The 57671-nt window shown below is 44.1% G+C and carries 60 protein-coding genes, 1 other RNA gene and 1 other annotated feature (1 of these 62 cut by a window edge); of the genes, 44 read left to right on the top strand and 17 right to left on the bottom strand.

Features of this window, described 5'->3' with window-relative positions; translation table 11 throughout:
• Window positions 1-251 carry the 5' portion of a GNAT family N-acetyltransferase gene (locus E5260_RS12795; RefSeq protein ID WP_003640927.1) on the bottom strand. 46 nt of this gene lie to the left of the window's left edge, so 251 of the gene's 297 nt are visible here — the first part of the coding sequence; its start codon is at window positions 249-251; its stop codon lies beyond the left edge, outside the window.
• Window positions 252-389: 138 nt separating this feature from the next.
• Between E5260_RS12795 and E5260_RS12790 the strand changes: the two genes are divergently transcribed.
• The 17 genes from E5260_RS12790 (at window position 390) to rplL (ending at window position 15131) form a co-directional block, all read left to right on the top strand.
• On the top strand, window positions 390-926 hold the full coding sequence (locus E5260_RS12790) for a dCTP deaminase/dUTPase family protein (RefSeq protein WP_003640928.1): 537 nt from the start codon (window positions 390-392) through the stop codon (window positions 924-926).
• 878 nt (window positions 927-1804) lie between these two features.
• Entirely contained in the window at window positions 1805-3184 is a 1380-nt protein-coding gene (radA, locus tag E5260_RS12785; protein WP_003643928.1) for a DNA repair protein RadA, read from the top strand.
• A 15-nt stretch (window positions 3185-3199) separates the two neighbouring features.
• Window positions 3200-4375: a PIN/TRAM domain-containing protein gene (locus E5260_RS12780; protein ID WP_003640931.1), complete on the top strand. Its 1176-nt coding sequence runs from the start codon at window positions 3200-3202 to the stop codon at window positions 4373-4375.
• Between the two features lie 325 nt (window positions 4376-4700).
• Entirely contained in the window at window positions 4701-6191 is a 1491-nt protein-coding gene (gene gltX, locus E5260_RS12775) for a glutamate--tRNA ligase (RefSeq protein WP_003640932.1), read from the top strand.
• A gap of 277 nt (window positions 6192-6468) precedes the next feature.
• A complete protein-coding gene (gene cysS / locus E5260_RS12770) occupies window positions 6469-7881 on the top strand; it encodes a cysteine--tRNA ligase (RefSeq protein ID WP_024971787.1) in 1413 nt (470 codons plus the stop codon).
• Between the two features lies 1 nt (window position 7882).
• On the top strand, window positions 7883-8293 hold the full coding sequence (locus E5260_RS12765; protein ID WP_003640934.1) for a Mini-ribonuclease 3: 411 nt from the start codon (window positions 7883-7885) through the stop codon (window positions 8291-8293).
• A complete protein-coding gene (rlmB, locus tag E5260_RS12760; protein WP_003640935.1) occupies window positions 8265-9050 on the top strand; it encodes a 23S rRNA (guanosine(2251)-2'-O)-methyltransferase RlmB in 786 nt (261 codons plus the stop codon). Before E5260_RS12765 ends, rlmB begins: the two co-directional genes overlap by 29 nt.
• A 1-nt stretch (window position 9051) precedes the next feature.
• On the top strand, window positions 9052-9597 hold the full coding sequence (locus E5260_RS12755) for a YacP-like NYN domain-containing protein (RefSeq protein ID WP_003640936.1): 546 nt from the start codon (window positions 9052-9054) through the stop codon (window positions 9595-9597).
• Between the two features lie 545 nt (window positions 9598-10142).
• Entirely contained in the window at window positions 10143-10706 is a 564-nt protein-coding gene (locus tag E5260_RS12750; protein ID WP_003644973.1) for a sigma-70 family RNA polymerase sigma factor, read from the top strand.
• Between the two features lie 61 nt (window positions 10707-10767).
• Window positions 10768-10917, top strand: coding sequence for a 50S ribosomal protein L33 (gene rpmG / locus E5260_RS12745; protein WP_003637768.1), 150 nt, complete (start codon window positions 10768-10770; stop codon window positions 10915-10917).
• Window positions 10918-10928: 11 nt separating this feature from the next.
• Window positions 10929-11114 carry a preprotein translocase subunit SecE gene (secE, locus tag E5260_RS12740; RefSeq protein WP_003640939.1) on the top strand — a complete coding sequence of 62 codons (186 nt, stop codon included), beginning with the start codon at window positions 10929-10931 and terminating at the stop codon, window positions 11112-11114.
• Window positions 11115-11218: 104 nt separating this feature from the next.
• Window positions 11219-11767 (top strand): transcription termination/antitermination protein NusG, encoded by a 549-nt coding sequence (nusG, locus tag E5260_RS12735; RefSeq protein WP_003640940.1) that lies wholly within the window; start codon window positions 11219-11221, stop codon window positions 11765-11767.
• 27 nt (window positions 11768-11794) lie between these two features.
• Window positions 11795-12682 (top strand): alpha/beta hydrolase, encoded by an 888-nt coding sequence (locus E5260_RS12730; protein WP_003640941.1) that lies wholly within the window; start codon window positions 11795-11797, stop codon window positions 12680-12682.
• Between the two features lie 101 nt (window positions 12683-12783).
• Window positions 12784-13209 carry a 50S ribosomal protein L11 gene (gene rplK / locus E5260_RS12725; protein ID WP_003640942.1) on the top strand — a complete coding sequence of 142 codons (426 nt, stop codon included), beginning with the start codon at window positions 12784-12786 and terminating at the stop codon, window positions 13207-13209.
• Between the two features lie 100 nt (window positions 13210-13309).
• On the top strand, window positions 13310-13999 hold the full coding sequence (gene rplA, locus E5260_RS12720; protein ID WP_003640943.1) for a 50S ribosomal protein L1: 690 nt from the start codon (window positions 13310-13312) through the stop codon (window positions 13997-13999).
• 55 nt (window positions 14000-14054) lie between these two features.
• Window positions 14055-14168, top strand: a sequence feature (ribosomal protein L10 leader region).
• Window positions 14169-14197: 29 nt separating this feature from the next.
• Window positions 14198-14701: a 50S ribosomal protein L10 gene (gene rplJ, locus E5260_RS12715; protein WP_003643933.1), complete on the top strand. Its 504-nt coding sequence runs from the start codon at window positions 14198-14200 to the stop codon at window positions 14699-14701.
• 61 nt (window positions 14702-14762) lie between these two features.
• The gene (rplL, locus tag E5260_RS12710) at window positions 14763-15131 is read left to right on the top strand and encodes a 50S ribosomal protein L7/L12 (protein WP_003637775.1); all 369 of its coding nucleotides are present in this window, start codon (window positions 14763-14765) and stop codon (window positions 15129-15131) included.
• Between the two features lie 361 nt (window positions 15132-15492).
• Here the strand turns inward: rplL and E5260_RS12705 are convergent, their stop codons facing one another.
• Together E5260_RS12705 and E5260_RS12700 are read right to left on the bottom strand one after the other, a co-directional pair.
• Window positions 15493-16470 (bottom strand): DNA/RNA non-specific endonuclease, encoded by a 978-nt coding sequence (locus E5260_RS12705; RefSeq protein WP_003640946.1) that lies wholly within the window; start codon window positions 16468-16470, stop codon window positions 15493-15495.
• A gap of 12 nt (window positions 16471-16482) precedes the next feature.
• Complete coding sequence (locus E5260_RS12700) at window positions 16483-17151, bottom strand: sunset domain-containing protein (protein ID WP_003640947.1); 669 nt, start codon at window positions 17149-17151, stop codon at window positions 16483-16485.
• A gap of 295 nt (window positions 17152-17446) precedes the next feature.
• On the opposite strand from E5260_RS12700, the gene mprF reads away from it, so the two are divergent.
• Window positions 17447-20050, top strand: a complete 2604-nt coding sequence (mprF, locus tag E5260_RS12695; protein WP_003640948.1) for a bifunctional lysylphosphatidylglycerol flippase/synthetase MprF — start codon at window positions 17447-17449, stop codon at window positions 20048-20050.
• 174 nt (window positions 20051-20224) lie between these two features.
• On the opposite strand, the gene E5260_RS12690 is transcribed toward mprF, so the two are convergent.
• From E5260_RS12690 to E5260_RS12675, 4 genes are all read right to left on the bottom strand, one after another.
• Window positions 20225-20800: an LOG family protein gene (locus tag E5260_RS12690; protein WP_003640949.1), complete on the bottom strand. Its 576-nt coding sequence runs from the start codon at window positions 20798-20800 to the stop codon at window positions 20225-20227.
• Window positions 20801-20881: 81 nt separating this feature from the next.
• Window positions 20882-21892 carry a class 1b ribonucleoside-diphosphate reductase subunit beta gene (nrdF, locus tag E5260_RS12685; RefSeq protein ID WP_003640950.1) on the bottom strand — a complete coding sequence of 337 codons (1011 nt, stop codon included), beginning with the start codon at window positions 21890-21892 and terminating at the stop codon, window positions 20882-20884.
• Window positions 21893-21919: 27 nt separating this feature from the next.
• A complete protein-coding gene (gene nrdE / locus E5260_RS12680) occupies window positions 21920-24085 on the bottom strand; it encodes a class 1b ribonucleoside-diphosphate reductase subunit alpha (protein WP_003640951.1) in 2166 nt (721 codons plus the stop codon).
• A gap of 138 nt (window positions 24086-24223) precedes the next feature.
• Window positions 24224-24454, bottom strand: a complete 231-nt coding sequence (locus tag E5260_RS12675) for a redoxin NrdH (protein ID WP_003640952.1) — start codon at window positions 24452-24454, stop codon at window positions 24224-24226.
• A 222-nt stretch (window positions 24455-24676) separates the two neighbouring features.
• On the opposite strand from E5260_RS12675, the gene E5260_RS12670 reads away from it, so the two are divergent.
• From E5260_RS12670 to E5260_RS12640, 7 genes are all read left to right on the top strand, one after another.
• Window positions 24677-25285: a class I SAM-dependent methyltransferase gene (locus tag E5260_RS12670; RefSeq protein ID WP_003640953.1), complete on the top strand. Its 609-nt coding sequence runs from the start codon at window positions 24677-24679 to the stop codon at window positions 25283-25285.
• A 2-nt stretch (window positions 25286-25287) separates the two neighbouring features.
• Window positions 25288-25794, top strand: coding sequence for a tRNA adenosine(34) deaminase TadA (gene tadA / locus E5260_RS12665; RefSeq protein WP_003640954.1), 507 nt, complete (start codon window positions 25288-25290; stop codon window positions 25792-25794).
• A 53-nt stretch (window positions 25795-25847) separates the two neighbouring features.
• Window positions 25848-25934, top strand: an RNA gene (gene ffs / locus E5260_RS12660) — signal recognition particle sRNA small type.
• 386 nt (window positions 25935-26320) lie between these two features.
• Window positions 26321-28030, top strand: a complete 1710-nt coding sequence (gene dnaX / locus E5260_RS12655; protein ID WP_003640955.1) for a DNA polymerase III subunit gamma/tau — start codon at window positions 26321-26323, stop codon at window positions 28028-28030.
• 21 nt (window positions 28031-28051) lie between these two features.
• Window positions 28052-28360, top strand: a complete 309-nt coding sequence (locus E5260_RS12650; RefSeq protein ID WP_003640956.1) for a YbaB/EbfC family nucleoid-associated protein — start codon at window positions 28052-28054, stop codon at window positions 28358-28360.
• Between the two features lie 15 nt (window positions 28361-28375).
• Window positions 28376-28975, top strand: coding sequence for a recombination mediator RecR (recR, locus tag E5260_RS12645; protein ID WP_003637790.1), 600 nt, complete (start codon window positions 28376-28378; stop codon window positions 28973-28975).
• Window positions 28976-28989: 14 nt separating this feature from the next.
• Entirely contained in the window at window positions 28990-29241 is a 252-nt protein-coding gene (locus tag E5260_RS12640) for a YaaL family protein (protein ID WP_003640957.1), read from the top strand.
• A 352-nt stretch (window positions 29242-29593) separates the two neighbouring features.
• Here the strand turns inward: E5260_RS12640 and E5260_RS12635 are convergent, their stop codons facing one another.
• Both E5260_RS12635 and E5260_RS12630 read right to left on the bottom strand, forming a co-directional pair.
• Window positions 29594-30373, bottom strand: a complete 780-nt coding sequence (locus tag E5260_RS12635; RefSeq protein WP_003640958.1) for a PTS sugar transporter subunit IIA — start codon at window positions 30371-30373, stop codon at window positions 29594-29596.
• A 200-nt stretch (window positions 30374-30573) separates the two neighbouring features.
• Complete coding sequence (locus tag E5260_RS12630) at window positions 30574-31641, bottom strand: BglG family transcription antiterminator (protein WP_003640959.1); 1068 nt, start codon at window positions 31639-31641, stop codon at window positions 30574-30576.
• A 131-nt stretch (window positions 31642-31772) separates the two neighbouring features.
• On the opposite strand from E5260_RS12630, the gene E5260_RS12625 reads away from it, so the two are divergent.
• The 11 genes from E5260_RS12625 (at window position 31773) to galE (ending at window position 40177) form a co-directional block, all read left to right on the top strand.
• Window positions 31773-32210 carry a PTS sugar transporter subunit IIA gene (locus E5260_RS12625; RefSeq protein ID WP_003640960.1) on the top strand — a complete coding sequence of 146 codons (438 nt, stop codon included), beginning with the start codon at window positions 31773-31775 and terminating at the stop codon, window positions 32208-32210.
• A 51-nt stretch (window positions 32211-32261) separates the two neighbouring features.
• On the top strand, window positions 32262-32492 hold the full coding sequence (locus E5260_RS12620) for a PTS sugar transporter subunit IIB (RefSeq protein ID WP_015825194.1): 231 nt from the start codon (window positions 32262-32264) through the stop codon (window positions 32490-32492).
• A 10-nt stretch (window positions 32493-32502) separates the two neighbouring features.
• Window positions 32503-33765 (top strand): PTS ascorbate transporter subunit IIC, encoded by a 1263-nt coding sequence (locus E5260_RS12615; RefSeq protein ID WP_003640962.1) that lies wholly within the window; start codon window positions 32503-32505, stop codon window positions 33763-33765.
• 14 nt (window positions 33766-33779) lie between these two features.
• Window positions 33780-34418, top strand: a complete 639-nt coding sequence (locus tag E5260_RS12610; protein WP_003640963.1) for a beta/alpha barrel domain-containing protein — start codon at window positions 33780-33782, stop codon at window positions 34416-34418.
• A 441-nt stretch (window positions 34419-34859) separates the two neighbouring features.
• Window positions 34860-35525: a dTMP kinase gene (gene tmk, locus E5260_RS12605; RefSeq protein WP_016510978.1), complete on the top strand. Its 666-nt coding sequence runs from the start codon at window positions 34860-34862 to the stop codon at window positions 35523-35525.
• Complete coding sequence (locus E5260_RS12600) at window positions 35522-35851, top strand: cyclic-di-AMP receptor (protein WP_003640965.1); 330 nt, start codon at window positions 35522-35524, stop codon at window positions 35849-35851. The genes tmk and E5260_RS12600 overlap by 4 nt, the downstream gene beginning before the upstream one ends.
• Before the next feature lie 16 nt (window positions 35852-35867).
• Window positions 35868-36887 (top strand): DNA polymerase III subunit delta', encoded by a 1020-nt coding sequence (holB, locus tag E5260_RS12595; protein ID WP_003640966.1) that lies wholly within the window; start codon window positions 35868-35870, stop codon window positions 36885-36887.
• 24 nt (window positions 36888-36911) lie between these two features.
• Window positions 36912-37259, top strand: coding sequence for a DNA replication initiation control protein YabA (locus E5260_RS12590; protein WP_003640967.1), 348 nt, complete (start codon window positions 36912-36914; stop codon window positions 37257-37259).
• 98 nt (window positions 37260-37357) lie between these two features.
• Complete coding sequence (gene rsmI / locus E5260_RS12585) at window positions 37358-38254, top strand: 16S rRNA (cytidine(1402)-2'-O)-methyltransferase (RefSeq protein WP_003640968.1); 897 nt, start codon at window positions 37358-37360, stop codon at window positions 38252-38254.
• A gap of 3 nt (window positions 38255-38257) precedes the next feature.
• Window positions 38258-39043: an acyl-[acyl-carrier-protein] thioesterase gene (locus E5260_RS12580; protein ID WP_003640969.1), complete on the top strand. Its 786-nt coding sequence runs from the start codon at window positions 38258-38260 to the stop codon at window positions 39041-39043.
• 138 nt (window positions 39044-39181) lie between these two features.
• Entirely contained in the window at window positions 39182-40177 is a 996-nt protein-coding gene (gene galE / locus E5260_RS12575) for a UDP-glucose 4-epimerase GalE (RefSeq protein WP_003643943.1), read from the top strand.
• A gap of 133 nt (window positions 40178-40310) precedes the next feature.
• Here the strand turns inward: galE and phnW are convergent, their stop codons facing one another.
• The 6 genes from phnW to E5260_RS12545 are packed head-to-tail and all read right to left on the bottom strand — an operon-like array spanning window position 40311 to window position 45759.
• Complete coding sequence (gene phnW, locus E5260_RS12570; protein ID WP_003640971.1) at window positions 40311-41411, bottom strand: 2-aminoethylphosphonate--pyruvate transaminase; 1101 nt, start codon at window positions 41409-41411, stop codon at window positions 40311-40313.
• Window positions 41412-41432: 21 nt separating this feature from the next.
• Window positions 41433-42230, bottom strand: coding sequence for a phosphonoacetaldehyde hydrolase (gene phnX / locus E5260_RS12565; protein ID WP_003640972.1), 798 nt, complete (start codon window positions 42228-42230; stop codon window positions 41433-41435).
• Between the two features lie 24 nt (window positions 42231-42254).
• Window positions 42255-43109 (bottom strand): PhnE/PtxC family ABC transporter permease, encoded by an 855-nt coding sequence (locus E5260_RS12560; protein ID WP_003640973.1) that lies wholly within the window; start codon window positions 43107-43109, stop codon window positions 42255-42257.
• Window positions 43106-43909, bottom strand: a complete 804-nt coding sequence (gene phnE, locus E5260_RS12555; protein ID WP_003640974.1) for a phosphonate ABC transporter, permease protein PhnE — start codon at window positions 43907-43909, stop codon at window positions 43106-43108. Before phnE ends, E5260_RS12560 begins: the two co-directional genes overlap by 4 nt.
• Window positions 43899-44669, bottom strand: coding sequence for a phosphonate ABC transporter ATP-binding protein (gene phnC / locus E5260_RS12550; protein WP_003640975.1), 771 nt, complete (start codon window positions 44667-44669; stop codon window positions 43899-43901). The genes phnE and phnC overlap by 11 nt, the downstream gene beginning before the upstream one ends.
• A 37-nt stretch (window positions 44670-44706) precedes the next feature.
• The gene (locus E5260_RS12545; RefSeq protein ID WP_003640976.1) at window positions 44707-45759 is read right to left on the bottom strand and encodes a phosphate/phosphite/phosphonate ABC transporter substrate-binding protein; all 1053 of its coding nucleotides are present in this window, start codon (window positions 45757-45759) and stop codon (window positions 44707-44709) included.
• Window positions 45760-46038: 279 nt separating this feature from the next.
• On the opposite strand from E5260_RS12545, the gene tsaB reads away from it, so the two are divergent.
• Genes tsaB through tsaD form a run of 4 tightly spaced genes read left to right on the top strand, consistent with a single transcriptional unit; the run spans window position 46039 to window position 48825 of the window.
• Complete coding sequence (tsaB, locus tag E5260_RS12540; RefSeq protein ID WP_003640977.1) at window positions 46039-46764, top strand: tRNA (adenosine(37)-N6)-threonylcarbamoyltransferase complex dimerization subunit type 1 TsaB; 726 nt, start codon at window positions 46039-46041, stop codon at window positions 46762-46764.
• On the top strand, window positions 46748-47326 hold the full coding sequence (rimI, locus tag E5260_RS12535) for a ribosomal protein S18-alanine N-acetyltransferase (protein ID WP_011101142.1): 579 nt from the start codon (window positions 46748-46750) through the stop codon (window positions 47324-47326). Before tsaB ends, rimI (E5260_RS12535) begins: the two co-directional genes overlap by 17 nt.
• Window positions 47319-47774, top strand: coding sequence for a ribosomal protein S18-alanine N-acetyltransferase (gene rimI, locus E5260_RS12530; protein WP_003640979.1), 456 nt, complete (start codon window positions 47319-47321; stop codon window positions 47772-47774). The genes rimI (E5260_RS12535) and rimI (E5260_RS12530) overlap by 8 nt, the downstream gene beginning before the upstream one ends.
• A gap of 4 nt (window positions 47775-47778) precedes the next feature.
• A complete protein-coding gene (gene tsaD, locus E5260_RS12525; RefSeq protein WP_003640980.1) occupies window positions 47779-48825 on the top strand; it encodes a tRNA (adenosine(37)-N6)-threonylcarbamoyltransferase complex transferase subunit TsaD in 1047 nt (348 codons plus the stop codon).
• 886 nt (window positions 48826-49711) lie between these two features.
• Here tsaD and E5260_RS12520 read toward each other — a convergent pair.
• Window positions 49712-51694, bottom strand: coding sequence for an ABC-F family ATP-binding cassette domain-containing protein (locus E5260_RS12520; protein ID WP_003640982.1), 1983 nt, complete (start codon window positions 51692-51694; stop codon window positions 49712-49714).
• Window positions 51695-51862: 168 nt separating this feature from the next.
• Between E5260_RS12520 and E5260_RS12515 the strand changes: the two genes are divergently transcribed.
• Complete coding sequence (locus E5260_RS12515; RefSeq protein ID WP_003640983.1) at window positions 51863-52540, top strand: redox-sensing transcriptional repressor Rex; 678 nt, start codon at window positions 51863-51865, stop codon at window positions 52538-52540.
• A gap of 164 nt (window positions 52541-52704) precedes the next feature.
• Here E5260_RS12515 and E5260_RS12510 read toward each other — a convergent pair whose 3' ends face one another.
• Window positions 52705-53349, bottom strand: a complete 645-nt coding sequence (locus tag E5260_RS12510) for a CPBP family intramembrane glutamic endopeptidase (RefSeq protein ID WP_003640984.1) — start codon at window positions 53347-53349, stop codon at window positions 52705-52707.
• Between the two features lie 192 nt (window positions 53350-53541).
• Between E5260_RS12510 and groES the strand changes: the two genes are divergently transcribed.
• The 3 genes from groES to E5260_RS12495 all read left to right on the top strand — a co-directional run bounded on the left by groES (window position 53542) and on the right by E5260_RS12495 (window position 57592).
• Window positions 53542-53826, top strand: coding sequence for a co-chaperone GroES (gene groES / locus E5260_RS12505; protein WP_003640985.1), 285 nt, complete (start codon window positions 53542-53544; stop codon window positions 53824-53826).
• Between the two features lie 55 nt (window positions 53827-53881).
• The gene (gene groL, locus E5260_RS12500) at window positions 53882-55507 is read left to right on the top strand and encodes a chaperonin GroEL (RefSeq protein WP_003640986.1); all 1626 of its coding nucleotides are present in this window, start codon (window positions 53882-53884) and stop codon (window positions 55505-55507) included.
• A 249-nt stretch (window positions 55508-55756) separates the two neighbouring features.
• On the top strand, window positions 55757-57592 hold the full coding sequence (locus E5260_RS12495) for an APC family permease (protein ID WP_003640987.1): 1836 nt from the start codon (window positions 55757-55759) through the stop codon (window positions 57590-57592).
• Window positions 57593-57671 lie beyond the last annotated feature (79 nt).

The following is a 57671-nucleotide window of genomic DNA, read 5'->3' as shown; positions in this document are numbered from 1 at the left end:
GGGTGCCGATCAAAGTAAGCCTTAGCGTAGGTACACAGTGGCTGAATACGTTTGTGTTCAACTCGAGCGGCGTCAATAACGGCTTTGGTTAATTGGCCGGCAATGCCCTGATGACCAAAATCGTCACGAACAAAGGTATGTTCAATGACCCAGGTCTGATCATTATTGATGGCGGGGAAGGTAATTTCACCAGCCAACTTGCCGTGATCGTCATTAAAATAAAAGCGGTGTGCTTCACGCGTGAATTCCATTGATTTCACCACCTTGTAAAGGGTTTTATATCTACCGTAATTAAACCGGTAATTGCCCGTTTTGTCAACGAAACTTCTATAATAAAAGTATGGTAAAATGTGAACACTAAATTAATGTTGAGAAAGTAGGAATTTGAAATGGCACGGGGATTTGAAATTGTAAGTCAATACGCGCAGGCGGGGTTACACGTACCTTACCGCACCACCAAGCAAGCAGCTGGCTATGACTTCGAAGCGGCGGAAGATTTTACGTTACCGTCAATTTGGAAAATGAACTTTATCAAAGTACTTTGGCAAATACATCATGGTGAAACGAGTTCTGCAGCCGATTTGGATGCGGCGGCTAAAGTCCTTAAACCATGGCTTGTTCCAACGGGTATTAAGGCATTTATGAATGATGGTGAATACTTACTATTAGCCAATCGTTCCAGCAACCCCTTGAAGCGTAACTTGATTCTACCGAATGGGATTGGCGTCATTGACGCCGACTACTATAACAATCCCAAGAACGAAGGTGCGATTTTCGTCCAATTAATCAACATGGGGATTCGCGACGTTCACATTAAAAAGGGTGAACGCATTGCCCAAGGGATTTTTACCCCTTATCTGACTGTTACGGATGAAACGAATGTGACAACGACACGTTCTGGGGGCTTCGGTTCGACCAATAAATAGGAAATAATAAAAAATCGGTAAAGCCAAGGTGATTTAAAGGCTTTAATGATTAATAATGGTAAAATAAACTTATACCCATAGCATGAAAATGACGATCCAGTTAATTGAGTTTGATTGATTATTTAAGTCTGCATCGTACTGGCTGGTTGTTTAGTAAGAATCATGGTTAAAAGGTGCCAATTAGATAGATTTCTGTTCGTCTGCAATGACTATCCTATTCCGACCTCCGGGAAGCCGCTCGAATGGCAAATAAACGGCCGCTTAACTTGGTACAATTGGTTGCTGACTACTTTGATACGAAAACTTTGAGCGAAACATCAGAATGTATTCTCTACTTTGTCGAAACGTTCAATGTATTATGACTGGTAACTCAGAAATAGTAAGTCATCACAATATCATTTTCGGCCTGACAGTTGATTGAGAAAATTACCGTTTATGAAAAACAACGACCAATTCATCAAAAGTTGAGTACATCTTCATCAGCTATTCGAATACCATCCCGACTGGAAGGTGTTTCTGACAATGCCCAGTACTGCAAGAGTGTGAAGTCTCAGTCTGACCCGAACACGTTTCACCAATATGGCATAAAAGCGTGAAAGGCCAGTATTTAAGACGTGGGCTTCGGCTCAAATCTGTGCCCACCGCGTTCCGGCAATTGGCAGAAATGCCTGGAGGTCGGTGTAGGACGAATTAACTAAGCAAGTTTACGCTAACCCGGACTGTTTCCAGCGGGCCTAAGCTGGCTGCTTTTAAATTTAAAAAACGGCACGTTTTAATCATGACTCATGACAGTGTGGCGCGGATGAAGTAAATATTTTAGAAATCCCAATACCCAACATTAAATTGATATGTTGGCGGAGAAATGGAGACGTGTGTACGTGGCAAAAGCAAAAACTCAGTTTGTTTGTTCTAACTGTGGTTATTCAACACCGCGATATTTAGGACGGTGTCCGAACTGTGGTGAATGGAATACACTAACTGAAGAACATTTTGATACAAAACCGGACCGCAAGTCGCGGGTGAGCTTTGCGGGTAAGTCGGCTAAGCCACAACGACTCAAAGAAGTGTCGCTGACTAAGACACCGCGTGTCAAGACTAAGCTGAAAGAGTTCAACCGGGTCTTAGGTGGCGGTGTTGTGCCAGGTTCACTAGTTTTGATCGGTGGTGATCCAGGTATTGGTAAGTCAACGTTACTACTGCAAGTTTCGGGGCAATTGGCCGAGACGGGTGGTTCTGTACTATACGTGACTGGTGAAGAAAGTGCCTCCCAAGTGAAGATGCGGGCGGACCGGCTGGCTGTTAGCAGTGAAGACTTTTATCTTTATCCTGAGACTGATATGTCGAATATTCGTTCAACGATTGAATCGACGCATCCAGAATTTGTGGTCATTGATTCGGTACAAACGATGCAAGAACCTGATATGGACTCTGCGATTGGTTCAGTATCACAAATCCGTGAAATTACGGCTGAACTACTGCAAATTGCGAAGACTAACGGCATTACCATTTTTATTGTGGGCCATGTGACTAAGGGTGGTGCCATTGCGGGGCCTAAGATCTTAGAACATATGGTTGATACCGTTTTGTACTTTGAAGGTGATTTACATCATACGTACCGCATTTTACGGGCAGTCAAGAATCGATTCGGGTCAACGAATGAACTGGGAATATTTGAGATGCGGACGGGCGGTTTGTATGAAGTGGCCAATCCGTCAGAGATCTTCTTGGAAGAACGTCTGAAGGATGCTACGGGTTCCGCCATCGTTGTTTCAATGGAAGGCACACGACCAATCTTAGTAGAAGTTCAAGCGCTGGTAACGCCAACGGTCTTTGGTAATGCGAAGCGGACCGCAAGTGGCTTGGATCATAATCGAGTCTCCTTGATTATGGCAGTGTTGGAAAAACGGGCGAGTCTAATGCTTCAGAACCAGGACGCGTATTTGAAAGCGGCCGGTGGCGTTAAGTTAGATGAACCGGCGATTGACTTAGCTATTGCGGTCAGTGTGGCTTCTAGTTATCGTGACCAGCAGACTCGTCCGAGTGACTGTTTTGTTGGTGAAGTCGGTTTGACTGGTGAGATTCGGCGGGTCAACCGGATTGAATCACGAGTTGGTGAGGCGGCTAAGCTAGGTTTTAAACGTATCTTTATTCCTAAGAATAATCTGCAAGGTTGGGATATCCCAACTGGAATCGAAGTAATTGGAGTTGCCACGCTAAAAGAAGCGCTCCAATTAGCATTACAACAACCAAATTATTAAAAAGGGGCTGATGCCATGAAGAAGTTAACGGTGCGACTAGTATTTATTGTCGTCGGGGGTACGTTAGGACTAACTTACCTGCCGTTCTTGTGGACGACAATTTTGTCGCAACCAAATGTGTTATTGAATAACGTTTTTACCAACTTTTTGTTGGGGGCGCTGATTCTATGGGTTTTGTCATTGTTCTTAGCCAATGCCGCTGTACGACTGGTGGATCGAGTCGAAAAGAACTTATCCAAGCAAAATCCAATGACACTTTTATTTGGCAGTATCGGATTTATTATTGGGTTATTGATCGCGGTTCTGATTTCGCAATTATTTAATCGTAGTCCATTATTCCTATTGAACACGGTCGTCCCAATTATTTTGATGTTGTTTTTTGGTTACATTGGTGCGCGAGTCGGGACTACCCGGATCGACGAGTGGCGGAAAGTTTTCAACTTCCGCCGTCGTGAAAAGGAAACAAGTCCGGAGATTACTGATGCTCAGCCAGATCAGAACTATCATCATTATAAGATTCTAGATACCAACATCTTGATTGACGGCCGGATTTACGACATTGTCAAGACTGGTTTCTTAGAAGGGACACTGTTAGTACCGAACTTCGTCTTGTATGAATTACAGTACATTGCGGATTCAGCTGATAGTATTAAACGTGTGCGGGGTCGTCGCGGGCTAGATATTTTAAATAAGCTACAAAATGAAAATATTATCCCGGTTGAAATGTACGAGGGCGATTTTGAGGATATTCCAGAAGTTGATAGTAAACTCATTCAATTGGCTAAAAAAGTCAACGGTGTGATCGTGACGAATGACTACAACTTGAATAAGGTGATTGAGTTCCAAAACGTACAAGTTCTCAATATTAATCAGTTGGCTAAGTCGTTGAAACCACGGGTTATTCCTGGTGAAGAGATGAATGTCATGGTCGTCAAAAATGGTAGCGAACGCCAACAAGGGGTCGGTTACTTGGACGATGGGACGATGGTTGTCGTCGAAGATGGGAAGTTTTACATCAATGAAAAGGTGGATGTCGTTGTAACGAGCGCCTTACAAACGGATGCTGGTCGAATGATTTTTGCCCGTTTAGCGCACGCTAATCGCGGAATCCCGGATCATGCGGATGGAAATAATAAGCACAACAATAATCATAGTAATAATCGAAATAATAATCGCGATAATCGGCACTAGGTTAAGCGATTCAACGGTAGCAACTCATTTGATGGGGGCTACCGTTTTTTTGTTCAATGATGACTAATCCAGGACGTCGTAAGGGAGGCGGCCGAATCGCAACAAAATAGGAGGGTTAATGCTCATTATCAATAAATTGGGATGTTGTTAGTGTACGATTAGGGTCTGTTTCGATATTTTTACAATGGGTTCAGTCTGAAACCTTAATTTTTAGCGGTAAACATGGTAAACTGGAAAAGCAAGTGAAAGTCGGAATATTCTGGTCGATAGAAAGGTTCCGGCGTAACATTTAAGATGAAAAAATACGAAAGAGGCGTTAATCACATTGGCAAAGAGCAAGATTCGTGTGCGTTACGCACCAAGTCCAACTGGCCATTTACACATTGGTAATGCTCGGACTGCATTGTTTAACTATTTATTTGCCCGGCATAATAAGGGAAAGTTCATTCTTCGGATTGAAGACACCGATTTAAAGCGGAATGTTAAAGACGGTGAAAAGAGTCAGATGGACAATTTGACGTGGTTAGGGATTGATTGGGACGAAGGTCCGGATAAGGGTGGCGACTTTGGCCCTTACCGTCAATCAGAACGGAAATCAATCTATGACCCGTTGATTCAACAATTAATTGATGAAGGTAAAGCTTACGAATCTTACATGACGGAAGACGAATTGTCGGCACAACGTGAAGCTCAAAAAGCGCGTAAGGAAATGCCACACTACGTCTACGAATTTGCTGGCATGACGGAAGACGAAAAACAGGCGAAGATCGCGGCTGCTAAGGCGGCTGGTATCCAACCCGTTATTCGCTTCCACGTCCCAGAAAATACGACCTATGCTTGGGATGACATGGTTAAAGGTAAAGTTTCGTTTGAATCCAAGACGGTTGGTGGCGACTTTGTCATCAAGAAGCGTGACGGGATGCCAACGTACAACTTTGCGGTGGTTGTTGATGACCATATGATGGAAATTAGCCACGTCTTCCGTGGTGATGACCACGTTGCCAACACGCCTAAGCAATTGATGATTTATGAAGCCTTTGGTTGGCAACCACCGAAGTTTGGCCACATGAGCTTAATTATCAATACCGAAACCGGTAAGAAGTTAAGCAAGCGTGACGAAACCGTATTGCAATTTATCGAACAATACCGTGAATTGGGTTACTTACCAGAAGCAATGCTTAACTTCATCATCCTACTAGGATGGTCACCAGTTGGCGAAAGTGAATTGTTCAGTAAGCGCGAATTCATCAAAATGTATGATGAAAAGCGGTTGAGCAAGTCACCAGCAGCTTTTGATGGCAAGAAGTTGGAATGGGTGAACAACCAGTACATTAAGAAGGCTGACGAAAACGAAGTCTTTGCAATGTCAATTCGCCAATTGATCAAGGCTGGCCGGTTACCACAACGCCCAGATATGAGCCAGATTGAATGGACACGGACGTTGGTTTCATTATTTAAGAACCAGATGAGCTATACTGGTCAAATCGTTGATTTAGCAGATCTCTTCTTCAATGGTCCGGCTGATATCAATGATGAAGCTAAGGCCGAACTTGATAATGACACGGCACTCCCTGTCTTGAAGGAATTCCGGCAACGAATCGAAGATATTGACGTCTTCGAAGCAACCGCAATTCAAAAGACGATCAAGAGCATTCAAAAGGATACGAAGATCAAGGGCCGGGCATTATACATGCCGATCCGGATCGCCGTTTCTCACGAAATGCACGGGCCAGAATTACCAGAAACGATTGAATTATTAGGGCGTGAAACGACCAAGAAGCATCTCGATGCTATGATTGCGGAACTCGCCAAGTAATGAATGGATTATTAAAATATTAGTTGGTTGTCGTAAGTGGCGGTCGTCGTCAGCAAGACAACGCAATTAATACATCGTGCGGTCAGCAAGCTAGTCCCCGGGTGAGCGTTATCTCAGTATCGCGAAAGTTACCCAGTGGCGCGTGACTGCATATGAAAGTATCTTTTGTATGGTGGAGTTTCGGTTCCGCCGTGCGAGGGATGCTTTTTATTTGTGTTTCAAACATGGTAAACTATCATCAAAAGTAATGATTCAATTGAAAGGAGTTGTCGCCAATATGTTAAGTGTTTTTAATACGTTAACGCGTCAAAAAGAACCGTTTAAGCCTATCACCCCCGGAGTCGTGAAAATGTATGTCTGTGGGCCGACCGTTTATAACTATATTCATATCGGTAATGCGCGTTCTGCAATTGCCTTTGATACTATCCGACGGTATTTTGAATATTGCGGTTACCACGTTGACTATGTCTCCAACTTCACGGATGTGGATGATAAGCTGATCAAACGTGCCGCTGAAGATCACACCACGGTACCAGCAGTTGCTGACCGGTTTATTAAAGCTTTTATGGAAGATACGACTGCGGTCAATATTGAACCAGCGACGGTTCACCCGCGGGCCTCTGAGAATATCCCAGAAATCATTGCATTTGTACAAGCATTGATTGAAAAGGGCTATGCTTACGAATCAGCTGGCGACGTATATTACCGCGCACGGAAGTTTAAAAAGTATGGTCAGTTATCTGACCAGCGAATCGATGATTTAGAAGTGGGTGCCAGTCAGCATACTGCCGATGAAGAAACCGATCGTAAAGAAGATCCAATTGACTTTGCACTCTGGAAAGCAGCCAAGCCCGGTGAAATTTCATGGGAATCGCCATGGGGTGCGGGTCGGCCCGGCTGGCATATTGAATGCTCGGTCATGTCTACTAAGTACTTGGGCGATACGTTTGATATTCATGGTGGTGGTCAGGACCTTGAATTCCCACATCATGAAAATGAAATTGCCCAGAGTGAAGCGAAGACCGGCAAGACGTTTGCCAATTATTGGTTACACAACGGTTTTGTGACGGTTGGCGATGACAACGAAAAGATGAGTAAGTCATTAGGTAATTTTGTGACGGTTCACGATATTATTAAAACGGTTGATCCGCAAGTGCTACGGTTCTTCATGGCGACGACCCAGTACCGGCGACCGATTCAATATACGCAGGCCAACTTAGACGAAGCAGCTAATAACTTGGATAAGTTACGTAATGCTTATCGTAATCTCACGTTCCGGTTGCAAGATGCGACGAACGGGACGGATACTGCGGTGGCAGAACAGTTACAGACACTCATCACTAACTTTGGAACCGCAATGGATGACGATTTCAATGTTCAAAACGGGGTGGCTGCTGTGTATGAATTAGCTAAGTTAGCCAATGTCTATGCAGCCAAGGCAACGGTTCAAAAAGAGACGTTGATTGCCTTACAGGAGGCATTAGTGCAGTTGACTGGCGTCTTCGGCGTCACTTTTGAAACGGCTAATGCGACGCTGGCTGATGACGCGATTCAAGCACTGATCGATGAACGAGAAGCTGCTCGTAAAGCTAAGGATTTTGCTAAGGCCGACCAGATTCGTGATGATTTGAAAGCTCAGGGGATTATTTTAGAAGATACGCCTCAGGGTGTGCGGTTTAGAAAGGAATAATATGCAAGTTGATTATCAACAATTAAACGGGATTGCACTCGCGTACCTCGGTGACGCGGTGTATGAACCGTTTATTCGCCAACATTTGATTGAAAGTGGTTTTACTAAAGCCACTAAGTTGCACCACCACGCGACCCACTATGTTTCAGCCAAAGCGCAAGCGGCACTGATCGAACGGATGCAGGCCGAAGAAGTTTTAACGCCAACTGAAGTGGACGTTTTTAAGCGTGGACGGAATGCCAAGAGTCATACGTCGGCCAAACATACCGATGTCGTCACTTACCGGATCTCAACCGGTTTTGAAGCCGTTTTTGGGTATTTACAATTGACTCAGCAGGCGGACCGAATTGCAGAACTGGCACAGTGGTGTATTAAACAAGTTGATGAAGGGAGGGTTTCCAGTGTCAAATAACGAACAAGACCAAACAGCAGCTGACTTTGTAATCGGGCGGCACCCCGCCATGGCAGCAATCAAGAGTGATCAACAGATCAACAAAGTCTTTATTCAAAGCGGTCTACAGGCCGATGTACTGAATGACATTGCCAAGATTGCGAAGAAACGTAATTTGATCGTACAGTACGTGCCGAAACAAAAGTTAGACCGTTTAACCGACAACGCCAACCATCAGGGGGTAGCTGTGGGGGTGGCTGCTTTTGAATATGCCACCATTGATGATTTATTTGCTGTTGCTAAGGCTAAGAATGAAGCGCCATTTTTCTTGATCTTGGATAATATCGAAGATCCCCATAACTTAGGTTCGATTATGCGGACGGCCGATGCAGCTGGCGCCCATGGCATCATTATTCCGAAACGGCGCGCCGTGGGGTTAACCAGTACGGTTGCCAAGACGTCAACGGGGGCTATCGAACACGTGAAAGTTGCGCGGGTGACGAACTTGGTTCAAACGGTTAAACAATTGCAAGAAGCCGGTCTGTGGATCTTTGGGACTGATATGAACGGGACGGACTACCGACAGTGGGATGCTTCCGGTGCCGTTGGTTTGATTATTGGTAATGAAGGTAAGGGAATTTCACCATTACTTAAGAAGAGTGTGGACGAAATGTTGACCATTCCAATGATTGGTCATGTTCAAAGTTTGAATGCCAGTGTGGCGGCCAGCCTTCTGATTTATCAAGGCTACACGTCCCGGCATCCACTGGGAAAATAAGATGAAACAACAATTATTGATTGTCGATGCTTACAATATGATTGGCAACTGGCCAGAACTCAATCATTTAAAACAAACGGACCGGTTGCCGCAAGCTCGTGACGAGTTAATTAGCATGTTGACTGAGTATAAAAAAATTACGGGCCTTAATATTAGCCTGGTTTTTGATGCGATGTACGTTCCGGGTAATTCTAAGAGTTATCGCCAAGCTGATCTTGAGATTATTTGGACGAGTAAAGACCAGACCGCTGACAGTTATATCGAAAAGTACGCGGGTGAAAAGCAATCGCGAGTACTTCAAGTGACGGTTGCGACTAGTGATCAGGCAGAACAATGGGTAATCTTTTCGGAAGGTGCATTACGAGTACCAGCCTTGGAATTACGACACCGCGTCAAGACTGCGCTGAAAGATGTGCGTCATACTGCCGTGCGCACCCAGGATTTAGGTGCCGTTCGTAAATCACCCTGGAATGATGATCAATTATCGGCCTTGGATCAGTACCGCCAACAACTAGAACGCAATCACGTTAAACATCATCACAAGTAATTAGGTGGTTGCCGCGAGCGTGGGTTGTTTCTAAATCGTCATAATTAATATTTAAATTTTGCAAAAGATAACCAGTGGCAATTTAAGGCTCGAAAGCAGTTCTAGTATTAAAATATCTAGTAATCAAATGCCCCAGTTCAGCTGCTGTTCACTAGATGTTAGGATGGCTTGTCATAACAGTTTTGGTGTTATCGGAGTTTGCGCTGGCGATTGCATTAATCGGTTGGTTAGACAGCGCAGTGGCTTCTTGCAACTCCAGCGGACGCGCGTACTCGTCGCCAACGGGCTTAAGTAGGTCGCACTTGTCTTTGGCGTTAGCAATATTTTGATATTACTAATAATTAGTGCGATATGGCACTATTAGGTTGATGAATAGGACGATCATAGTAGTTTTGATAGCCGCGTATAAGAGGATTTCTGTGAGTGCTGAGGTGGCTGAATTGAAACGTTCGTTCGCTTGTGACGGCACAATTAACCCGGTATATTAGCATTACAGATGCTCAGGGGTGCAGTTTCTGAAACTAGTCAGAAGCGAGGAATGTCACGTGAATGAACAGCAATTGATCCACTTAGCAGCAGATGGTGATGATGCAAGCATTAATGCATTAGCCCAGCAGTATGTGCCAGTTGTTTGGCGGTTGCGGCGGCAATACTATGTCCGGAACTTTGACGAGGATGATTGGCTTCAAGAAGGTCGAATTGCAGTTTATCGAGCGGCTAAAAAGTATCAACGGCTACGGCAATGTAGCTTTGGCACTTATTACCGGGTGCTATTGAGTAATCAGATTATTGATCATATTCGGCGGACACAGGCTCGCAAGCGTCGTCCGGAAGGGGATATCTTATCACTGGATGTTAATGATGAGGATATCTTATGCAATATTCAGACGCTAAGGGCCTCGACCCTTGATGTGGTTCATGTTCGTGAGCAGGTGCGGATTTTTCCAGCAATCTGTTCGGCATTTGAAGGATTGGTTTTTATGGATCTATTGGCAGGGCAATCGCCAGAACGGATTGCATTGAGTCGGCAAGTGGAAGTTGATCAAGTGGTCAACGCCACGGATCGATGCCGCAAGAAGATGCGTGACTTTTTACAAGACGCTGCCTGAAATTGACATTCGAAAAGTTCCATGCTAATGTTATACCTGATTTATTATGGAGGTTTTGTCGATGGCACAGAAAAAAGTTGCACTGGCATGTACCGTTTGTGGTTCGCGGAACTACACGATTGATGCTAACCCGAATCGAACTGACCGCTTAGAAGTTAAGAAATTTTGTAAATATTGTGGTAAACACACACTTCATCGTGAAACGCGGTAGGGGGATTAGACATGCGCTTATTTAAATTTTTTGGTCAAGTTGGACATGAAATGAAAAAAGTGACCTGGCCAACTTGGCGGGAAAATCGTCGTGATTCGTGGACAGTTGTCTCAACATCACTGTTCTTCGTGGCGTTTTTCGCTTTATTTGATTGGATTATCCAATTATTATTACAAATGTTAACAAGCTGGCATTAATGGCTTTTTGAACAAATTTTTGTTATAATAATGGCATTGAAAGAAAACTTCGTGCAAACGAGGTTTTTTTATTTTGCCAAAAGACATTTTAAAGGAGAATAATAATGGTCGAGTCTGTTGAGAAAAGATGGTATGTCTTACATACCTACGCTGGTTATGAAAATAAGGTTAGTTCTAACTTGGAATCCCGTATTCAATCTATGGGAATGGAAGACAATATTTTCCGGGTCGTTGTTCCCGAAGAAGAAGCTCATGAAGTCAAGAATGGGAAAGACAAAGTTGAAATGAAGAAGATCTTCCCCGGGTACGTTTTGGTTGAAATGGTCATGACGGACCAAGCTTGGTATATTGTTCGGAATACGCCAGGTGTTACTGGGTTCTTAGGATCACATGGGCAAGGTAGTAAACCAACGCCATTGTTGCCTGAAGAAGCGGAACAAATCTTGCATCAACTAGGCATGAGTGCTCGGCATACCGAATTGGACGTTGAAGTTGGCGAACAAGTTACCATCATCGATGGCGCTTTCTCTGGCGGTTCTGGTGAAATTACTGAAATTGACAACGAAAAGATGAAGCTCAAGGTTAATATCAATATGTTCGGTCGGGAAACAAGTACTGAATTGGACTTCGATCAAGTTGACCAGATTCGGTAATTAATTTAAGTAAGCTGGTGGACCATCTTGGCAGAAGTAATTTTAGTCATCATCGGCGCCTTAGTGCTCGGTATTTTGGGGCGTATCACCTTTAAATTTTGGCAATACGGGCGACCGCAGCATTTGCGGCAGTCGGTGTCGGCTAATTCAGCAGATGATAGCGCCGTGACGCTATTTATTCCAGGGTATGCGGGCAACCGGTTCTCTTTTGGTGGCATGCTCCAACGTTTTACGGCCGGGGGCATCGCCAATAAGTCATTAGTCGTAATGATTGATCGACATAATCATCCCCATGTGACTGGTGAGCTAGACGCTTACCGCCCAATGGTACAGTTGATTTTTGCCACGCCACGCGTTGCTGTACGGCAACAGGCGGCGGGCGTCTTGGCAGTTGTGCAGTATTTGATTGCGCATGAGCACGTTCAGACGATCAATTTAGTCGCTCATTCGATGGGTGGTGTGGTGCTCTTTCAATACTTGACGACAGCTGCCAAACTGGTCAATTTACCGGAAGTCCGCAAGGTTGTCACAATTGGTGCGCCGTTTAATGATAGTGAGGTCGGGCAAAATACGTATCCGATTGAAAACCACCCGTTGACGGCGACCGGACCAACTAAGACCACGCCCGTTTATAATTATTTTTTGCGAACGCTCCAACGATTGCCAAACACGATTTCGTATTTGAATATTGCGGGTAACATTGGCGATGCGGCGCAAAGTGATGGTGCTGTCGCTCTGAATAGTGCGTTGTCATTGCGCTTTTTACTGCGACCAACGCGTGACCAGTATCAAGAATTTGTGGTACATGGTAAGAATGCCCGCCATTCACGATTACATGAAAACTATGAAGTTGATCGCCAAATCGTCCAGTTTTTATATCCAGAAGCCACAAAAAAGGTTGCTGGTGAAAAATAGATATGCTACAATGATGTTTGTGCGTCACGTATGCACGTTTACGTGGGAGGAGCAAAAACTCAGCTCCATTTACCACATCACGGACTAAGGAGGAATGTCTCGTGGCTAAAAAAGTAGCTAACGTTGTTAAATTACAAATTCCTGCGGGCAAAGCAACACCTGCTCCGCCAGTTGGCCCAGCTTTAGGTCAAGCAGGTATCAATATCATGGGTTTCACAAAGGATTTCAATGCTCGTACTGCTGATCAAGCAGGTATGATCATCCCTGTTGTGATTACGGTGTACGAAGATCGTTCATTCGACTTCATCACTAAGACCCCACCTGCTGCCGTTCTATTGAAGAAAGCTGCCGGTGTTGAAAGTGGTTCCGGTGAACCTAACACGAAGAAGGTTGCAACTGTAACCAAAGATCAAGTTAAGCAAATCGCCGAAACTAAAATGCAAGATCTAAACGCAGCTGACGTTGAAGCAGCTATGCGCATGATCGAAGGTACTGCTCGGAGTATGGGATTCACCGTCGAAGGCTAATTCAGTACTGTTGAGTATGTCGGACACTTCATCAAAATGAATGTGTCAAGTGGGAGGAAATCTCCGTTTGAACCACATTTGCAAGGAGGAAAACACTTAGATGGCAAAGAAAAGTAAACAATACCAAGACGCCGCTAAGCTCGTTGATCGTGACAAAGCTTACGATGTAACTGAAGCGGTAGACTTGGTTAAAAAAATGGATTTCGCAAAGTTTGATGCAACTGTTGAAGTTGCCTTCAAATTAAACGTTGATACAAAGCAAGCCGACCAACAACTTCGTGGCGCGGTTGTCCTTCCTAATGGTACCGGTAAAGATCAAACCGTTATCGTTTTTGCTAAGGGTGACAAGGCTAAAGAAGCTGAAGAAGCCGGTGCTGACTTTGTTGGTGAAACTGATTTAGTTCAGAAGATCCAAGACGGTTGGTTAGACTTTGATGTCGCAATCGCTACCCCTGACATGATGGCCCAAGTTGGTCGTTTAGGTCGGGTTCTTGGACCTAAAGGCTTAATGCCTAACCCTAAGACTGGTACGGTTACGATGGACGTTGCTAAAGCCGTTAACGATTCAAAAGCTGGTAAGGTGACTTACCGGACTGACCGTGACGGTAACGTTCACGTTCCTGTTGGCAAGGTATCATTCGATACTGACAAGTTAGTTGGTAACTTCAAGACCATTGAAGACACCATCGTGAAAGCTCGTCCAGCCTCAGTACGTGGGACTTTCATCCAAAACTTAGTTGTTACTTCAACCTTTACCCCAGCGGTACGTGTTGATTTAGCATCATTTTAAGGATTAAATTCTGAAAACAATTGACCCCGTGGGTGATCTGTGATAGATTACTAGAGGTTAAGTAATATCTCTACCTAAGACTCAGGCGGCTTAACGGCCTTAATCTACCTGCCGAGGACATTGTTTTTTCTCTATGTCTTGGTGGACATAGGGATTTTTTTATAAATCCCTGAACCAAAATTCTGGGAGGTGAATCTGTTGAGTAAAGAAACAATTGCTGTTAAAGCACAAGAAGTCGAAGAAGTTGCAGAACAATTGAAGAGCTCAGTATCAGCCATTGTTGTTGATTACCGTGGTTTGACTGTTGAACAAGTAACTGATTTACGTAAGCAATTACGTGAAGCCGGTGTTAAGATGCGCGTTATCAAGAACAAGATCATGGTGCGTGCCGCTGATAAGGCCGGATTTGAAGACTTAAAACCTGTATTTGCTGGTCCTACTGCCGTTGCCTTCTCTGAAGAAGACCCAGTTGCTCCTGCAAAGATCTTGGCTAACTTCGCGAAGACCGCTGATGCCCTTCAATTAAAGGGTGGCGTGATCGAAGGTAAAGTTGCTGATCTTGAAACTGTTCAAGAATACGCTACGATGCCATCACGTGAAGAATTATTGGCTACGATCGCCAACTTGTTACAAGCACCTGTTCGTAACGTTGCATACGCTGTTAAGGCGGTTGCTGAAAAAGGCGACGAAGACGCAGCTTAATTTGCTGTCAGTGTGTTAAAAAAACTAAAATATAAGTTCATATAAAATGGAGGAACAAAAAATGGCTTTTGATAAAGATGCTATTATCGACTCATTAAAAGAAGCTTCAATCTCAGATTTAAACGACTTAGTTAAGGCTATCGAAGAAGAATTCGATGTCTCAGCTTCAGCCCCTGTTGCTGTTGCCGGTGCTGCTGGTGGCGACGCTGCCGCTGCTAAGGATTCATACGATGTTGAATTAACTGAATCCGGTGACCAAAAGGTTAAGGCTATTAAGGCCGTTCGTGATATCACTGGTCTTGGCTTGAAAGATGCTAAGGGTCTTGTTGATAACGTACCTTCAATCATCAAAGAAGGCGTTTCAGAAGACGAAGCCAACGATATGAAAGCTAAGCTTGAAGAAGTTGGTGGTGTCGTTACCCTTAAGTAATTGTTTACTTAACGGAACGTCATCAGACCACACCCTACTATGGGGTGTGGTCTTTTTTTATCTCTGGATGTGGCGTTGGTGCGAATCACGTGCATGACCACGCATATAACGATTACTGAGAATTTATACTTAGGCTAAGTGTTAGTGCAATTTGATATCAACCACCGTATGATTACGGTGACTTGGCGTTAGAGGCGTAACCGTATTGGATTAAGCAAGTCAAAACAAGCCCAACAGAACGTCGCATAGTACGTCTGTTGGGCTTGTTTTAAAATTTCACTTGGGTTGAACTTTTGGTCGACAGGGCACTATCACTTTTGTGGCTGCTGCGTGATAGGCTGAATACGATGATCAATGATCGTTAGTGACTGACCTGACTAGTGCCATCAGTATAGTTCAAGGTCATACCGGGCTGGATATTGAAAATATAGACATTAAAACTAACAGTATTGCTACCAACTGACTGACCACGCATTTGAACACCGCGGGCTAACAATTCGTTACCTTTGAAAATGGGGGTCACTTGGTAGCGGACGTAGTTTTTCGGACTTTCTTTCAAATAGGCCGCAACTTGGTTTTCATAGGTCGTCATTTCAGGGTCATTCAAAGAACGGGTTCCGGTCATGAGGTTCTTGATATTGTTGTTCTGCCCCGTTAATTGATAGCCAATCAGATGACTGCGGTTGTAAAGCCAACCGCTACTGATGCGTTTGTTATGCCAACCAGTTGGTCGAACATTCAAGGCCTCACGTTCAGCTTTGGGCATCAGTGACTGATTTAAGAGGGCATTAGCAGCCGTCACCCGGTTAAGTGAGTCTAAATTGCCATATTGTTGCCAGGCACCCTGACTCGTACTGAGCTCCTTAGCGGTAAATGCGGGCTGATTCTGATTAATCGTGATCGTTTGTTGACCGTTGTAAGTTTTACTAGCCAACGCATTGTTACTTGGGTTATGGTCAGAATTGACCTTGGTTGGTGCTGTTGTCGAAGTTGCGCCAGCTTGCTTGTTCGTAGCCTTGAGCTTGTCAATATGTTGTTGACTACTCGAAAGTTTTTTCGCAGCCTGCTTTAAGCTGCTAGCAGAAGCACGATTGGCAGCTTGAAGTGCCGTCAGTTGCTTGTCATTATTAGCCGTTACTAAGTGGGTCTTAGTAACGGTCTTTGTCTTCACAGTTGGCTGAGTGGATTCATCAGATGTGCCGAGAATACTAAAGCTGACGAGCAATGCGATAATGGCCGGCCAACTATGCCGCCACCATTGGCGCCCACGGTAGCGCCGATGTAAGCGCCAGAACCAGTACAGGGTTGCAAATAATAAGATGGTGCCGATCAATGCCATGAAGTGATCCTCCTATCGAAATGACTTACGGAAACCAGCGGCCCGCGCCGCGTCTTCCGTACTAAAGTAAACGGCATTTTTACCGGCCATCCGGTAGTTTTGACCCGTTTCAACGTGATAAATTTTGGAATTACGGTTACCCACGATGCGTCCAGTTTGGGCGGTATCGGTATCGCCAGAAAAATTATTCTGCCGACTCGTGGTTGCGGTACTAGTTTGAGTTTGTTGACTTTGAGCAGCTGCTTGACTGCTGGCCTTGACCGCTTGCTTAGATTGGCTAGCGGCTGCGACGGCCGAAGCGGACTGGGCTTCTGACTGGGAGCGTGATTGTGCGGCCGCTTCACTAGCAGCTGATTTGGCGGCAGCCTGTGACGCTGATTTTGATGATGCCATTGCGTCGTCATGTTTTGCTTTTAGTTGTTCGGATTGACGCTTAGCCTGACTAGTTGCAATTGCGAGTTGGGTCGTGTTTGAACTAAGAGCTTTGGCTGAGGCCGCGTTAGCCCGACTAGCGGCCCTTGCTTTTGCCCAGGCGGCTTTATTAGCAGCAGTCCGTTTCTCAACCCGAACCGTCTTGGTTTTGACACTGGTATGGTTGGCGGCTTGTTGATTACCAGTGGTACAGCCGGTTAAGATGAGTAGACTCGTTAGTGCAACGACGAGTTTTTTTGCATGGTGCATAAGAAATTCCTCCTTGTTTATGTATCACTTTAATTATACATAAACGGTAAAGGTTGGTAAAGCAAGTTTGGTAACTAAAAATCAATTAATATTGGCTTATGCTGGTATTAATTTTTACAATTAATCATAATTAGTGCTAACTACTAACACCCATTCGGAATAATTTAGTAGCAGGTATTTAAAATGTTCATACGGCGACAAATCAGACCTGTGGGGGTTATTAACGACCTATAACGGTTGTATAAACAGGCTAAGATTGCGATAATAGAACAAACACACCAATGGGGGAATTTTTTTGAAGGCAACGTTACAGAAAATCGGGACGGCACTCAATAAACGCATGGGGATCATCAAAGCATTATTTGTATTCTCTGTCCTGTTATTTGTGATTACGGAAGTCGGCAAAATTGCGAAGGAAGTCAGTGGCGCGCAGTTGGCGAATGCGCTTGCTTCGCAAAGCTGGTGGCATCTGTTGAGCATGGTCGTGATTGGTATTATCGCAGTGACACCAATGCTGACGTATGACGTCATGATTACAAAGTTTTTACCCAACCACTATTCACTTGGCTATATCTTAAAAGCTGGATGGATCACCAATACATTTACGAATATCGGTGGTTTCGGGGGCGTGCTGGGCGCCTCACTGCGTGCTAACTTTTATAATCGCGAAGCCACTAAGAAACAAATCGTGTTTGCCATTTCCAAGATCGCTTTGTTTTTAGTTTCGGGATTGTCATTATATTGTATGATTTCACTCGTGCTAGTCTATGGCTTTGGCATTGGGAACATGTATGGCAGTTACTGGATCTGGCTCGTCGGTGGTGCACTGTATTTTCCAGCCATCTTTATTTTTACACGAGTCAACGATTCGGAATTCTTCGATGGCCTTACGCTCGGCAACGTCGTTCGGTTATTGAGTGGGTCGTTTGGTGAATGGACTGGCTGTGTGCTGTTCTTCTTATTAATTGGAAACTTTATGGGATTACCCATTGATTTTGCAGCGGTCGTGCCGTTATTCGTGATTGCTTCGGTTGTCGGTGAAGTGTCAATGGTACCCGGTGGTATTGGGTCATTCGACGTTTTCATGATTTTTGGCCTCGGTGCGGTCGGAGTTTCTCGACCAGACGCAGTCGCATGGCTCTTATTTTACCGGTTATTCTACTATATTATCCCGTTTGCCATCGGGTTGGTCTTATTCATCCATGACACCGGCCATCGCTTAAACGTGCGCTTAGCGGGTATTCCTAAGCAGGCATTACAACGTGTTGCTCAGATGGTACTGACGGTTTTTCTCTATTTTTCTGGTTTTCTGATGTTGTTGATGTCAACGGTCCCTAACTTTGCATATAACAATAAACTCTTCTTACAGTTTTATCCGTACACCTTTTTCTTTATTAATCAGGCCAGCAGTATTATTATGGCCTTCTTACTGATTGGGGTGGCGTTGGGAACTGCTGGCCGGGTCAAAAAAGCTTTTTGGCCAACGGTGATTGTCCTGCTGATTGCAATTTTGAATACGATTCGCTGGCTCGTCGTTTATGATGCAATTTCGATGAAATTTGTGATTTTCTTGATTGTGATTCTAGCGCTAGTGGCTTTGTCGCGGCATGCTTATTATCGTGATCGGTTGGCTTTTTCGTGGGGGCAAACGTTGTGGGTTAGCTGCGTGTATGTGGTGACCTTTATCTTGTATACGATTGTGGGGGTCTATAACGCGCCCCAAATTCATCATCGGCATGCGGTTCCTGAAGCTCTGTTCTTCCCATCACAAAAGCTCTGGTTATTTGGGGTGATTGGGTTAGTCTTAGCGGCAATGATTTTGATTATTATGTACCGCTACTTTGCGAGTGGCTATAACGCCCGATTGCGTCAAAAGATGGATGCGGCTCGGGTCAAACAAGTGATTGAAACTTATGGCGGCAATGAAATCTCACACTTGGCTTATTTGAATGATAAGTTAGCATATTACTATCAAGTCGATGGGGTCGATCAACTGATCTTCTTATACCAGCAGAAGGCTGATAAACTGATTATTATGGGAGAGCCATTCGGTAATCAAGCGGTATTACAAGCTGCCTTGGAACAGTTATTGGATGACGCAGATAGTGACGGGTGCTCGCTAGTCTTTTACGAAATTAGTGAGATGCTGACGATGCGCCTACACGAAATGGGCTTTGACTTTATCAAAACTGGTGAAGAAGGGCACGTTAAATTGGCAGACTTTAGTTTGGCTGGTAAACGGCTACGGGGTGAGCGGGCCCTAATGAATAAGTTTACCCGTGATCACTATGAGTTTGCCATCTTGCAGCCACCGTTCAGTGCCGACGTTATGGCTGAATTACGAGCCGTTTCGGATAGTTGGTTAGCAGGTGAGACGGAAAAAGGATTCTCGCTCGGATTTTTTGATGAGCAGTATCTCAATCAGGCACCCGTAGCGGTCGTTTATGATCCTGACCACCGAATTGTCGCGTTTGCGAATATTATGCCGCAGGGAAATCATCAGACGACTTCAATTGACTTAATGCGGTCGAGCAAATCGGCGCCATCCGGCATTATGGACACGGTCTTTGTGCACCTATTTGAACAGGCGCGTGACGATGGCTATGCTTATTTCAATATGGGAATGGCACCGTTATCCGGTGTAGGGGTTTCACGCTACAGTTTTATTCAAGAAAAAATTGCTCATTTAATTTACGAATATGGCTACCAGTTATATGGTTTTCAGGGATTACGGTCGTACAAAGAGAAGTATGTGACCGAGTGGGAACCGAAGTACATTGCGTACCGAAAACGTAATTCACTAATCTTCACCATTTTACAATTGCTACAAGTCGTTAATACCCGGGTACACAAGTCTGAGCGGCACCGGCCAGTATGGTTGTTGAAACGATTGAAATAACTGAATAGTATGTCATAAAGTAAGTATCGTTAATGACATAGCAAAATGCCCCATCACTGCGAGAAGCAATGATGGGGCATTTTATGATGACTTTAGAATTCAGCCGACTAATATGATGAGGGCTGAACTAATTGTGGCAGAAGCACTAGAGCTGTTTTGCGTAGGCTAGATTATTTAGTTCGTATACTTAGGCGGTAACACATGTTTGAAATCATGGAAACCAGCGAAAATTTCATCAAGATCATGCCCATTAATGAATAGGTCGAGGTTAGCCTCGGGGGCAAACCCTAAATCGGCGGTCTTTTGTAGCATGGCGACTAGATCGTCGTAGAAGCCGTCGATGTTGTAGAGCGCAATCGGCTTTTGGTGAATATCCATTTGACTCCAAGATAGCATTTGTAAGAATTCTTCAAAGGTGCCAAACCCGCCAGGTAAAACGATAAAGGCGTCAGCGAGGTGAAGCATCTTTTCCTTGCGTTCGGTCATCGTGCGCGTTTCGATAAAAGTCGTGACGTCCTTAAATGCAAGTTCTCTTGCGACCAGAAAATGCGGGATAATCCCGATAACGCGGCCACCAGCATCCATAGTTGCTTTGGCGACTTTCCCCATTAAACCATGGTCGCCACCGCCATAGACGAGTTGGTAATCATTAGCGGCCAAGTATTGACCGAGTGCCACCGTTTTGTCACTAAATGCGGGATCTAAACCAGAATTAGACCCACAAAAAACACAGATATTATGAATTGCCATTCTAAACTACCCCCAAGATAAAATTTTCTAGCAAAAATGCGGCCCGGATAGGCGCCGCATTTTTGTGAACTAACGTGTTGATTAATCGTCTGGATTACCAATATCGTAGTCGGTGTCTTGCATTGCTTCAACTTGACCCAAGCGGTAACCATTCCCAACTTGTGAGAAGAAGTCATGGTTAGAAGTCCCCGTTGAAATCCCGTTCATGACGACCGGGTTAACGTCTTCCGCAGTATCTGGGAAGAGGGCATCTTGGCCGAGATTCATCAAGGCTTTGTTGGCGTTATAACGACTAAAAGTCAAGACTTCATCAGACCAACCAATTTGATCGTAAACTAAATGAATGTAGTTTTCTTCATTCTCATAGAGTTTGTATAAGAAATCGAACATCCAGTCTTTAAATTCTGCCTGCTGCTTTTCAGAACGGTCTTTGAAGCCTAATTGGAACTTATAACCAATGTAAGTGCCATGGACACTTTCGTCCCGCAAAATCAATTTAATGATTTCGGCAACGTTTGGCAATTGATTGTGCCCCAAGTAGTACAGTGGCGTATAGAAACCAGAATAGAACAGGAAAGTTTCCAAAAAGACGTTTGCAACTTTTTGCTTCAATGGATCTTCGTCGATGTTATCGTAAAGCTTGTAGATCCATTGGGCTTTTGCTTGCAAGAATTCTTCACTGTCACTCCAGTCAAAAATTTCATTAATTTCGTCCGGCGTATTTAATGTTTCAAAAATTGTTGAATAACTCTTTGCATGAACAGATTCCATGAATTGGATGTTATTTAGTACGGCCGTTTCATGTGAGGTTAAGACGTTGCGGCGAAGTGCTTGCAGACCGTCTTGTGATTGTAACGTATCTAGCAGCGTCAAACCGCCGAAAACGTGTCCCACGACCCACCGGTGATCATCATCTAATTCACGCCAGTCTGCCATGTCGTTGGAAACTGGAATCCGGGTGTCTAACCAAAATTGTTCGGTTAACTTTTCCCAAGTACTTTTATCAATTGCATCTGAAACTCGATCCCAGTTAATTGCCTTATAGTTGCCATTACTGAGCAGTTTTTGGTAGTAAGCCAAGTCTGTTGCCATTTGTTATCCTCCTAGAGATCTAAGATACTAAATTACGCAGCTTTCACATTCGTTAACACCGACTTCGCCATCGTCGTCCGTAAAGGTCCGAATATAATAAATCGATTTGATCCCTTTGCGGTAGGCGTAGTTCCGTAAAATGTTTAAGTCCCGCGTGGTCATCTTATCAGTGCGACCATCTTTCCATTCGTATAAGCCAGCTGGAATAGTTGACCGCATGAAGAGGGTCAAGCTCATTCCTTGGTCAACGTGTTGTTGAGCAGCCGCATAGACATCGATAACTTTACGCATATCAGTATCGTATGCTGACTTATAATAGTTAATTGTATCATTAGATAGGTAAGGAGCGGGATAATAAATCTTACCAATTTTCTTTTCTTGTCGTTCTTCGACCCGGTTGATGATTGGGTGTAGGCTGGCAGTCGTATCGTTGATGTACGAGATTGACCCATTTGGGGCGACAGCCATCCGGTTTTGATGATAGAGACCATCACGCATAACGGCTTCTTTGAGGGCTTCCCAATCAGCTTTGGTTGGAATGAAGATACTGTCAAACAGTGCAGCGGTCTTGTCATATTTTGGTTGCCAATCTTGGGTGGTGTACTTGTCAAAGTAAGAACCATCGGCATACTTGGATTTTTCAAAATTAACGAAGGTTTCGTGACGTTCACGCGCAATTTCGTTAGAAGCTTTTAAGGTCCAGTAGTTTAAGAGTAAGAAGTAGATATTGGTAAAGTCAACGGCTTCTTTACTGCCGTATTCCATCTGATTCTTCGCGAAAAAGGCATGGAGCCCCATGGCACCTAACCCAATGGTATGGGCTTGACGGTTCCCTTTTTGGATGGAAGGAACGACGTCGACGTTAGAGTGGTCAGTAACAAAAGTTAACGCGCGCACCATGGCTTCAACAGAATGTCCAAAGTCTGGAGAGGTCATTAAGTTAACAATGTTAGTCGAACCAAGGTTACAACTAATATCAGTTCCCAACTTCTCATACTGTTGTTGGTCATCAATTAATGATGGGGTTTGCACTTGCATCACTTCTGAGCACAAGTTACTCATCACAATTTTACCGTCGATAGGATTTTCGCGGTTCGCGGTATCAATGTTGACGACGTATGGGTAGCCAGATTCTTGTTGTAACTTGCTGATTTCATTTTCAAGGTCACGCGCCTTGATCTTAGTTTTACGGATGTTCGGGTTCTTAACCATATTGTCGTATTCTTTGGTGACATCGACATATGAGAACGGTACCCCGTATTCGCGTTCAACGCCGTAAGGACTGAAGAGATACATATCAGCGTCAGCCTTGATCAACTCGTAAAACTTGTCGGGTACGGTGACACCGAGTGAAAGCGTCTTGAGCCGAATCTTTTCGTCGGCGTTTTCCTTCTTAGCAGAAAGAAAGGCAATAATATCTGGATGAAAGACACTAAGGTAAACGACCCCGGCACCTTGACGTTGACCTAATTGGTTAGAGTAGGAGAAACTGTCTTCTAATAATTTCATGACGGGTACGACCCCACTAGCAGCGCCATCGATATGCTTGATTGGATCACCGGCACCCCGTAAGTTGCTGAGGTTAATACCGACCCCGCCACCGATCCGAGAAAGTTGTAACGCGGAGTTAATCGTCCGGCCGATTGAGTTCATATCATCGGTCGATTGAATCAAGAAGCAAGAAATCAATTCACCACGCCGGGCCCGGCCAGCATTGAGAAAACTGGGGGTGGCTGGTTGATAACGTTGGTGAACGATTTCGTCGGCCAGGTCCATCGCCAAGTCTTCATTACCATCAGCAAAGTAGAGGGCGTTCATTGCCACACGGTCAATAAAGTTTTCCAAGTAATAGTCGCCATCATCCGTCTTTAAGGCGTATTGGGCATAAAATTTGTAAGCCGCCATAAACGTCTTGAAGTGGAAGTCTTGCGACCGCAAGTAATCGTAAAGTTTTTCGATAAAGCTAAAATCATACTTATCAATGGCAGGGGTTTCCAAATAGTCGTGTTCACGTAGGTAGTCAAAGCGCGCCTTAAGACTATCAAATTTCATCGTGTTCGGTTCAACATTTTGTTCAAGGAAAGCGGCAAGTGCCTCCTGATCCTTGTTGAGCGGAATCTGATTGTTAACGGGAATATTGATCTCATTATTTAAGTCGTAATACGTGACGTCTTTTAAATCTTTTAAGGTCATAAGGAATCCTCTTTCTATCAGTATAATTGTGGCTGGCAAAATCGACGACCCACAATCAGTAGGTTGATGATTGTGGGTCGTTTATCATATTTTAAAGGGTAAACCAGCTATGTAACCACGCAAAAAAGCGTGAACAAACTAAACAGCTAATTGTTTTAAAGCATCCGGACGGAAGCCGGCAATGCTGTCTTCGCCATTGATTTCAACGACCGGAACAGCATGGAAACCTTGATTCTTCAGGTAATCGACGTATTCAGGATTCGTATTGATGTTCTTCTCTTCAAAGGCAATATTGTGCGCCGTGAGGAACTTCTTAGTCATCTTGCATTGCATGCAGTTGTTTTTAGTAAATACAGTAACTTTTTTCATTTTTCATCATCCTAACTCGTTTTTCTGATAAATTTAGTATACAACATGTGGTGAAAAAAACAATCAAAAAACACAACATCTAGGGTGTGGTAAAAATCACAAGCCCTAGATGTTGTGTTAGTGTCAGCTTTTAACCGACTAAAAAGTTTTTTAAATTATTTGTGGTTCACTCGCTGAATCAGTTATCATAGATATAGACCAGAAATTTAGAGGAAAATAAATATGACCAACTATTATTATACACACAATCCGGATATTGTGCATGATGAAAAGCAATGGAATTTTGAAATTTTTAATCACTCGTTTAAATTTACGACGGACAACGGTGTCTTCTCCAAGCGTACCGTGGATTACGGCTCACGAACACTACTTGCAGCGTTTGATCCAACTGATTTGCCAGCGGGCCCAATGCTAGATTTGGGAACCGGATATGGTCCCATTGGGATGGCGCTCGCGTATCAATCACCCGAACGAACGGTTGATATGGTCGATGTGAACGAGTTAGCGCTAAGCTTAGCGCGTAAAAATGTTGCTTTGAACCAAATTACGAATACCAATATTTTTACGTCTGATGTCTATCAACAAGTGACCGCGACTAATTACGCGGCGATTGTCACCAACCCACCGGTGCGCGCAGGTAAGGCAGTGGTGGATGCGATGTTAACGGGGGCCGTTTCACGGCTAGTCGTTGGTGGAACACTCACCGTCGTTTTACAGAAAAAGCAGGGCGCACCATCTGCGAAGAAATTGATGCAAACGACCTTTGGTAATTGTCAGGTGATTAAGAAGGACAAAGGGTATTACATCCTACAAAGTGTAAAGGAGGGATAGTCGTGACGGAACCAACAGCGGAAGACTGGATGCAAGAAGCATTACATGAAGCGCGGATGGCCTACTTAATTGGCGAAGTGCCGATTGGGGCCGTGATCGTTCACCAGGGTGAAATTATTGGCCGTGGTCACAATTTACGGGAGCATGGTCAGGATGCAACGATGCACGCGGAAATTATTGCGATTCAGGAAGCTTGCGAATATTTGCATAGTTGGCGATTAGCCGATTGTCAGCTATATGTCACCTTGGAACCATGTTTGATGTGTAGTGGGGCTATTATTAATGCACGGCTACCTGAACTCTACTTTGGTGCCCGTGATCCCAAGGCTGGCGCCGTTCGTAGTTTGTATCAGGTGATGGATGATACCCGGTTAAATCATCAAGTAACGGTTCATGAACGCATCTTGGCACGTCCGGCCGGCGAGATGTTGGAAAACTTCTTCCGTGGGATTCGTAAACGGAAAAAGGCGGCTAAAAAAGCACGACGTGAAGCTGCTGAAAAAAATTAGGCCGATGGCTGGTAATTGTGGCGCAAATCATGTATTATAGTATTTGCCGCAAGGCCAAAAGGCAAGGGTGGATTTACGAATCGTGTCAGGTCCGGAAGGAAGCAGCACTAAGTTTGCTTCATCTTGTGCCTTTTGTTTTTATGAAATGTAACAGCTCTTAGCCATTCGGTTGAGAGCTTTTTATTTAAATTAAATATTGAGTGCTAGTTTTGAACGTGCTGATAGGTTGGTTTATTTTTATTTACCTATTATTCATAGTAGTAATACGTTATTTGGGTGATGCTTTTCAGGCTGATAGTTAAAGCCACTGCTTGTTGAAGGAATAACTAAACGCCTAACAAAGGTGGTTAAAGGCCTGGGCATCGACTCGTTGGCAAGTGCGCTTAGATGCTTAATTTGTATAACCGACACTGATTGTTAGTGGAAGCAGCACAACCAGGAAGCTAACTGTTCAGGACGTTTAAACAATGGCTTATAATAAGTAATGATAACCAAAGTATGACTGATGTAAGAAAGGAAGAATCGCATGTATCGGGCACTATATCGGGTTTGGCGTCCCCAACGCTTTGATGAGATTGTCGGGCAACAGATGATTACCCAGACACTAAAAAATGCCATTATGACCCACCAGACGAGTCATGCGTATCTGTTTACCGGTCCCCGGGGAACTGGGAAAACGTCGGCAGCAAAGATTTTTGCCAAGGCAATTAACTGTCACCATCTTGTTGATGGGGAACCTTGCAATGAATGTGAGACTTGTACGGCGATTACCAAGGGGCAACTAAATGATGTCATCGAAATTGATGCGGCTTCTAATAATGGCGTGGAAGAGATTCGTGATATTCGGGACAAAGCGAAGTATGCTCCAACGCAAGCGGACTATAAAGTCTACATTATTGATGAAGTTCATATGTTATCGACTGGCGCGTTTAATGCGTTGCTCAAAACGCTAGAAGAACCCCCGGCTAACGTTATATTTATCTTAGCGACAACGGAGCCCCATAAGATTCCATTAACGATTATTTCACGGACGCAACGGTTTGATTTTCGGCGGATTACAGCTAAGGATAGCTACGATCGGATGGTGTACATCCTCAATGAGAAGGATGTGACCTATGATGAAAAAGCGCTACGCGTCATTGCAGCGGCTGCTGAAGGTGGAATGCGGGATGCTTTAAGTATTCTGGATCAAGTAATTTCGTTTGGGGATAACACGGTTACGTTGGATGATGCGTTAATGGTGACGGGAAGTGTGACCAAGCAGTTGCTGGCTAACTATGTCAGTGAGGTCACCGACCATGATACGAAGCCGGCACTAGAGACGATGCGACAAATCTTACAAGAAGGTAAAGATGCGAACCGTTTCATTGAAGATTTGATCAGTTATACGCGTGACGTGTTACTCTATCAACAGGCCCCTGAAATGGTCGATAGTGTGGCGATGGGCGAGGATGATCAACAATTTGAAGCATTTGCCAAGCAAATCGATGCTGAAGTCCTGTACCAAATGGTCAAGACGTTGAACGATATTCAACAACAAATGCGGTTCACGACGCACCCCGACGTTTATTTAGAAGTGTTGACGGTCAAGTTAGCTCAGTTGGATGGTCAAGCGGCCGTTCAACCGGCCGTTCAACCGGTAGCTGCGGCAACGGTCAATCCTAAAGATCCCACTGTGCATAAACTGGCACAACAAGTTGAACAGTTGCAAAGCGAGGTCAAAACGTTACGTTCTCAAGGTGGTAGTGTCACTAAACCCGTACCGGCTAAGCCGCGGTCGAGTAATGGCCCGGTTGTTAAGAAGGTTAATGTCAGTCAGATTTATCCTATTCTGGGAGCGGCAACGAAGAATGATCTCATTAAGGTGCGCGATGTTTGGACTGATTTGATGAACATTTTGAGTGTGACGCAGCGGGCCCTAATGCACGTGGCCCAACCAGTTGCGGCCAGTTCAGAAGGTGTTGTGGTTGCGTTTGACTATGCGTTTGTTTATCAAAAAGCGATTGATGACCAGACCTTGATCGATGCACTCGGAAATGGTTTGGATCGGCTGATGGGACAGGCACCCAAGATTGTCTGTGTGCCTAAAGAACAGTGGCCACAAATTCGTAAGGATTATTTGGCCACTCACCAGCCAGGAGGTGCAACATCAGAGCAACAAGCACCGGCCAAAGAACCGGTCGTTGAAGAAGCTAAGAACATGTTCGGTGATTTAGTTGAAGTACAGCCGGACTAAAGACGAAAGGAACTGATAATTATGATGCGTGGAATGGGCAATATGCAAAGTATGATGAAACAAATGAAGAAGATGCAGGCGCAAATGACAGCCGAACAAGCGGCTTTAAATGAACAAACCTTCACGGGTGCGGCGCCAGACGACATGGTCAAAGTCACTTTTACTGGTGATAAGAAGATGAAGGATATTACGATTAACCCTGATGCTGTTGATCCTGATGATGTGGATATGTTACAGGACTTAGTCGTTGCTGCGGTGAACGACGCGTTGACTAAGGTCGATGAACAGACACAAAGTACGATGGGAAAATATACTAAGGGATTACAGTAAAAACGAGGTAAGTACATGCAGTATCCAGAACCAATTGCTAAGTTGATTGATAGTTATATGAAGTTGCCCGGCATTGGTGGCAAGACTGCGACGCGGCTGGCGTTTTATACAATTGATATGAACGGTGATGACGTCACCGAGTTCGCTAAGTCGCTGATTGCGGCCAAACGGGACCTGCATTTTTGTAGTATTTGCGGTAATATCACCGAAGATGATCCGTGTGTGATTTGTAAGGATAAGTCGCGTGATCAAAGCACCGTTCTGGTTGTTGAAGAGGCCAAGGATGTCATGGCAATGGAAAAGATTAAGGAATACAACGGGCTGTATCACGTCTTACATGGGGTATTGTCACCCATTGATGGCAAAGGTCCGGAAGATATCAACATTGCCAGTTTATTGAAACGGCTACAGCAAAATGAAGCCATCAAGGAAGTCATTATTGCCACAAATGCCACGCCTGAAGGTGAAGCAACAGCGATGTACATCTCGCGGTTAGTTAAGCCGGCGGGGATCAAAGTGACCCGATTGGCGCACGGCTTGTCGGTTGGTAGTGATATTCAATATGCGGATGAAATGACCTTATTCAAAGCAGTTGAAGGTCGCCAAGAAATGTAATTGGAGGTGCCACCATGTTTAAACGTAAACAGAAGATCAAGCATCCCAAGGAAGTTTTTGATGAACAGTTATTGTCGACCCTGAATGCCGCTAAGTTGGACTGGGACCGTGCGAAGCAGAACCAAGAAGCGGTCTATGATAATAATACGAGTGAACTAGTTACGCAGACCGCCTTAGCGCGTGCTAAGTATTTATATCTGTATCGTGAAGCACGTTTACGTCAAGTTCATGGGCAGACGATTCAGCGCTCGGTCATTGATAAATAGACTGTTAGTGATTTAAGAGATAACTTGTTTCAAAATAAAAATGTGTGAGGCTTTTGCATAATAGCCTCTAGGCAAATAAATAGGACGAGCAACCGGATTTTGTTGTTCGTCCTATTTATTTATCAACTTGCATCTTTAAAGGGCTTTTTACGAAGTTTAGAGTCTTGCAATAACAGATGATTCTTTAATGGTAGCACGTTGTTCAATAATGTAGGACATGATGTAAGTCGAGGAACACTGCATCCTTTTCTGCTCTTTAGGCAGTTGCTCTTTGTGTGATTCTTTGTAGAGCATGGGACAAGGTGTAACTGAATTATCAAAAAGCTGGGCTTTTACGGAACTCTATTGAGTCTTAATTTGGAAAGCAAGAATCATAAACCATTTGTGCATTGGTTGCGTTCTCAATATTTGCTAACCAATGTGGCTGTTGAAGTAGCTTTACCAACTGTGATAACGCTAAAACATGTTCTGCAGCATCTATTGGAGCGAGTCCGATAATGACATTTATTCTTTTAGCGTGCTTAGTATTTTCATCGTAAATTTTAATTGGTTTTTTTAAGACCAATAGAGACATACCAACTTTTCGAACCCCATCCGCTGGTCGTGCATGGGCTAGCATTACACCATTACCAATGACCATGTAAGGGCCATGTTCTACAGTTGATGCAATAATTGTGTCAATGTAGTGTCGATTAATATAGCCTTTCTTAAATAAGGGAGTAAAGGCATTAATAATTGCATCTTTCCAACTAAGATCGTCCCGTTGGCTAATCAGTATGTTATCAAGTGAGAGTAGTTCTTGTAGGCCAATGCTATTTGTTAATGCAGTTTCTGGAGTTGGTTGGTTTTTGGCGAGTAAATTTGATAACGCAGATTCAAGAGCTACTGGATTACTAATACGAGCATAATCACCGATTATATCCATTAGATTGGTAACGGTCAGTGCATTGTGAGAGGATCTTTTAATGATTTTTAGTGATATCAGTGCTTGGTTAATTTGTTGCCATTGTATCTTTGTGGGAATTGGTGCAACGACAATTGTTGGTACAGGGTAACTATCTGTTAATTTAATAGTGCTAATAATTAGTTTAATGTTTCTGGAATGACTGTTTTTAAGTTTGAAAACGCTCATAGGCTCCGAAAATTTAACATTAGGGTATCGTTGACGTAATTCTTCGTGTAGAACTTTCGAGGTTCCAATGCCACTAGAACAAACTACGTCAACCGCGTAATCTGGTTTGTTTTCTTTTCGTAATATGCCTCCGAAATAAATTGCGACGAGTGTAACTTCTTCATCTGATAGTCTCTGGTCAATTAGGTCTTCAAAGGGTTTTAGAGAAAGACGTGTAAAAAAATCAATTCATTGTACTGCTTCATAATTATGCTTAAGCTAGGTTGTTTAAACGTAATTTGATACTTAACACGATAGTAAGTAGATAAAAGATGTGTTAACAAGGGTACCTCTAAAGATTCTACAGAGATTTGAGAGCCAGAAACATCATTAAATCGACGAATGATTTGTCTAACAATAGGCGCTAATTTATGAGCTAGCTTATTATCGGGATTAATGTGAATAAACTGACCGCTTTTTACTAAGTAGGTGATGAACAGCTGCTCGTTTACGTTATAAATCTGATAATGGCATAAAAATGCTTTTGCCCAGTTATTAATGATGCTAACTTGTTCAGACATATTAGCATCGTTTTGTTTTAATTCAAAACTATGATTTGTGAGAAGTCGGTTCAGATACCAAGAAAAGAAGGTTATTAGGATTGTTAAAGTATCATCACTAAAATAATTTCCAGTGTCCGTTTCTAGTGTACGCAGAAAATGTGTAATTTCGAGAGACGTATTGGGATCAATTTTTAAGGCGCTATTTATTAATGGGCCGTTCTCGCCTAGAACTGTTAAAAACCAATTTCGTTGATTGCGTTCCGTACCTGTTAGAGAAGTACCATTTGTTCCTGAAATTATCGTAAGACCATAGTTTAGAGCAGTTACTTTCAAAGCTTTTAAATCTGAGACAGCAGTATGATGTGTAATGTGAAAGCGTCGTTGATTATTTTCTAATGAAACATATTCGTGATTAATCAAGGATAGCATGGTTAGAAGTTTCCGATCACGCTGGGAGAAAACCTGACTGATTGTTTTTGAATCTGAGAATTCTTTCAATAAAGTGTGCTTTGTGTCATCAGAAAGATGATAACCAACCCCCTTTACGTTTTGAATAGTGTCTAAATCATTATCGTCTAGATAATGATTTATTTTTTTTAAAGCGTAAAAGAAGGTTCTTCGTGAGATATGTAATACTTCATGAATTCGATTGAAATCTACGTAGGAACTTGGTTGAAGTAAGAGTTCTAAAATATCTTCTCCGTGCTTAATATCATTAACTTCCATAGGCTATATACCCCCTTAACATCTAGTAGTGTAACGATTGCACTAATTTACCTGCAATTATTGCACTTGTAAGCGCTTTTATCAAGAGTAGACTTAACTTTGTTAAATGAAATGAAGTAGGAGGTGAAAAGATGCAATTACTTGATTCAAGTTTAGTTCAATTGGATGTAACGGTTGACAGTTGGCAATCTGCGATTAGATGTGCAGCGGAGCCATTAGTCAAGAATAAGTTTGTGACTAAAGAGTATCCTGAGCGTGTCATTGAAATTGCTGAAAAGGATGGTCCCTATATTGTAATTGCACCACACATAGCGTTATCACACGCTGCTGTATCTGATGGGGCCTTAAAAAATGGTCTTGGACTTACTGTCTTAACTGAGCCGGTTAAGTTTGGAAATAAGGTTAATGATCCAGTAAGTCTTGTTTTTACACTTAGTTCAGTTGGCGATGATATTCACTTAAGTCAAATGGCTGCTTTAGTTAATGTGCTCCAAAAAACAAGAGTAATTGAAAAAGTAACTCGATCTAACGATGTTAACGAGGTTATAGATTTATTTAATGAAAGGTGATTAATTATGAAAGTTTTAGTAACGTGTCGCAACGGAATGGGTACCAGTACTATGTTAACAGTTCAGGTTAGGAATGTTGCTAGTAAAAATGGTTGGGATGTTGATTGTGAACATGCCAGTTTAGATGCAGTTGGTAGTTTTCGTGGGGACTTAATTATTTCATTAAGTGATGTTGCTAAAGAGTTGGAGGATGAAGGCGTAAAAACACCAATTATTGGTATTGACAGCTTAATGGATTCTAATGAAATTGAACGAAAGATGACACCGTATATTGGAAAGTAGGTTATAATCCATGCTTAAGTTCTTAATCAGTCTATTCAGTAGTCCAGCAATTTTACTAGGTGCTGTTGCATTCATCGGTTTGGTTAGTCAAAAAGGGAAAGACGCAACGGATGTTACTAAAGGAACTATTAAAACAATTGTTGGTTTCTTAATTTTCCAGATTGGTGCCAGCACAATCACGACTACGCTACAATCATTTAATGTTTTGTTCAAAGAAGGATTCCATATTCATGGTGTTATTGCAGCGCCAGAAGCTGCAACTGCAATGGCGCAAGGTAAGTATGGGTTTGTTGTTGCGTTAACATTGATATTAGGCTTTGCAATGAATTTAGTTTTTGCACGAATTACACCATTTAAAAACATCTTTTTCACAGGTGGTCATAGTTTGTTTTTTGCTTGTGTATTAGCTTTAATTCTCAAATTTGAAGGATTAAATGATCTTTGGGCAATCATATTTGGTGGTGCGATTTTAGGATTTTGTTCTACGGCGCTACCAGCTCTTTGTCAGCCGTTTATGCGAAAAATCACAGGCGGTGATGCACAAGCGATTGGTCATTTTAACATGATTGGTTATGCAACTTCTGGTTTGGTTGGGACGCTCTTTAAAAAACACGCAGATGAAACCACTGAAAATATTAAATTTCCAAAGTTTTTGTCTCTATTTAAAGATTTCATTATCGGTGTGGCAATCGTGATGTTGATTATGTTCTATATAGCAACGTTTGCCGCGGGTCAAGTTGCAACTGCTAAAATTTCTGGTGGCGTTCATTGGCTAGTGTTCCCGTTGATTCAGGCTTTAACTTTTACTGCGGCGATGAGTGTTCTGATGTATGGTGTTGGGATGTTTCTTGAAGAAATTACGAATGCTTTCGTTGCAATCTCGACTAAATACATTCCAGGATCCCGCCCTGCACTTGATGTACCAACTATTTTTCCATACGCTCCAACGGCTGTCCTTGTTGGCTTTATTGGTTCTTACGCGGCCGGGTTATTGGGCATTGTCATTATGACCGTATTTCATTTTTCAACAGTTATTATACCTGCAGCACATATTTGTTTCTTCTCTGGTGGTGCAGCGGGAGTGTTTGGCAATTCAACTGGTGGTTGGCGTGGTGCGTTAGCAGGCTCCTTTGTCATGGGACTAATGCTATCCTTCTTACCACTCTTACTATTACCAGTACTCCAACAAATGGGGATTCAAGGCTCAACATTTCCTAATGTTGATTACAATGTTATTGGTATTTTACTCAAACAAGTATTTAGTATTTTTTAAAATGAGGTATTCATATGGATATGCAAAAGGCAGAAATTACAAAAGAAATTCGCGATTATGGCATTATGTCAGTTGTTCGTGCAGACGTTCAAACTTCACTAAATATTGCTGAGGCGGGGTTAAAAGGTGGTGTAAAGCTAATTGAATTAAGCTTTACGGTTCCAACGGCGCAGGAATCAATAAAACAAGTCAAAAAAAATTTTCCGGAGATCATTATCGGGGCAGGGACTGTTTTAGACGCGGTCACTGCTAGAATAGCCATCTTAAGTGGGACGGACTTTATCTTATCCCCTGAATTTGATAAAGATGTTGCGTTGATTTGCAACCGCTATCAAGTTCCCTACTTACCAGGGTGCAATACGGTTACTGAGGCTGTAGAAGCAATGACCTATGGTGCAGCTTTTATTAAAGTCTTCCCAGGCTCAGCGATTGACGGTCCAAAGTGGATTAATACTGTTAAAACGCCTATTCCCAACATGCCAATCCTTGCTTCTGGCGGTGGAAATTTTGATAATTTTAATGATTTTCTCGATGCTGGCGCTGACTGTGTGGCATTTGGTGGCTTGTTAGCTAATGGGAGTCTTCAACAGATTGAAAGTAACGCTCATAAATTAACTGAACAGTTAGAGGCTTACAGAAAGAACAAAGCTTAATATTAAACTAAGCAAAGCGTCCGTGACATGATGTAGCCTCTATACAAGTAAATAGGGTGAAAAACTGAATTTTAGTTTTTCTGATAGAATGATTCAGATTTTCTGGGTAACCTTTTCAATGCTCTTACTGGAAATTGACTGAACGCCCAGTAGTCATTATTTTACTAAATACTGGTTCAACGACAGTCTTATATGATATCAAAAGTAGGTATGGAGCATCCACTAATGAATAACAAACTAAAATCGGTATTTATCAATCGTGGGTAGTACTATCTAATAACTTTTTAGCAATTCACCGAATAAATCATCAAAACCACAATTGGTAGTAGCCGACCCACGTAAAAATCGTGAAAAAGTACCCTCACTAGTGGTAACCGTATTAGACAGGTACTCAAAAATCAAGTACAATTGCTACATATAAGAAAATAGATGGGATTGGGAATGTTGACAGGAAAATTAGTTACTTTTGAAGGGCCAGACGGTGCCGGCAAAACGTCAGCTTTAAACGCGATTGTGGCCAAATTACAGCCACAATTAGGGGATCGCTTAGTTGTGACGCGTGAACCGGGCGGGAATCAAATCTCAGAAGCAATTCGAAAAATCATTTTAGACCGTCATAATACAGCGATGGACGACCGTACGGAAGCGTTACTCTATGCGGCAGCACGGCGACAACATATCGTCCAAACCATTCAACCAGCATTGCAGAACGACCAACTTGTCTTGTGTGATCGCTACATCGATAGCTCGGTCGCTTATCAGGGGGCCGGTCGTGGTATTGGGGAACAAGCGGTTTATGATATGAATCAGTTCGCGACCGCGGGGCTAACCGCAGATTTAACGTTGTATTTTGACGTAGATGCTGCCGTTGGATTAAACCGCATTCAACAACATCGCCAAAATGAAATTAATCGCTTGGACGTGGAAGCCTTAAGTTTCCATCACCGGGTGCAAGCAGCGTATTTGAGATTACTGGCTGATCATCCTGACCGTATCAAGCGCGTCGATGCAAGTCAGCCATTGGACCAAGTTGTGACGCAGGCCTTAGAGATTATGGCGTCACAGTTACCGGCTTATGTGGCATCCAAGGGAGGGGAAGACCAATGAAATTAATTATTGCAATCGTTCAAGATAAGGACAGTAACCGGTTGAGCAGCCAGTTCATTGAAGCCAATGTTCGGGCCACGAAGCTCTCAACGACGGGGGGCTTCCTACGTTCAGGTAATACCACTTTTATGATCGGTATTGATGATGACCGTGTGGATGAAGTTTTAGCCATGATTAAAGAAACGAGTCATGCGCGGGAACAGTTTATGACACCACCAGTCAATCTAGACGTGACGATGGATGGCGCAGCTGCCTATCCAGTTGAAGTTCAAGTCGGTGGTGCCACGGTCTTTGTTCTACCAATTGAACAATTTCACCAATTTTAATGAAGGATGATTATTAATGGCAACAACCGAGTCATTTGCGCAAACGTTAGCGGCGAAACAGCCCCGCTTATTAGCGGCATTTAAACACATCATCGCCCAGAACCATCTGGCCCACGCGTACTTATTCGCGGGGATGGAAGGCGCTGGACAACCAGAACTGGCCCATTGGATTGCGCAACGGTTGTTCTGCCTGCATATTAATGATGGTGAACCAGATGGCACTTGTGAGGAGTGCGTCCGGATTGCTAATGGGTCGCACCCTGATATTGTGACAGTGGCTCCCGAGGGTCAGCGAATTCACGTTGATCAGGTTCGTTACTTAAAAGCTGAATTCTCTAAGAGTGCGGTCGAAGGTAACCGGAAACTGTTCATCATTAATGATGCGGAGAAGATGACAGCGAGTGCTGCCAATAGCTTATTGAAGTTTATTGAGGAGCCAAGTGGTAACGTCACGGCCTTGTTATTAACGACTAATAAGCAACTGATGCTACCAACGATTATTTCACGAACCCAGGTGATCGAATTCCCACCATTAAATGCGCAGGCGTTACAGCAGACGTTTGAACAGGCCGGGATTGCGCCAAACCAAGCACAGATGTTACGGGGCCTGACAAATAGCGTGACCCAGGCGCAGGCGTTGCTAGCGGATGATTGGTTACCACAAGCTGCGCAAGCATTGTGGCGGTGGTTTGACCAGGCTGTTAAGGGTGACCCACGGAGTTTTGTGGCTGTGCAGGTCAATTTAGTTGGTTTGGCTAAGGACGCTGATCATCAGCTGGTTATGTTGGATTTAATTGCGGCCTTGTTCCAAGATCTATTGCAATTACATTTTGAGGTGGCAACGACAGCGTTAACCTTTGGTCAGTACCAAAAAGAATTGGCCGGGTTAACGGCTGAAGTCAGCGATGAGCAGTTGATTGCGGCGACAGAACTAGCTTTAACGGCCAAGCGCCAGCTAGCTAGCAATATTAGTTTTCAAAATGTCTTAGAAGGCTTAACGTTAAAGTTATGGCCGATTTTTCAAACAAACGCTTAAATAAAGGAAAACGAGGGTGAGCGCGTGGATAAGCGTGATTTATACGATAGTTTCGGTGAGATGGAACAACAGATGCAACAAATGCTAGACAAAATGGCCAAGTTACGCGCCGATATGACAACGGTGTTAGAGAAAAACGCGGAATTGGTCATTGAAAATGAACATTTACGTGAACACATGGTCGAAATTGAAAATGAATTGCCGAAAAAAGCGGCTAGCACGACCACGCTCTCAAAGTCACGGCAAAACTTGGAAAAACTCTATGATGAGGGCTTCCACGTCTGCAACCAGTTTTACGGCAAACGGCGTGACGATGACGAATCCTGCGTTTTTTGTTTGGAAGTCATTTATGGTGAACGTGAACGCGCATAGTCGAAAAAGTCTGGGAGTAGTCCCAGACTTTTTGTGCTTTTCACCACGAGTCACTCATAGGAACAAGTCACGGTCGAGAGGATTGTTAGGAGGACGTTTTGGAAACACAACAAAGTTTTGCAGATCATGCGGGTATCGGGACCTTGTACTTAGTACCGACGCCAATTGGCAACTTACAGGATATGACTTATCGGGCAGTGGCGACGCTTAAAACGGTTGACCTAATTGCCGCAGAAGATACCCGGAATACCCAAAAGTTATTGAATCATTTTGAAATTACAACGAAACAAATTAGCTTTCATGAACATAACACCCAAGAACGGATTCCCCAGTTAATTGAAAAATTACAGACGGGCGTTAACTTAGCACAAGTTAGCGATGCGGGGATGCCGTCAATCAGTGATCCCGGCAAAGAACTTGTGGCAGCCTGCATTGCCGCGAATATTCCAGTCGTGCCACTACCAGGTGCCAATGCCGGCCTGACTGCGCTGATTGCTTCTGGCCTAGTGCCACAGCCATTTTATTTCTACGGCTTTTTACCGCGTAAGAAGAATGAACAAAAAGCTGATTTAGCTAAATTGGCTCGGCGACATGAAACAGTGGTCTTGTACGAATCGCCATTCCGTGTTGCCAAGACCTTGACCCTCCTAGCGACCGTCTGTGAAGGGACGCGGCCAATTGTGGCGTGCCGGGAATTGACTAAGCGTTACGAGGAATTCGCGCGTGGAACCTTGGCTGAAATGGTGACGTGGGCGCAGGATCATCAGTTAAAGGGCGAATTTGTCCTTTTGATCGGTGGTAATCCGGATAAGGATGAACCAGAAACAACGGATGAATTGGCACAGTTGCCAGTCAAAGACCAAGTCGAAGCGTTGATTGCAGCCGGAGATAAGCCCAACGTGGCCATTAAGACGATTGCGAAGCGACGAAATATTCCCCGGCAAAGCGTTTATAATCAATTTCATGAACTAAATACCAACGATGAGGAGTCTTGATGAATGGCAACTTTAGGCGCAAATGCGAGTCTTTACAGTGAACAGCACCGGATTACGTATTATGAATGTGACCGCACTGGTCGCGCAACCTTAACGACATTAATTGATATTGCCGTACTGGCATCAGAGGATCAAAGCGACGCCCTTGGTTTAACGACGGAAATGGTGCAAAGCCATGGTGTCGGTTGGGTCGTCACGCAATATGCCATTGATATTACACGGATGCCCCGCCAAGACGAAGTCGTTACGATTGCCGTTCGGGGTAGTGCTTATAATCCATATTTTGCTTACCGTGAATTTTGGATTCGGGACGCAGATGGTCAACAGTTGGCCTATATTACGAGTATCTGGGTCATGATGAGTCAAACGACCCGGCGAATCGTAAAAATTTTACCAGAACTGGTCGCGCCGTATCAGTCGGAAGTCGTCAAGCGCATTCCGCGCTTGCCACGACCGATTAGTTTTGAAGCGACCGATACAACGATTACGAAGCCGTACCATGTCCGCTTCTTTGACATTGATCCCAACCGGCATGTTAATAATGCACACTATTTTGATTGGCTCGTAGATACGCTACCCGCGACGTTCTTGCTTCAACATGATTTAGTTCACGTTGACGTTCGCTATGAAAATGAAGTCAAGTACGGGCAAACGGTGACTGCTCATGCGAACATCTTACCGAGCGAAGTGGCCGATCAGGTCACGACGAGTCATTTGATCGAAGTTGATGATGAGAAGTGTTGTGAGGTCACGATTCAATGGCGGACTTTACCAGAGCCGATTCAGTAATTTGCTGGGTTGGTATTTACACTAGTGTGTTAATGATGTGATCGTGAGCGACTTGGTCGATTAGAACGCACGTTTTTATTAGAGTCGCTGGCGATTCAGTATGCTATGATTAATACATCCATACAGGGGAGGTTCATTATGTCAATTTTAGTTTTAGGGGGAGCTGGCTACATTGGTTCTCACATGGTCGATCGGTTAGTAGAACACGGTACGGACGTCGTGGTCGTTGATAATTTGGTCACGGGACACCGTGCTGCTGTTAATTCGGCGGCCAAGTTTTATCAGGGTGATTTGCGGGATGCGGATTTTTTGAATCACGTTTTTGATACTGAGGACATTGAAGCTGTCGTGCATTTTGCCGCCTTTTCAATCGTACCAGAATCAATGAGTAAGCCACTGAAGTACTTTGATAACAATACTGGTGGGATGATCACGTTACTTGAAACGATGCAGGCCCATGATGTGAAGCAAATCGTCTTCTCATCAACGGCCGCTACTTATGGGACACCTAAGCAGATTCCAATTAAAGAAACTGATCCACAGTTACCAATCAACCCGTATGGCGCCAGCAAGTTAATGATGGAACAAATTATGCACTGGGCGGACGTTGCCTATGGTATTAAGTTTGTCGCGTTACGTTACTTTAACGTTGCGGGTGCCAAGCCAGATGGCAGTATTGGCGAAGATCATGGCCCCGAAACACATCTGGTTCCAATCATTTTACAAGTTGCGCAAGGAAAACGCGATGAACTTAAAATCTTCGGCGATGACTATAATACGCCGGATGGGACGAATGTGCGTGACTATGTGCATGTTGTCGACTTAGCTGATGCACATATCTTGGCTTTGAAGTACTTGGCTGCAGGAAATGACAGTAATGCCTTTAACCTGGGTTCTTCAACTGGTTTCTCTAACAAACAAATGTTAGCGGCTGCTCGTGAAGTTACCGGGCAACCAATTCCAGCTAAGCTAGCACCACGGCGGCCTGGTGATCCAGACTCATTGGTTGCGGCGAGTGATAAGGCGCGTGACGTGCTAGGTTGGCAACCAAATTATGACAATGTTAACGATATTATTGAAACAGCGTGGGCTTGGACGCAGAAGCATCCCAATGGCTACGATGATCGTGACTAGTATCGGTTAGCTGATAATTGAAAGCGGCTTTGAAATCTCGTCAATAGATTTCAAAGCCGCTTTTGTGGTCGTCAAAAAAGGTGCATGTCAGGATTGAGTCCTTGGCACGCACCTTTTAGATTGATCAATGCAGTTAGCGGTGAAGTTGTTGATAATCACCGATAATTGTTAAGAGTCGTTGAATATCAGTTGTATCAACATCACCGATGGTACCAATTCTGAAGCTAGGGATATTTGAAACCTTCCCAGGATAAATGACGAAGCCGCGTTGCTTGATGAACTGATAGAAGTCAGCAAAATCAAAGTCGACGTTCGGGTATTTGAATGACGTAATGATGGGCCCTTGAATGGCTGGATCAATCACTAATTCAAAACCTAGCGCTTGTAAGCCGTCGCTAAGGAGTTGTTGACTAGCATGGTAACGTTGGTAGCGTGGTGTCACGCCGCCTTCTGCTTGCAATTCAATGAGTGCTTGCGCAAAGGCATGTACCACGTGGGTTGGCGAAGTGAAGCGCCATTTTCCTGGTTGCTTGGTCATGGCTTGCCATTGGTCGTAGAGATCTAGACAAAGTGAACGAGCGTTGTCAGCAGTGTGGGCCAAGGTCGCTTGTTTTGCAATGATGAACGCAAAACCGGGCACGCCTTGCACACACTTGTTGGCACTACTAATCAAGTAGTCACAATCCAATTCATCAATGCTAATCGGGACGCCACCTAAACTGGACATGGCATCGATGATCGTTACGATCCCGTGTTCATGCATGATAGGCATTAAGGCTTCGATTGGGTTGAGAATCCCAGTTGTCGTTTCGCTATGAACGGTTGCGAAGTGGGTAATCTCCGGATGATCAGCTAAGGTTGCTTCAATCCGAACCGGATCGACGGCTTCATCTTCGTTGAACACAACGTCGATATGTGGAATATCGTAATATTCTGCAATTTGACTGATCCGATGCCCATATGCGCCGTTAATGGCAATCATTAAAGTTGCATCGGTCCGTGGTACTGCTGTGCCAATGGTGGCCTCAACACCAAAACTGCCGCTTCCTTGTAGTAGGACGGTCGTATAGTTTTCTGGATTGGCTTGGGCCATAGCTAAGATTTGTTGCCGAATGGTTTCGGTGACGTGCCGATAGTCACTATCCCAAGTACAATAATCAATTTGCATTGCGTCCTTAACACTGGCAGTCGTACTGAGTGGACCGGGTGTTAGGAGTAAATAAGGTTGTTTCATAAAAATCGGGCTCCTTGTCTGCTAATGATCAGTGGCAACCGGTTGATTGATTTGATCAAGCAATGCCGGTAATTCAGCCATCGATTGTAAAATGTAATCGGCACCAGCGCGTTGATAAGCGGCAGTGACGTGGGCTCGTCGTTCAGCTTGTTCGGCGGGGCTAAGGGCGTTGAAGGCTAACTCAGAAAGTCCCATGATGTTGCTACCATCAATAATCCCTACAGAGACTGCGTCGGCGTTGTTGCCTTCTAAGATATCATTAACGGAATCCCCAATTTTCATGACGGTTGTTGGATCGATGATTGTGAGCTGTTCAGCTGCTAACGCAAGCATTGCCGGCGCTGGTCGACCAACACCACCAGTTTGTTCTGAAGTGATGTTGACGGCGGGACGATAGCCTTGCTTAGCTGCAATCGGTAAGACCAGAGCTAACATTTCAGCGTCATAGCCGGTGGTCGTGCCATAGCTGATATTGTGAGCGGTCAAATAGTCAATTACAGCTGACATGCCGGGCTTTAATTGTCCGAATTCAGTCAGGGAGCTAAGCAAGATTGCCTTGAAGTTGCTAAAGATTTGATTGCAGTCGTCTTCAGTCGGTAAGACTTGGAAACGCGCCTGCCAGTCGTTTTGAACGGCCGGTAAATCCATGATTTTATGGATATGGGTGTACTTATCTAGTCCCATATCTTGGCGAATCTCAGCTTCAGAGATTTGAATACCAACGTTGGCAAAGGCTTTTTGGAAAGCCACGATGGGCGCCCGGCTGCCATAGTCAATGGTCGTGCCGGCCCAGTCAAAAATTACTGCTTTAATTGTCATTGATGAAAACTCCTTTGAATTTACTTAGTTGTTCTTTAAGTAGTGGCCACGTAACCGCATAGAAACCAGTTCGAGCACGATTGCGACACCCAAGAGTAGGTAGACAATCAAACCAACTTCATGGAAATCGAAGTAGAAACTGCCAGCCATGAAGAGGTAGTAACCGATATCGTCAGCACCAGCTGCAGCACCAACGGCGACCGCATTGGCAAAGTTAATTTCAAACCGGATGAACGTCCAGCTAAGAAGTGCTGGAATGATTGACGGGAGAATGGCCTGAAAAACAATTGGCCAAAAACCCACGCCACTCGCCTTTAACGCTTCAATCGTATCTTGCGAGGTTTCTTCAATACTTTCAGAATAAGCCTTAACCAAGTACGCTACACTGTGGAAGGTCAAGCCGACCACGGCGGCACTAGCACCTAATCCCATGACTACGGAGTAAATTAACACCCATAAAATCGTTGGAATGGCACGAATAAAGGCCATGACTGCTTTAATACTAGTAGCTAACCAACTGGGTGCTAAGTTACGGGCAGCACCGACGGCAATGAAGAAGGCGATTAGCGCTCCTAACAAAGTCGTCAACATCGCTAATGAAACACTAGTCATTAGGGCCCGTAAGAGTTGCCCCAGTGTGTCTTGACCAACGCTAGGGTGTAAGAACATAGCATTCAGGTTGAGACCTAAGCTATGCAAAGCGTCAATGATGTTCAGGTTGGCATTATTGAGTGTGACTAATGAATAGACACTGATAAGCGTTAGGCCAATCATAACGGCTCGCAGGATTTTGCGGGGCCGAGTCACCAACGAAATCGACCGGGTTGGTGGTGCTGACGGTTGAAGTACTTGTGTTTTGGGTTGACTGTTTTCAATCATGCAATTGCCCTCCGAATTCGATTAGATGTCAATTCTAAAACAATGACTAAAATCGCAATTAACAAAACAATTAGACCAGCAGCGTCATAGCGGAACGCCTTAAAATAGTAGTCAAAGAGAAAACCAACACCCGTACCCGTCAAGAGTCCGACCAAGGTTGCGTCCCGTAAGTTGTTTTCAATCATGTAGAGAATCCAACTAGTCAAGGTACTAGCGGCTTCGGGTAACACCCCACAGAAGACACATTGGAAATAGTTGGCGCCAACGGCTTGCAGTGCTTGAAGCTTTTCGGCATCGAGGTCCTCAATAGTTTCAGTAAAGGCCCGTGTCAGATAGCCTAGCGTCATAAAGAACAGTGCCAAGAAGCCCGTAAAGTCACTCTGTTTAAAAGAAAACAGAAGAATCATCGCCCAAGCGACCACCGGAATATTACGTAAGAGTGAAGCACCAAAACGAATAATCCAGCGGAGGACAGGCGTTGGGGTGGTTGTCTTAGCACCGAGAATCGCAAAGATCAGGGCGAAGAGACTAGCGACCATGGTTGATGAAATTGCCACGAGCAAGGTCCGCCACAGCTGATAAAGAATCGGTCCCAGATAAGAAATCGAACGACTTGTCGGAATAAAGTTGGTAAACAACCACATTAAGCCCGCTGGAATCTTACTGATCGAAGCCCACGCCTGAAAATTAACGAGGGCCATGGATAAGACGTAGATGCCAATTAAAATGAGCAAAACAACTGATAATCGCAACCGACGTTGCCGAAAAAAGCGTTGCGGTGTCATTGGATTAGTTTTCATTGGCAGCCACCGCCGTTGATTGGTCAGGTTGGCGATAAATGTGCTGTAAGACCGCGTCGTCAACTTCATTAGTGGCGCCTTCGAAAACGATGGCCCCGCTGTTAATGCCGACGATATGGTCGGTGTACGCCATTGCGATATCGACCTGATGTAGATTAATGAGGATAATCAGTTGTTTTTCCTTTGCCAATCGCCGTAGAATGTCCATGACAATGGTCGTTGATTTGGGATCTAGGGAAGCAATCGGTTCATCACATAAAATCATCTTAGGATGTTGCATTAATGCCCGTGCGATCCCGACCCGTTGTTGTTGGCCACCACTTAATTGATCGCAACGTTGGTAGGCGTATTCTTTTAACCCTACTTCGTCGAGTAGTTGTAGCGCCTCTTGTTTTTCGGCGCTACTGTAAAGGCCGAGCATGCCAGCAACTGTTGATTTAGCGCCTAAGCGGCCATGCAGAACATTTTCAAGGGCCGTTAACGGACTGATCAGATTGTAGTTTTGGAAAATCATGCCGATATGATGACGAACTTTGCGTAATTCAGCTTTGTTCGCTTGACGAATGTCAGTGTCATCGAGCAAAATTTGACCACTATCATCGCGGATCAACTGATTGATACTCCGTAAAATAGTTGTTTTACCAGCACCAGACGGGCCGATGATGGCAGTTACTTCGCCCGGTTTAGCTGTGAAGTTGACTGCTTTGAGCGAATGCTTATTGGAACCATATGTTTTATCTAGCTGAATAACCTTGAGCATTGGCAAATCCTTTCATTGTGAACTAATGGTACGTGGTTTAGTAACCTACTAACTTATGCGTTGGCGCGTACCACTTGTCGGTAACATTAACTAATTTGGACTTTTCTGATTTCTTAGGGAACATCATTGGTGTCTTCGCATTTGGTTCAGAGAAGATCTTTTTGTTTTGGGCAAAGGACTTCGACGTGAACTCAGTGGCGATCTTCTTTTGATCATCCTTGCTGAGGGACTTGGTATTGTATACCCATGGGCCTTGTTGAACAGGCATCATGGCAATGTTAACGACCGACTTGCCGGCTAAACTTGTAAATGGCGCTTCGGCGTTATCCTTAACAGTGAAAGTTGAGCCGACCTTGTCCCATGATCCCTTGGTAACGTTTAAGTATGGCATTAAATCAGCATCATCAAAGGCAGCGACATCCGCATCCCCCTTGAGTAAGTTGACCGCGGAACCCTGATGAGAGCCACCATAGAGCACTTTACTAAAGAATGATCCGCTTTGAGTTAATTTATCTTGGTCAGCGGTTTTGATGTTGAATTCACGTGAGATTTCAGCCGTTGGTACTAAGAAGCCTGAAGTTGAACTATTGGAAACATAAGACATCTTCTTGCCTTTGACGTTCTTAATACTGTACTTACCGTTTTCTTCATACTTTTTGGCATCTTTTTGTTGTACCATTAAGTAGGAGTTATAAGTAGCGTCTTTCAAGGTACCTTTAGCATCAGATTGTGCGGCAAAAGGTACAACATCTTTGCTCTTGTGGTGTGCTTGGATATAACCGTTAGCCCCCATGTATGCGACTTGAGCTTTGCCGGATGCAATTGCTTGGATCGCAACGTTATAGTCGGTCGTGGTTTGTAATTTAACCGTCTTACCCGTTGCCTTTTCAACTGCTTGCTTAATGGCCGTACGGGAACCAGCAAAACTCTTGGCTGATTCGTTAGGATAGAAGACCACCGTGATGGTTTTGCTGCTATCCGTACTGCTACCACCAGATTTAGCACTGGTTCCGCTAGCGCAACCTGCGAGTCCTAAACCTAAAACCGAAATGAATGAAAGACCTAATAATGACTTACTAACTTTTGACATAGTTTCCAATTACCTCCAAGTAATTTTAGTTACTTGTGTAGCATAACAAGGTATTGTAAATGTGCGGACAAGGATTAGTGAAGTATATGTATAAGTTATGTAAATAATATTTACATTCGGTTTTCAATTCAGCGATTGGTAAGTATGAGTGGAAACTGGTCAGGATAGTTGTTGATTGTTTCTGGATTGAATTGGTTGGTTACTACCGTAAAGCTTTCAAAGTAAGTAAATTATGATAAGATATGTGAAGTAATTCAAAATGAGGAGTTTTTTAAAATTATGAAGTTGTTGGCGATTGATACTTCGAATCGGCCATTGAGTGTCGCGGTATTAGAAGATACCCAGATCTTGGCCACAACGACCACTAATGTTGGCCGTAACCACAGTAGTACATTATTACCAATTATTGAACAAGCCATGGCTCAAGCTAAATTGGCACCAGCTGATTTAGACCGGATCGTCGTTGCTGCCGGACCAGGGTCGTATACGGGGTTGCGAATTGGCGTGACGACTGCTAAAACACTTGCCTTTACATTAGATAAAGCCTTAGTTGGTGTATCGAGTTTGGCCGTGTTAGCTGGCAACATTGTGACGGAAGGCCAATTAGTGGCGCCGTTATTTGATGCGCGTCGTGACAACATCTTTGCCGGGTTATATCGGATTAAGAACCAGCGTCCAGTTGCCGTTATCGCTGATCAACATATCAGTGTGACCGAGTGGGGCCAACGATTAGCTAGTTATGATGAACCAATTACCTTTGTCGGCGCGGATGTCGATCAATATGCGGATGCTTTGCAGCAATCGTTAGCCAAGCAGTTCGTTCGTGCAGCCCCACAACTTGACTTGCCCCAAGCCGTAGTACTAGGTTTGATGGGTCGAACGCTGACACCCGTGAGTGAAATTCATAACTTTGTGCCGAACTATTTGCGTTTAACGCAAGCTGAACGTGATTGGCAAGCCAAGCACCCAGAAAAGGAACATGCGCCCTATGTTGAGAAAATTTAAGGAGTACTTTCAAAAAATGACCACCGGTGGCAATCAACGCCGCCAACGTGTATTGGCCATTCAAAATCACATCGTTAAAGTGGGCGAAGTCAATTACTATGTCTCACGCGCACTGATTACCGATGTGCCCGAGATGCTAGCCATTGAACGGGCCGTATATGCGGGACAGACACCGTGGGATGAAAATGCGTTTAAGACGGAACTTCGCCGACAGAGCGGTCGGTTCTATATTGTGATGCGTCATGAAGATCGCCTCGTCGCTTTTTGTGGTTGTGTCTTTGATGATCGCCGCCAAGATGCACATATCACCAATATTGCTGTACATCCTGATGTTCAAGGCCAAGGACTAGGCCATTTTATGATGCAAGTCATGATGAAGCGGGCGCGTAAGTTGCATTACCAAACGGTGACCCTTGAGGTTCGTTACAGTAATACGATTGCGCAACAACTTTACCGCGATTTAGGGTTTGAAAAGACTGGTATCAAGAAACGGTACTATTTTGGCGACCATGAAGATGCTATTGATATGACTTATCGTATTCCGGTAGCTACGGATGACTGAACGACAGCTTGTCGCCAGTACGCAGCTTGACGCGGGTCGGGCCGTCCAAGTTTGTTACCAGTTAGCGACATTAGCATATCCCGGTGGCGCACCTTGGCGGCAAGCGACGTTTGCGGCGGACATGGCGTTACCAACGGTACACTATGATTTATTACGGTGGCAGGATGAACTGATCGGGTTTGTCAGCCGCTCAACAGTGCTTGATGAGACCGAAATTACGAATATTGCAATTGATCCGGCCTATCAGCGTCAAGGGCATGCGCGGTGGTTATTAACAGCCTGCTTAGCACAATTATCGGCAGGGTCCGTATTCCTAGAAGTCCGGGCTAGTAATCTCGCCGCCCAGCGCTTGTATCAGCAATGCGGCTTTGACCAGATTGCCACGCGTAAGGAATATTATCATGATCCCGAAGAAGATGCGTGGATCATGCGTAAAATGATTAATTAAAAGGATGGGAACCGTGGAAAAACAAAACTTGATTTTAGCGTTTGAGTCCAGTTGTGACGAGACTAGTGTGGCAGTGATCAAAGATGGCCATGAGATTTTATCCAACGTGATTGCAACGCAGATTAATAGTCACAAACGGTTTGGTGGCGTGGTTCCTGAAGTTGCCAGCCGTCATCATATTGAACAAATTACAATTTGTATTGAAGCCGCACTTCAAGAGGCACACGTGACGTATGCTGACCTTGATGCTGTTGCCGTGACGTATGGCCCCGGTCTAGTGGGGGCACTGTTAGTCGGTGTTAATGCAGCTAAGACAGTGGCATACGCGCACCAATTACCGCTGATTCCAGTTAACCATATGGCCGGGCACATTTATGCCGCTCGGTTTGTTAAGCCATTCGAATTTCCGCTAATGGCACTATTAGTTTCTGGCGGTCATACTGAATTGGTCTACATGCAAGCAGATGGGCAGTTTGAGATTATTGGTGAGACACGTGACGATGCGGCTGGTGAAGCTTATGATAAAATCGGTCGGGTATTGGGTGTTCCATATCCGGCAGGTAAAGTCATTGACGAGATGGCACATGCAGGTCACGACACTTTCAAATTTCCGCGAGCAATGATTGATGAAGATAATTACGATTTTAGTTTTAGTGGGCTGAAGAGTGCGTTCATCAATACGGTCCATCACGCAGATCAAATTGGCGCGACTCTGGATAAGAACGATTTAGCGGCTAGCTTTCAGGCCAGCGTGGTTGATGTTCTGATGAGTAAAACGTTACGAGTCCTCAAACAATATCCAGTTAAGCAATTAGTCTTAGCCGGTGGCGTTGCAGCTAATCAGGGGCTACGTGAACGGTTACAACAAGATTTACCAACCGCTTTTCCTGACACAGAACTAATCTTAGCGCCTCTAAAGTTATGCGGTGATAATGGTGCCATGATTGGTGCTGCGGGCTATGTTCAATATCAGCATCACCAATTCGGCGACGCGGCGCTGAATGCCGATCCAAGCTTAGAATTTGATTGGATGCCAGGTATGTTGAAGTAATGAAGTAGTTATAAACGGGTGTGAAAAGTCAGTCCTTTTCACACCCGTTTTAGTATCTTTTCATTAATTATGATTAAAAGAGGATGATTCCTAGAATCAAAAATGACCATCTTAAGCCCGCTGGAAATAGTTCAAGTTAGTGTAAACTTGCTTAGTTAGTTCGTCCTACACCGACCTCCAGGCATTTCTGCCAATTGCCGGAACGTGGTGGGCACAGATTTGAGCCGAAAAACCACGTCTCAAATACTGGCCTTTCACTAACCAAGCACAGGACGCTTGCTAAGTGAAATTTCACCACTGGGCATTGTCAGAAACGCCTTCCAGTCGGGATAGCGTTCGAATGGCTGATAGGGGCGTACTCAACTTTTGCTGGATTTGTCGTTGTTTTTCATAAACGTTAATTTTATCAATCAACTGTCAGATTGAAAAGGTCTTGTGATAACTCACTATTTCTGAATTACCGTAGTAATAATTGAATATTTCGAAAAAGTGGAGAAGGCACTCTGATATTTGACTTAAAGGGTTCAGTATCAAAATAGCCAACGACAAATTGTACCGAGTTCAGTGGCCGTTCATCAGCCATTCGAGCGGCATCCCGACTGGAGGGGCTGGGTGACAATGCTCAGTAGCCAAATTATTCTTAGCTGGAAGTGGGTTCCTTCCGGCTTAGAATAAGACTCAAATCGACGTCGGCTTACGTTCCAGCAATTGTCACCCAGCCCCGGAGGTCGGAATCGGACGCGCATTGCTGACGAACAGGAACCCACCTAACCGGCACCTTTCAATCATGATTTATGCCGCGGATAGGGGCAAAATAATAGTCGCCTCAAGAATTATATTAATTCTTGAGGCGACTATTATTTTTATCTGATGAGTCATTGGAAAATTAGCTCAATTCTTCTAAAGCTTCAGCTTGTTCGGTCCATTCGGTTTCAACTTGTTCTTGTTGAGTATTGATGGCTTCAAGTTCTTTTTGTAGGTCTTGTAGTTTACCAACATCGGCCGATACTTCAGGTTGCGCCATTTCAGTTTGAATCTGTGTGGCTTGTTCATCTAAGGCAGTCATCTGTTCTTCCAGGGCGGCAACTGAGCGCTCGAGCTTGCGCTTTTCACGTTGTTGCTGCTTGCTGGCTTGGTAATTTTGCTGGCCTTTGGAGCGGGGAGCAGCAGTTGTGGCACTGGTTGAATCCGCTGCACCGGCTTCAGCAGCTTTTTCGGCCGCTTGGCTAGCAGCCGCAGCCGCGATTTCAGCTTGCTCTTGTTTCTTGTCGATGTAGTAGTCGTAATCACCTAAGAAGAGTTCCGTGCCTTCCGGAGAAACCTCTACGACACTCGTGGCGACTTGGTTAATGAAGTAGCGGTCATGTGACACGAACAAAAGGGTGCCGTCAAAGTCGTTGAGGGCGACTTCCAAAACTTCACGGCTATCGATATCCAAGTGGTTAGTTGGTTCATCTAAGATTAAGAAGTTGTCATTTTGCATGGCAAGTTTGGTCAACAGTAACCGGGCTCGTTCTCCACCAGATAGGGCATGAACGGGTTTATCAACATCTTCACCAGTGAAGAGAAAACTGCCCAAAATGGTACGAATGTCTTTTTCAGGAGTGGTGGGATGTTCATCCCAAAGTTCACCGAGGACGGTTTTTTTGTCGTTTAAATTACGTTGCTCTTGATCGTAGTAGCCCGTAACGACGTTGGTGCCAAAAACGGCCTGGCCTTTAATGAATGGAATCTGTCCCAAAATACTCTTTAGGAAAGTCGATTTTCCAATACCGTTCGGTCCAACAATGGCAATAGCTTCATGTTTCTTAATATTCAAGTTGTCGGGTTCCGAAAGAATCTGACCATCATAGCCCACGGCTGCATCTTTGACGGTCAACACAATGTTGCCGCTTTGTTTAGCCGCATGAAAGCCAAAGTGGGCAGTCTTCTCGTCACTATCAGGGCGGTCAAGGCGGTCCATCTTTGCTAACTGCTTACGCCGAGCCTGGGCCCGTTTTGTCGTAGAAGCACGCACGATGTTACGATTAACAAAGTCTTCAAGCTTGCTGATCTCCGCTTGTTGCTTTTCATAATGTTTCCATTGTGCTTGGATTCGAGCCGCTTTTTCTTGCACAAACTGGTCGTAGTTGCCAGTGTAGTGCACCATTTCATGGTGTGATAAGTCATAGACTTCGTTAACGACCCGGTCTAAGAAATAGCGGTCATGGCTAACGATTAGCAGCGCACCAGAGTAAGACTGGAGATAGCTTTCCAACCAAGTAAGGGTTTCGACGTCCAAGTGGTTCGTCGGTTCGTCAAGGATAAGCAAGTCCCGTTTTTCAAGTAACAACTTGGCCAAGGCCAACTGGGTCTTTTGTCCACCGGATAGTGCCGTCACCGACTTATCGTACACCTCGGCGTCGAATTGGAAGCCGTGCAACACGCCCCGAATCTCAGCTTGGTAGCCGTACCCGTTTTTTTGTTGAAATTCAGTTTGAATCTGATCATAGGTTTTCAGGGTCTGTTGATAAGCCTGCTCATCATTCATGATTGCGGGGTCGCTCAATTGATTTTCGAGCTGGTGCATCCGTTTTTCGATGGCATGTAACTCAGCAAAGACACTACTCATTTCTTCCCAAATCGTATTGTTACTATCCAGTCCTTGGTCTTGCGCCAAGTAACCGATTGTTAAGCCCTTGCGCATTGAAATCTGGCCTTCGTCCGGTACCGTTTCGCCGGCAATCATTTTAAGTAAGGTTGATTTTCCGGCCCCGTTTCGACCGACGAGGGCCACCCGAGCGTGTTCTTGAATATCCATTTGTACGTTATCGAACAAGACATCGGCGCCAAAACGCCGCATAACTTGCTGTACTTGTAGTAAAATCACGCTTTATTAAGCTCCTTTCACATTTAATTCGTGACATAATTGTAGCATATTGTAACGGCCTGACCCAATTATTCGGAATAATAAGTAATTATTATTTCACAAAGTCACGCGTTATGCTAGAATAGTGTCAGCAAATTCACAAACTTTTAATTAGGAGGACACGTCCGAATGGCAGAAACAAAAATTCCACGGGCAACGGCAAAACGGTTACCGATTTATTACCGCTATTTAAATATCTTGCTAGATGCAGATAAGAAGCGGGTCTCATCGACCGAGTTGTCCGAGGCGGTTAAAGTAGATTCAGCAACGATTCGGCGAGATTTCTCGTATTTTGGGGCGCTCGGCAAACGAGGGTATGGATACGATGTTGAAACGTTACTTGCATTTTTCAAAAAGATTTTAAATCAAGACACCTTAACGAATGTTGCTTTAATTGGGGTCGGTAATTTGGGCCACGCCCTACTGAACTTTAATTTTCACAAAAACAGTAATGTCCGCATTTCAGCAGCATTTGATGTCAACGAGGCGATTGCCAATACAGTCCAAAGTGGGGTTCCAGTGTACCCAATGACGGAGCTCAAAAAGCAATTGATCGAACAACAGATTGAGATTGCTATCTTAACGGTGCCAACCACGGTTGTTCAGAAAATTACCGATGACTTGGTTGATGCAAACGTCAAAGGAATCATGAACTTTACGCCGTTACGAATCTCCGTTCCTGAGACAGTACGGGTTCAGAACGTTGATTTGACCAACGAATTACAAACATTGATCTACTTCATTGAACATTACGGTCAGCAATTAGGTGACAATGGTAATGACGATGAAAATGAGACTGAAGATTAATAACTCGCTTTATCTTTGAAATTAAATGGCTATAAAAAGGCTTCTCTGAATTATTCAGGAAAGCCTTTTTAACATACTTAGATCACGAATCATTGATTGTAACGTATAAATATTCGGTGAAAATTAACGTTGAAACGCTAGGTTAGCGCTACCTAGTAATGATACTAGTGCAGTAAGCCTAATAATGTGGGTAACACAACCGATGCGTTCATTAGGATGTGAGCCGTCATCGATGTTTGAATCCGACCGGTGTGCTGGTATAACCAGCAGAATAATAACCCGATAAAGGCATAGAGGATAAAGTGACCATCCGCATGTGCAAAGCTAAATAGCACACTAGAAATCAAGGCCGCCCCAATCTGACCAGTAACCGCACTTAGATTGCCAAAGATAACTTTGCGGAAGACGATTTCTTCCATAATCGGGGCACCGACAATGATGGCTAAGAAGAAAGCGGGATATTGTTGCCCAACAGTTAAGAGGGTGGTCGTGTTGGTTGACGCTGTTGACTGTCCCAGTAAAGCCGTCATTTTTAAAATGATGACTTGACCAACGATGACTAGGACAAGACCGATCAATCCCCAGATGAACGTCATGAACCAGTTACTTGGTTGTTTTTCAACAACGTTTTTTGTCCGCATGCGACTCGCCAACCAGATGAGTAGGATTGCACCGACTAAGTAGTCGACCGTTTGAATCACGAATACTTGGGCCCCTAGCTGATGGAAAGCAGTCACAAGGACGCTCGGTAGTGCGTAAATAATAAAGTAGATGATAAGAATAAAGATTGATTGGCGGCGATTAACCATCAAGTCACGTCCTTTTAAAAGTTTGATTTAAGATTTATTGATACTTCAATAGTATTCATTATAGTCGATTTGACATTCTTTGACTAATAATTGACAAATCACTTGCAATCTTGAATTAAAATGATATAGTTGACAATGTAATTAGCACTTGAGGTTGAGGAGTGCTAAAAAAGAATAAATGGAGGGATTCACGTGTTAAAACCATTAGGAGATCGCGTTATCTTGCAACAACAAGAAGAAGAAGAACAAACAATTGGCGGTATTGTCATTGCCAATAACGCTAAGGAAAAGCCCCAAAGCGGTAAGGTTGTTGCCGTCAATGACGGTCGTGTTTTAGATAACGGGACAAAAGTTGACCCCAGCGTGAAGGTCGGCGATCAAGTATTATTCGATAAGTATGCCGGTACCGAAGTCAAGTATCAAGGTGCTAAGTATTTGGTATTGCACGAAAAAGATATCGTTGCAATCGAAGACTAATCCATTTAAATTGCGCAACTTAAAATAAATTAAATTCATGAGGTGAATAGAGATAATGGCTAAAGAATTAAAGTTCTCTGAAGATGCACGTTCAGCGATGCTAAAAGGTGTCGATCAATTAGCTGACACAGTTAAGTCAACGTTAGGTCCTAAGGGTCGCAACGTTGTTTTGGAACAATCATATGGTTCACCAACAATTACTAATGATGGTGTAACGATTGCTAAGGCGATCGAATTAGACGATCATTTCGAAAACATGGGTGCTAAGTTAGTTTCTGAAGTTGCTTCAAAGACTAATGACATCGCTGGTGATGGGACGACTACTGCAACGGTCTTAACACAATCAATCGTTAATGAAGGTATGAAGAACGTTACGGCCGGTGCTAACCCTGTTGGCATTCGTCGTGGGATTGAAGAAGCTACTAAGACGGCGGTTGACTCATTACACGCTATGGCACACGAAGTTAAGACGCAAGAAGATATTGCGCAAATCGCTTCTGTATCTTCAGCAAGTGAAGAAACTGGTAAATTGATTGCCGAAGCCATGGAAAAAGTTGGTCATGACGGTGTTATCACGATTGAAGAATCACGTGGTGTTGATACTAGTTTAGACGTTGTTGAAGGGATGCAATTCGACCGCGGCTACTTATCACAATACATGGTTACTGATAATGATAAGATGGAAGCGGATCTTGACAATCCATATATCTTAATTACTGATAAGAAGATTTCAAACATTCAAGATATCTTACCACTATTACAATCCATCGTTGAACAAGGCAAGCCATTGTTGATCATTGCTGATGACATTTCTGGTGAAGCTTTACCAACCTTAGTCTTGAACAAGATGCGTGGGACGTTTAACGTTGTCGCCGTTAAGGCACCCGGTTTTGGTGATCGGCGTAAGGAACAATTACAAGATATCGCTATCTTAACTGGCGGGACGGTTATCACTGACGACCTTGGCCTTGAATTGAAGGACACGACCATCGATCAATTAGGTCAAGCCAACAAAGTTACGGTTACTAAGGATAACACCACCATTGTTGAAGGCGCTGGTTCCAAGGATGCTATTTCAGAACGGGTTGAATTTATCCGTAACCAAATCGGTGAAACAACTTCTGACTTTGACAAAGAAAAGTTACAAGAACGTTTAGCTAAATTAGCTGGTGGGGTTGCCGTTGTTCGTGTCGGTGCCGCTACTGAAACTGAATTGAAGGAACGTAAATACCGGATTGAAGATGCTTTGAACGCAACTCGGGCCGCCGTTGAAGAAGGCTTTGTTGCTGGTGGTGGTACTGCTTTGATTAACGTTATCAAAGATGTTGCTGCATTGAAGGAAACTGGTGACGTTCAAACTGGGATCAACATTGTTAAACGTGCTTTGGAAGAACCAGTTCGCCAAATCGCTGAAAATGCTGGTTTGGAAGGCTCTGTTATCGTTGAAAAGATGAAGGAACAAAAGCCAGGTGTTGGTTTCAACGCCGCAACTGATGAATGGGTTGACATGATCAAAGCTGGTATCGTGGACCCAACTAAGGTAACGCGTTCTGCTTTACAAAATGCCGCTTCTGTTTCAGCCCTTCTCTTAACGACTGAAGCCGTTGTCGCTGAAAAACCTGAAGAAAATGCACCAGCTGCACCAGCCGCACCAAACCCAGGTATGGGCGGTATGATGTAAACAAATCGTAACATTAAGCACTTACTCGGCTGAGTAAGTGCTTTTTTAGTGCTGTTAGGGTGTGAATCGACTAGAATAAAGGTATTGATTTATCCATATTAGAGCGGTAGGATTAGTCGTTAACGCAAAATGTGGGTGCGGTGAAGCACCCGACATTTAACTGGTAGTATTTGGCAGGGTAAAGTAGTAGAATCTACTTTGACTCAGTTTACTTTGGGATAATTATTTTGGAATAAAGGAGTTATTATCATGTGGCGTTATTTAAAGCGGTTAGTTATTGGGAAACCGTTAAAAACCATGGACGAGGGTGGGCAAGCACTCACCAAGTTCAAGGCACTGGCGCTGCTATCGTCAGATGCGCTATCATCGGTGGCTTACGGTACTGAACAGATTACGACCGTTTTGATTACACTTTCAGCGGCCGCGTTGATGTATCAATTGTACGTGGCGGCGCTTGTGTTAGTGCTGTTGTTTGCTATTACGATGTCGTACCGACAAATTATTCGGGCTTATCCATCTGGCGGTGGCGCCTACGTGGTGGCAAGTACGAACTGGGGGCGGCCAGCCGGGTTAGTTGCCGGGGGATCACTGCTGGTTGATTATATGCTGACCGTAGCGGTTTCCGTCACTTCTGGTACTGAAGCAATCACGTCGGCGATTCCGGCGCTAGCTAATTATCAAGTATTGATTGCCGTACTGATTGTCATCGCCATCATGGCGTTAAATTTGCGTGGAATGCGCGAATCCGCATCATTCTTAACGTTTCCCGTTTATTTTTTCATTATTATGATTATCGGCATGATTCTATGGGGCGTTATGAATATTGCGAGTGGTAACTTAACTTACCACGCCTCCGCAGCAGTTGGAGCACCGGTTCAAGGGATGACCTTGGTGCTGTTCTTACGGGCCTTTTCTTCCGGTTCGTCTTCGCTGACTGGGGTGGAAGCAATCAGTAATGCGGTGCCAAACTTCAAACGACCGAAACGCAAGAATGCGGCGAACACGTTAGCAATTATGTCATTAGTCTTGGCCGTCTTCTTTGGTGGTATTACTTATTTAAGTTATTACTTAGGCGTTAAACCACAAGTAGACAATACCGTCTTGTCACAAATTGCTACGGCGGTCTTTGGTCACGGCTTATTCTACTACTTGTTACAATTATCGACGGCGTTAATTCTGGCCGTTGCGGCAAATACTGGTTTTTCAGCCTTTCCAATTTTAGCTTATAACTTGGCTAAAGATAAATTTCTACCACATGCTTACATGGATCGTGGGGACCGCTTGGGCTACTCCAATGGGATTATCTCATTGGCGGTCGGGGCAATTGCGTTGATCTTTATCTTTCATGGGAAGACGACGCTTTTGATTCCACTTTATGCGGTGGGGGTCTTTGTCCCATTTACTTTGTCGCAATCTGGTATGATTATTCATTGGTTCCGCGAACGGGGGCAATGGTGGTGGATGAAGGCGGCGGTAAACTTACTTGGGGCGTTGATTTCGATTCTCCTAGTGATTTTCCTATTCTTGCTACATTTCGGCAATGTTTGGCCATACTTAATCGTTATGCCACTCTTACTGTACATGTTCTACCGAATCCACGTGCACTATAACCGGGTTGCGGCCCAGTTACGCGTGGTTGCCAAGGAAAAAGCGGCGATTCATGATTATGACGGTGCAACGGTGATCGTCCTCGTCTCGAATGTGACGCGGGTAACTGCTCAAGCAGTCAACTACGCGCGATCCATCGGAGATTACGTCATTGCGATGCACGTGTCCTTTGATGAGAACCCTGAAAAGGAACACAAGACGGCGGCAGAGTTCAAAGAGACCTTCCCAGACGTCCGTTTCGTGGACATCCATTCGTCGTATCGGTCGATTGCAACACCGACGTTACGATTCTGCGATGTGATTGCTAAACGAGCAGCGGAACGCAACTTCTCGACAACGGTTCTTGTCCCACAATTCGTGCCGAAGAAACCATGGCAGAATATTTTGCATAATCAAACGAGTCTCCGATTACGAGCGGTATTAAATTCTCGTGAAAATATTATTGTTTCAACTTATAATTACCATTTAAAAGAATAGTGACTTAGTATTGAAACCCGGTATAGCTACCGGGTTTTTATTTTTGTGTCATAATATGAGTAACTAAGGTTATAATTTA

Origin of the sequence: Lactiplantibacillus plantarum (genome assembly GCF_014131735.1) — a bacterium.
Taxonomy (GTDB): Bacteria; Bacillota; Bacilli; order Lactobacillales; family Lactobacillaceae; genus Lactiplantibacillus; species Lactiplantibacillus plantarum.
This window is presented reverse-complemented; position numbering and strand designations above follow the sequence as displayed.

Excerpts from the sequence above, each read along its gene's own strand:
- E5260_RS12790 (WP_003640928.1), top strand. The coding sequence starts at position 390 with ATGGCACGGGGATTTGAAATTGTAAGTCAATACGCGCAGGCGGGGTTA.
- E5260_RS12780 (WP_003640931.1), top strand. The coding sequence starts at position 3,200 with ATGAAGAAGTTAACGGTGCGACTAGTATTTATTGTCGTCGGGGGTACG.
- cysS (WP_024971787.1), top strand. The coding sequence starts at position 6,469 with ATGTTAAGTGTTTTTAATACGTTAACGCGTCAAAAAGAACCGTTTAAG.
- E5260_RS12765 (WP_003640934.1), top strand. The coding sequence starts at position 7,883 with ATGCAAGTTGATTATCAACAATTAAACGGGATTGCACTCGCGTACCTC.
- rlmB (WP_003640935.1), top strand. The coding sequence starts at position 8,265 with ATGAAGGGAGGGTTTCCAGTGTCAAATAACGAACAAGACCAAACAGCA.
- E5260_RS12755 (WP_003640936.1), top strand. The coding sequence starts at position 9,052 with ATGAAACAACAATTATTGATTGTCGATGCTTACAATATGATTGGCAAC.
- rpmG (WP_003637768.1), top strand. The coding sequence starts at position 10,768 with ATGGCACAGAAAAAAGTTGCACTGGCATGTACCGTTTGTGGTTCGCGG.
- secE (WP_003640939.1), top strand. The coding sequence starts at position 10,929 with ATGCGCTTATTTAAATTTTTTGGTCAAGTTGGACATGAAATGAAAAAA.
- nusG (WP_003640940.1), top strand. The coding sequence starts at position 11,219 with ATGGTCGAGTCTGTTGAGAAAAGATGGTATGTCTTACATACCTACGCT.
- rplA (WP_003640943.1), top strand. The coding sequence starts at position 13,310 with ATGGCAAAGAAAAGTAAACAATACCAAGACGCCGCTAAGCTCGTTGAT.
- rplL (WP_003637775.1), top strand. The coding sequence starts at position 14,763 with ATGGCTTTTGATAAAGATGCTATTATCGACTCATTAAAAGAAGCTTCA.
- E5260_RS12705 (WP_003640946.1), bottom strand. The coding sequence starts at position 16,470 with ATGGCATTGATCGGCACCATCTTATTATTTGCAACCCTGTACTGGTTC.
- E5260_RS12700 (WP_003640947.1), bottom strand. The coding sequence starts at position 17,151 with ATGCACCATGCAAAAAAACTCGTCGTTGCACTAACGAGTCTACTCATC.
- E5260_RS12690 (WP_003640949.1), bottom strand. The coding sequence starts at position 20,800 with ATGGCAATTCATAATATCTGTGTTTTTTGTGGGTCTAATTCTGGTTTA.
- nrdF (WP_003640950.1), bottom strand. The coding sequence starts at position 21,892 with ATGGCAACAGACTTGGCTTACTACCAAAAACTGCTCAGTAATGGCAAC.
- nrdE (WP_003640951.1), bottom strand. The coding sequence starts at position 24,085 with ATGACCTTAAAAGATTTAAAAGACGTCACGTATTACGACTTAAATAAT.
- E5260_RS12675 (WP_003640952.1), bottom strand. The coding sequence starts at position 24,454 with ATGAAAAAAGTTACTGTATTTACTAAAAACAACTGCATGCAATGCAAG.
- E5260_RS12670 (WP_003640953.1), top strand. The coding sequence starts at position 24,677 with ATGACCAACTATTATTATACACACAATCCGGATATTGTGCATGATGAA.
- dnaX (WP_003640955.1), top strand. The coding sequence starts at position 26,321 with ATGTATCGGGCACTATATCGGGTTTGGCGTCCCCAACGCTTTGATGAG.
- E5260_RS12650 (WP_003640956.1), top strand. The coding sequence starts at position 28,052 with ATGATGCGTGGAATGGGCAATATGCAAAGTATGATGAAACAAATGAAG.
- recR (WP_003637790.1), top strand. The coding sequence starts at position 28,376 with ATGCAGTATCCAGAACCAATTGCTAAGTTGATTGATAGTTATATGAAG.
- E5260_RS12640 (WP_003640957.1), top strand. The coding sequence starts at position 28,990 with ATGTTTAAACGTAAACAGAAGATCAAGCATCCCAAGGAAGTTTTTGAT.
- E5260_RS12635 (WP_003640958.1), bottom strand. The coding sequence starts at position 30,373 with ATGAGCGTTTTCAAACTTAAAAACAGTCATTCCAGAAACATTAAACTA.
- E5260_RS12630 (WP_003640959.1), bottom strand. The coding sequence starts at position 31,641 with ATGGAAGTTAATGATATTAAGCACGGAGAAGATATTTTAGAACTCTTA.
- E5260_RS12625 (WP_003640960.1), top strand. The coding sequence starts at position 31,773 with ATGCAATTACTTGATTCAAGTTTAGTTCAATTGGATGTAACGGTTGAC.
- E5260_RS12620 (WP_015825194.1), top strand. The coding sequence starts at position 32,262 with ATGTTAACAGTTCAGGTTAGGAATGTTGCTAGTAAAAATGGTTGGGAT.
- E5260_RS12615 (WP_003640962.1), top strand. The coding sequence starts at position 32,503 with ATGCTTAAGTTCTTAATCAGTCTATTCAGTAGTCCAGCAATTTTACTA.
- E5260_RS12610 (WP_003640963.1), top strand. The coding sequence starts at position 33,780 with ATGGATATGCAAAAGGCAGAAATTACAAAAGAAATTCGCGATTATGGC.
- tmk (WP_016510978.1), top strand. The coding sequence starts at position 34,860 with ATGTTGACAGGAAAATTAGTTACTTTTGAAGGGCCAGACGGTGCCGGC.
- E5260_RS12600 (WP_003640965.1), top strand. The coding sequence starts at position 35,522 with ATGAAATTAATTATTGCAATCGTTCAAGATAAGGACAGTAACCGGTTG.
- holB (WP_003640966.1), top strand. The coding sequence starts at position 35,868 with ATGGCAACAACCGAGTCATTTGCGCAAACGTTAGCGGCGAAACAGCCC.
- E5260_RS12580 (WP_003640969.1), top strand. The coding sequence starts at position 38,258 with ATGGCAACTTTAGGCGCAAATGCGAGTCTTTACAGTGAACAGCACCGG.
- galE (WP_003643943.1), top strand. The coding sequence starts at position 39,182 with ATGTCAATTTTAGTTTTAGGGGGAGCTGGCTACATTGGTTCTCACATG.
- phnW (WP_003640971.1), bottom strand. The coding sequence starts at position 41,411 with ATGAAACAACCTTATTTACTCCTAACACCCGGTCCACTCAGTACGACT.
- phnX (WP_003640972.1), bottom strand. The coding sequence starts at position 42,230 with ATGACAATTAAAGCAGTAATTTTTGACTGGGCCGGCACGACCATTGAC.
- E5260_RS12560 (WP_003640973.1), bottom strand. The coding sequence starts at position 43,109 with ATGATTGAAAACAGTCAACCCAAAACACAAGTACTTCAACCGTCAGCA.
- phnE (WP_003640974.1), bottom strand. The coding sequence starts at position 43,909 with ATGAAAACTAATCCAATGACACCGCAACGCTTTTTTCGGCAACGTCGG.
- phnC (WP_003640975.1), bottom strand. The coding sequence starts at position 44,669 with ATGCTCAAGGTTATTCAGCTAGATAAAACATATGGTTCCAATAAGCAT.
- E5260_RS12545 (WP_003640976.1), bottom strand. The coding sequence starts at position 45,759 with ATGTCAAAAGTTAGTAAGTCATTATTAGGTCTTTCATTCATTTCGGTT.
- tsaB (WP_003640977.1), top strand. The coding sequence starts at position 46,039 with ATGAAGTTGTTGGCGATTGATACTTCGAATCGGCCATTGAGTGTCGCG.
- rimI (WP_011101142.1), top strand. The coding sequence starts at position 46,748 with ATGTTGAGAAAATTTAAGGAGTACTTTCAAAAAATGACCACCGGTGGC.
- rimI (WP_003640979.1), top strand. The coding sequence starts at position 47,319 with ATGACTGAACGACAGCTTGTCGCCAGTACGCAGCTTGACGCGGGTCGG.
- tsaD (WP_003640980.1), top strand. The coding sequence starts at position 47,779 with ATGGGAACCGTGGAAAAACAAAACTTGATTTTAGCGTTTGAGTCCAGT.
- E5260_RS12515 (WP_003640983.1), top strand. The coding sequence starts at position 51,863 with ATGGCAGAAACAAAAATTCCACGGGCAACGGCAAAACGGTTACCGATT.
- E5260_RS12510 (WP_003640984.1), bottom strand. The coding sequence starts at position 53,349 with ATGGTTAATCGCCGCCAATCAATCTTTATTCTTATCATCTACTTTATT.
- groL (WP_003640986.1), top strand. The coding sequence starts at position 53,882 with ATGGCTAAAGAATTAAAGTTCTCTGAAGATGCACGTTCAGCGATGCTA.
- E5260_RS12495 (WP_003640987.1), top strand. The coding sequence starts at position 55,757 with ATGTGGCGTTATTTAAAGCGGTTAGTTATTGGGAAACCGTTAAAAACC.